Origin of the sequence: Streptomyces sp. ISL-66, assembly GCF_018614135.1 — a bacterium.
Classification (GTDB): Bacteria; Actinomycetota; Actinomycetes; order Streptomycetales; family Streptomycetaceae; genus Streptomyces.
The window spans coordinates 27,456-85,126 of the sequence record NZ_JAGGOW010000009.1 but is presented as its reverse complement, the minus strand read 5'-3'; the positions used below and the strand labels follow the sequence as shown (position 1 = coordinate 85,126).

Sequence of the window (57,671 nt, the reverse complement as noted above, 5' to 3'; positions counted from 1 at the left end):
GCATCGACGACGTCCACCACCTTCGCGAGCAGCTTGGCGGTGTCGGCGTTGCCCGAGCTGCTCGCGAGTTGCACGGCGCGGCCGAGCTTGGCCGTCGCTCCGCCGACATCGCCCAGTTTGCGGGCTTCCAGGCCCTGTTGGATAGCCTGCGCGAGCTCCGCCTGCCCGGTGTAGTGGGCCACCTGGGCGTTGATGGCGGTCGACGCGGCGAGGTCGTTCGTCCACACCGCGCGGACCAGGCCCTGGGCGAGGACGGCCGGCGCCTCACCGGGTGCCCCCGGCATGAGGAGCGTGGCGCGGGCGGCCAGCATCTCCTGCCCGACCGCCGCGCCCGGGACCCGTACGCACACGTGGTACTCGCGGGACTCGTCGCCCCACGAACCCGTCGGATAGTCCCCGGCGCGCGGGCCCGCCTCGGTGCGGCGGTCGGTCAGGTCGTGGACGGCGGGCGAGACCTGCTTGACGTACTGGATCTCCACGCCCACCGGGGTCCACAGGCGCAGCGAGACGTCCGCGACCTCCTTGCCCATGACGTTCTCCATCATGTGCGTGAAGTCCGCGCTGAGGCGGGCCGGATCGGCCACGATGTCGGCGGTGCCGAGCAGCGCGCCCGCGATGCCGGTGACCTCCTTGACCTCCCAGTCGGTCCCCACGCCGCGGGCGTCACACGTGAAGCGGCCCGCGCAGGCGTCGAGGGTGGCACGGAGTACGGCCGGTTCCTCGTGCTCGTTGCGGCCGTCGGTGAGCAGGATCCCGTGCCGGATCGAGGCGGTCGACCGGCGCAGCAGGCCGTCGGCCAGGCGCAGCCAGGTGCCGATGGCGGTGCCGCCGCCGCAGGACAGGCCGCGCAGGGCCTCTTTGGCCTGGGCGCGGGTGGTCGCGTCGGCGGTGGCCAGGAGACCCTGGCCGGGGTAGACCTCCTTGGCCACGTGCGTACCGGCGATCACGGCGAAGGCGGTGCCGTCGCGGAGGGTGTCGATGGCGGCGGCGGTGGCCTCGCGGGCGCCGCGCATCTTCTCGGGCGGGTACTCCATGGAACCGGAGCAGTCGACCATGATCACGACGGCGGCGCCCTGCGCGGACGTCCGGGTGGCGGTGGCTCCCCCGGTGGAGGTCACCGTCACGATGGCGTGGACGTCGCGGCCGCCCTCGGGGAGGAACTCGTTCTGGTACACGTCCACGCTGAAGCGCGGGGCACTCGGCTTGGCGAAGTTCGCCATCGGTCGGAACTCCTCGGGGCGGGGATCAGGCCTGGCTGGGAGCGGGGCCCTCGGGTGCGGCGAAGGGGACGACGGCGACGGTCACGTTGTCGTGGCCGCCGCCGTCGAGTGCGTGCCCCACCAGGACCTGCGCACTGTGCAGGGGCCTGGCGGCGGCGTCGGCGGGGAGCACCTGGGCGATGTCCCGCGCCGACTCGGCGTAGTTCCACAGGCCGTCGGTGCAGACCACGATCACGCCGTCGTGGTCGGGCTTGAAGGTGGCGGTGTGGGGTTCCAGGTCGTACGCGTCGGCCCCGAGCCAGCCGGTGATGGCGTGCGCGCGGACGTCGGCGTAGGCCTCGGCCTCGCCCATCAGGCCCGCCGCGACCATCTGGGCGGCCCAGGAGTCGTCCTCGGTGAGGCGCCGGGGGAGCGCGGCGCGGTCGTCCGGAACCCAGTACGCGCGGCTGTCGCCGACCCAGCCGATGGTCAGCAGTCCGCCGCTGACGACGGCGCCGACCAGGGTGCAGGCGGGGGCGTTCTGGGCGCCGGGCACCTCGGGGGCGAGGGCGTTCACGGCGGCCGCGGCGGCCAGGATCGCCTCGTGCATGGCCTCCTGGGGGTGCGCGCCGCGGGGGAGGGCGTCGAGCAGGGCCTCGTTGGCGGCGGCCGCGGCGGCGGCCGAAGCCTCGTCGGGGCGGCTGGCCGAGGAGACGCCGTCGCAGACGATGGCCACGGTGGCGGCGGAGCCGTCGGGCAGCGCGGTGGCCGCCACGGCGAAGGAGTCCTCGTTGCGGTGGTGGCGCAGCCCGCGATCGCTGACGGCGGCGACGCTGCCGAGCTCCTCTTCGAGGTGGTCCCGCTCGCGGGGCTGCGCGTGCCCGCAGTGCTCGCAGTACCCGTCGGTGTCCACGCGCCCGGCGCGGCAGGCCACGCAGGTCTTGCCGGAGCCGGCCGGCTGACCGGCGGGCGACTGGCCGCCGTTGGGCGGGGCCGCTTCGTGCGGGGCCCCTTCGTGCGGGTCGCCGTACGGGGCTTCGCCCGCGGGGTACTGGCCCTGCGGCGCGGGGGTGTCGAAGCGGGTCCCGCCTCCGGGGGGCGGGCCCTGCGGTTCGGGGTCTCCGTACGGGGGCTCGTGTCCGGAGGCACCGCCCTGGAGGGCGGATCCGTACGGGGCCTGCGGGCCCGCGCCGTCGGAAGTCGAAGCGGAAGCGGAGGTGAAAGCGGAGTGGGAAGCGGAAGCGTCCGGTTGGGCGGGGTCCGGGGAGGCCGTCGTGTCGGCCCAGCCTTCGGGGCCGCCGATCAGGGTGGGGGCGGCCGTCGACACGCTGCCCCAGCCCGGCGCGGGCTCGCCGGCGTACCCCGAGGCGGTGCGCTCGCCGTAGGCGGTGGCGCCGGAGGGGCGGGACACGAGGCCGTCGTCGGGCGCCGGAGCTCCACCCATCGGGCCGGGTACCGCCGGGGCGACGGCCGGAGCCGGAGCGGCCACCGGAGCCGGAGCGGCCACTGGAACCGGAGCGGCCCCAGGAGCCGGAGCGGCGGGCGGAGCCGCCGGCCGGGCCGGAGCCGGTACCGGAGCCGCCGACGCGGCGGCCGGGGCCGCGGAGCCGGAAGGCGTGAGGGCGTAACCGCAGAGGCCGCAGAAGCGGTCACCCTCCTCCAAGGGTTCCGCGCAGCTGGGGCAGCCAGACAGCCGATGCATCGACATCAATCACACCCACGTCCGGGGACGGAAACGGTTTGCCCGTTCCACCAGTTCGATCCTCTCCTCGCCCCGCTGCGCCAGCCGAGCCAGCACGCGGTACGAGCGCTCCAAGCCGAAGCGCAGCCCCCGCTCGTCCAGTTGGCAACCGAGCAGCGAGGTACGACCGGAATCGGAACCCCGGCTACCCGACAGTACCCAGTTCAGCGCCGAGCCCAGAACTTCCGCCCGCAGCCGCTCGTGGCGCACCGAGTCCAGACCGAACCTTCCCAACGCCTCCACCTGCGCCGCGGCCGCCGCGAGATCCGGCAGCAGCGCTTCCCGCGGTGACCGGTCGCGCAGGCGTGCCCGTACGGCCGCCACCCGCGCGGCGGTGTGGTGGATGGACACCTCCGGTACGGATTCCAGCGTGCGCACGGCTCCGTTGCGGTCCCCGGCGGCCAGCTGCACCCGGGCCAGCCCGAAGGCCGCGCCCACGAAGCCCGGGTCCGTGGTCCACACCAGGCGGTAGTAGTCGGCGGCGTTGTCCAGCTGCCCGAGCACCTCGGCGCACAGGCCCAGGGCCAGCTTCGGCGCCGGTTCGCCGGGGAAGGCGTCGTAGACGGCGTCGAAGGACAGGGCCGCCGTCTCGTCCTCCCCGAAGGCCAGCGAGGCGATGCCGCGGGCCCACACCACCCGCCAGTCGTCCGGATGCCGCTCTTCCAGCCGGAGCAGCGCGTCGGCGACGAGGTCCGCGTCGGTGCCGCCCAGTTCGAGCCGGGCCCGGAGCTCCCGCAGCCGCAGCTCGGCCGATTCGGCGGGCGCCGAGCTCAGCACGGCCAGCAGATCGGCGGGGGCGGAAGCCATCAGGCCCGCCAGGAAGCCGGCGTTGGGATCGGCGGCGTCGACCAGCGGCACGGGCAGCGCCAGTGCGGCCTCGCGGGCGTCGAGCGTCGACCGCTCCGGCCGCCGGAGCAGGGCTCCCTCGGCCGAATGCGGCGGCACGGCCGGCGGTGCCTGGCGCGGGGCCGGTACGGCCGGGTCGGCGGCCCTGTGCGTCGCGGTGGTCACGAGCCCGGTCGTGCCGTACCCGGTGATCGGACCCGCCGGGGGCGGGACCAGCGGGGCGGAAGCCGGACCGGCACCCCGGCCGACGGGTCCCCCCGGCACCGGCAGCGCCGCCGAAGCCGAGCCCGGGAAAGCCGAGCCCGCCGAAGCGGAGCCTGGAGAAGTGGAGCCAGGGGAAGTGGAGGGTGCTGCTCCGGCCGCCCGTCCGCGCCGGGATCCCCGCCGCTTCTCGGCCCGGCCGCCCAGCCAGGAGGCCTCCGCCCCCGACTCGTCGGTGAACAGCCGGTCGTCGGGGACCCGCAGCTCCGGCCCGAACAGCGTGGAGACCTGCGGCCTCGGCCGGCCCGTCTGGAGTGCGACGACCTCCCGCAGCACTCCGGTCAGCTGGTCCGCCATCTCCTGCGCGGACGCGAACCGCCGTCCGGGATCCGGATCGGTGGCCCGGACCAGCAGCCGGTAGAAGGACTCGTACCGCCCGAACACCTCGATGTGCTGCGGGTCGGGCAGCGAGTCCACGAAGACGTTCGTGTACCCCTGGAAGTCGAAGGTCAGGACGGCCAGCGTGCGCGCCACCGTGTACAGGTCGGAGGCGACCGACGGTCCGGCCTCCGCGACCTCCGGCGCCTGATAGCCCACGGTGCCGTAGATGGCCGACTCCTCGTCGTCCATCCGCCGCACCGCGCCCATGTCGATCAGCTTCAGCTGGTCTGCCTGCTGGATGGCGTTGTCGACCTTGAAGTCGCAGTACAGGAGGTTCCTGCTGTGCAGGTGGCCGAGCGCCTCCAGCGCCTCGATGCCGTACGCGCAGGCCTGCTCGACCGGCAGCGGATCGCGCCGGCCGTCCGGCCGCCGCCGCTCGTTGGCGATCTCCTTGAGCGATTTGCCGCCGACGTACTCCATGACGATGTACCCGTCCAGCGAACCGGTCCGCTGGTCCAGGTGCTCCACGAAGTTGTAGATCCGCACGATGTTGGAGTGCTCGATCTCCGCGAGGAAGCGCCGCTCCGAGATCGCGGCCGCCATCGCGTCCTGGTCGCCGGTGTCCAGCAGGCCCTTGAGCACCACCCACCGGTCCGACACGGCCCGGTCCACCGCGAGGTAGACCCAGCCGAGGCCGCCGTGCGCGAGGCAGCCGGCCACCTCGTACTGGCCGTGGACGAGATCGCCCGCGCGGAGCTTGGGCACGAAGGAGTACGGATGCCCGCACTTGGTGCAGAAACCTTCCGTCCGTCCCGGCCGCTCACCGCGCGCCCGGCCCACCGGAGCACCGCAGTCCGAGCGCGAGCAGAACCGCTTGCGCTCCGGCACCTCCGGGTTCTCCAGCACCGCCGCCGAAGGATCCGGACGAGGCACCTCCGGCATGTTGACCAGCCCGGCCCCGAGCCGGCTGCGTCCCGAGGACGAGGCGGCCGAGCCCGAGCTGCGCACCGACACCGAGCGGGTGGAGGCGGTGCCGCCCGCCACGGCGCGCGAGAGCCGGCCGGACACCGAGCGCCGGGAGGAGGACGAGCGCGAGGAGCGGGAGGCACGCGAGGACGACGAAGAGGACGAGGACCGGCCGGACCCGTGGGATCCCTGCGACCCGTAGGAGCCGTGGGACCCCTGCGAGTCCCCGTGGCGCGCCGCGCTCGTCATCGCCGTCGGCACGGACACCAGCTCTTCGGCGCCCGCCGCGACGGCGCCGGCCGGGGCCAGCCCGCAGGTGCCGCAGTAGAGCTCGCCGCCGCCCATGTCCTCGTACGACCCCGGGCAGCCGGGGCGCATGCACGCCGTTCCGGTCAGACTCATGCGTCCCCCTCCCTCGGCCCCTCGGGCCACTCCCGAACCGACGGTTCGCGCTGGTCCCGCGGTTCCCACTGTTGCTCGTCTGCTTGCTGCGTCCGCTGCTGCTGTGGCACCAGGGACTCGGCCGTCGCCTGCTGGTAGCGCCACACGGCCTGCTCGGCGGCCCGCAGATCGCAGGGCGCGCTCCACAGCATCCGCCGGGCCGTGTCGTACCGCTCGATCAGCAACGGGTCCTGCGCCATCCCGTGCCGGGCGACCTTCGCCTTGTACGCGTCGAGCCGGCCGCGCAGTTCGGCCCGCACGGCCAGCGGGGCCGTCACCGCCGTCAACGATTCACGGGCCCGCAGCAGTTCCTCCTCGGCGCGCACCTCCAGCGACTCCAGCAGCGGGGACAGCCGGTGCCACTGGGACCGCCGACGGTACTCGGCGGCCGCCGACAACTCCTCCTGCAGCGCCGTCGGCGGACCGCTCACCGCCGGCACCTCGGACGCCGCGATCTTCGCCAGCACCTCGGCGCGCGCTTTGCGGGCTTCCGCCAAGGTCCGGTCGGCCCGCGAGAGCACGTCCCGCAGACCGATCAGCCGCTGCTCGGAATCCTGCCGGACGGCCAGTACCGCCTCGACCTCCCGGCGTACGTCTTCCAGCGCGAGGGCGGCCCGGTCGTAGCGCCTGGTGTCGGGGCGGCCGCCACCGGGCGCCGAACTCCCGGCCGCCGGGACCCAGAACGCCAGCGGGTCCGCGATCACCCGCTCCCGCAGCTCCGCCAGCTCGGTGGTGATGGCCTCCAGGTCGTCCCCCGAGGGGTGCTCGCCCGGGCGGACCCCGACGGAGTGGGCCAGCGAGCGCGTGCGGTGCAGTTCGGCGGCGAGCAGGTCGATCCGGGCGGGCAGGGCCGACCACACCGAGTCGGCGGCGACCACCACGTCCAGCGAGGCGGCGTACAGCTCGTTCATCCGGGCCACCAGCTCGGCGAGCGAGAACCGCTCCGCCAGCGGAGCACCCTCCACCCCGGCCCCGGAGATCAGCACACCGGGCCCGCGCAGCCGGTCGGTGAGCTCGACCAGGTCCTCGCGGCCGGGCCAGCGGCGGCGCTCCCGGACCTCCCGGGCGGCGGCCAGGGCCCCGCTGTAGGCGTCGAAGTACCGCCACAGCCGGGTGATGGCCGCGTCGGCCGCGGCCCACCGCTCCTTGGTGAGCCCGGTCAGCCCGGCACCCTCCAGCAGCCGCCGTCCGGCGTGGTCCTGGAGCGCGAGCAGCGAGGTCTCGACGGCCTCGTGCTCCGCGCCCAGCCGGGACAGCGCGCGGTCCACGCCGTCCCGGTCCATCACTGCCGATCCAGCTTCCACCGGCCCCGCCTCCGCCTTCGTCTCCGGTCTCCTGCCGTCGGGCTCCGAATCCGCCACCGGCCTCAGTCCCGGTACTTGGGCGCGGGCGGGCCGCTGACGCCGGGCAGCACGGGCTGGAGGTGGGTCCTGTAGGCGGCCATCCACGGGCTGCCGTCCCCGCCCGCGCGGTACTCCTCCAGCACCTTGTTGACCCGGCGCACCAGATCACCCGCGTCCTTGTTCATGGCCACCCCGTAGAACTCCTTGGTGAACGGGGAGCCGACCAGCTGGATCGACGGGTCCTGCGCGGCCTGGCCGGCCGCGAGGGCGTTGTCGGTGACGATGCCGTCCACCTCGCCGAGCTGCAGCCGGACCAGGCAGTCCAGCTGGTTGGGCACGCTGACGGGTACGGAACCGTACGACTGGGCCGCCAGCGCCGCCTCCGCCGTGGAGCCGGCGGCCGTGCACACCTTGCGGCCCTTCAGCGAGGCGTCGTAGCCGGTGATCGCCGAGCCCTTGGGCGCCAGCACCTGCTGCCCGGCCTCGAAGTACGCCGTCGAGAAGGCGACGTCCTCCAGCCGCTGGCAGTTGACCGTCATGGTCCGCACCACGATGTCGACGGTGTTGTCCTTGAGCGCGGGGATGCGCTGGCTGGTGGGGATCGCCCGGTAGATGACCTTCTCGGAGTCGCCCAGGATGTCCTTGGCTATGGCCTTGACCAGGGCGATGTCGAAGCCGTCCAGCTGGCCGGCCGGATTGCGGTAGCCCCATTTGAAGCTGTTCTGGTCCACGCCGGCCACGAGGTGGCCCGCGTCGCGGATCCGCTGGATGGCCGCCCCGTCCAGGCCGTTCGGGCGCAGGCTGGCCTCCGGGTCCGAGCAGGTGTCGCCCGGGGCCTGCGGGGCGAGGGCCATCCTGACCGGTTCGCGGACCACCGGGGGGCGCCCGCCGCCCGGGGTCGCGTGGGCCAGCGGCAGCAGTACGGCCGCGGCCGTCAGCGCGCAGGCGACGGCCATCGCGCTGACCCCGCCCCAGCCGCGCATCCGGCCCGCGAACCGCGGTACGGCACGGACTCCGTGGCCGTCGTGGCCGTGATGGCCCTCGTGCCCGCCGGTGCCCGGCTCTTCGCGCCCCACACGTCCCAGCATCGCTCTCACCTGTACTCCGAAAGCCTGCGCCCGATGCCGAGCAGTGCCGCCGCCGCGCCGACGACCACCAGGGCCGCCGTGCCTGTCACCAGACCGCCGAGCGCGCCCAGCCCGTCCCGGGCCGCCCGGGTGAACTCCCGCTGCTCGTGGGCCACGGCCTGTTCCAGCGAGGCGTCCACCGTATCGAAGGCGGCCCCGCTGTACTCCTTGTGGTCCCGGTCCCCGATGACCTGGCCGAGGGCGCCCTGGTAGTCACCCGTCAGGTCCGTCTGCCGGGCCGCCGCGTGCAGTTCCCTCCACCGCTTAACGCCGTCCGCGGCGCGGGCGACGGGCGCTCGCCCGGCCTCGTCGTCGGCCAGCTTCGAGGCGGTCGCGAGGCCCGCTTCCAGGTCCTCCATGTCCTTGCCGAAGTCCACGTCGTACTTGTCGGACTTCTTGTCCTCGGCGAGTACGGCGCCCCGCGAGATCAGCGTCAGGTTCTCGCTGGCCCGCGCCTGGAGCGAGGCGATCCGCGCGTCGTTGAGCACCTTGAGGGACTCCTGCCCGTCCGTGCGGGCCTCGCTCAGCCCCGACCGGGCGACCGTGTGCCCCGCGGCGAGCCACAGCAGCACCACCAGCGAGGCGGCCGTCGCGGCGACGAGCCCGTGGTTGAGGACGCGGTTGGTCCGGCGGTAGTTGCGCCGTTGGGCCCAGACCAGGGCGGCGAGCGCGAGCAGGCCCGCTCCGAACGAGGCCAGCGGCAGCGCGCGGGCGTCGTCGTAGTCGGTGTAGAGCCGCCCGGTCTCCGCCTCGTAGAGCCGCTGCGCGGCGGGCAGCAGCTGGGTGCTCATCTGCTCGTTCGCGTACCGGAGGTAGGCGCCGCCGAGCGGCAGGCCCTGCTTGTTGGTGGCCCGCGCCTGCTCGATCAGGCCGGTGTAGCGGGGGAGCTGCTCGCTCAGCAGGGTGATCTGCTTGCGGGAGTCCTCGTCGGCCCGGGTGTTGGCGGCCGCGCTGATCAGCAGCCGGGACGCGTTGGCTATGTCCTTCTCGTACCTCTGGCGGACCTCGCGGGGCTCGTTGGAGCCCGCCAGGAAGCCGCTGGAGGAGACGGTGTCGGCGTCCGCGAGGGAGCGGTAGATGCTCGCCGCGTCGGCGCTCAGCGGCTGGCTGCGGCCCACCACGTCGTCGGCGGCGGTGACCCGGCCGGAGATCTCCCAGACGGCGACCGCGCCGAACAGCAGGACCAGCGCGGCCAGTACCGCGCCGATGATCCGAAGCCGGCCGGGCTCGGTCGTGGCGGCGGCGCGCAGCCGCTCCACGCCCTCGGCCCAGGCGGTGCTCCGCCCGGGCAGGCCGTCGGGCGGCGGCGCCGGAGGGCCGGAAGGCGCCGCGACGGGGCCGCCCGGCGCGGGCGCGCGTGATGTGATGGCCACCGTGACCTCCCCCTCGGTCCGTAGTGCTTCGCAGCAGTATGGCCTGAGTGACGGTCGACCACAGCACCCGGTACTGGATCAGTCACGATCCGCCCCGGTCCGTGACCCCCACGCGGCGGACCGCCCGTGGGACACCACCCCACCGGCGCCCCCGTCACTCCCTCACCGTCAATACGCCCCGGCGGCCGCCATGGTTCCGGACCGGCCCCGCCCGGCCCCGGGTTCACCCGAAATGGGCACGGAGCTTCCCGTAGGCCCCGGGGCCCGCCCCGAGCGCGTCCAGGCCCAGCAGTCCGGCGCCCAGCACCGGCGGGGCGCTCACCACGGACGGCCGGGCGTAGGGGGCCCGCTCGGCCAGCATCGCCTCGATCCGCCCGTTGAGCTGCGGATGCCGCGCCGTCAGCACGCTGCCCCCCAGCAGCACGGGTGCCTCCTCGGCCAGCAGGCCCAGCCGCTCCAGCGCCACCGACGCGAGCGCCACCACCTCGTCGGCCTGCCGCTCCACGAGGGCCGAGGCCACCGGGTCGCCGGCCGCGGCCACCGCGAACAGCACCGGCACCAGCTCGTGGACCCGGCCGGGCGCGATCGTGCCCAGGTGCACCGCCTCGATCAGCTCGTACATGGAGCCGAGGCCGAAGTGGTCCGCCAGCGCCCCCGCCAGCGCGGTCGGGCCGCCGCGGCCGTCCTCGGCCCGCGCCGCCCACCACATGGCCTCGGCGGCGAGCCCGCCACCGCCGCCCCAGTCGCCGGAGATCTGCCCGAGCGCCGGGAAGCGGGCCGTGCGCCCGTCGGGCAGCATGCCCACGCAGTTGATGCCGGCCCCGCACACCACCGCGACCCCGCGCGGTCCCCCGGCCGCCGACAGCCCGGCCCGCAGGATCGCGAAGGTGTCGTTGCGGACCTCGGTGGCCGCGCCCCAGCCGCGCGCGCGGATGGAGTCCGCGAGCCGGCGCTCCTCCACCGGCAGATCGGCGTTGGCCAGACACGCCGCGACCCGGGCGGCGTACGGGACTCCGGGCGCGAGCCGGGGCAGTCCGGCGGCCTCGGCCGCCTCGGCGACGGCCCGCCCCAGGACGTCCACCGCCGCCTCCACGCCGACGCGCGGGGGCTGGAAGCCGCCCGCGCGCCCGAAGCCGAGGACCGTGCCGTCCGCGGCGATCAGCGCCACGTCCGTCTTGCTGTTCCCCGCGTCGACGGCGAGGACCGCCGCGGCCGGCGGTGGGGGAACGGGCCGGCTCACGCCCATGCCAGATGCTCCTTGTTGTGCGCGAGGAGCCGGTCGGTCAGCCCCTCGGCGAGGTCGAACTGGCCGACCAGCGGGTGGGCCAGCAGGGCCTTGAACACCCGCTCGCGGCCGCCGCGCACGGCCGCGTCCAGCGCGAGGTCCTCGTACGCCGTCACGTGGGAGACCAGACCGGCGAACAGCGGGTCCAGCCGGGACACGGCCAGCGGCGTCGGTCCGGAGCGGTCCACCCGGGCCTGCACCTCGATGACCGCGTCGTCCGGGAGGAACGCGAGGGTCCCGTTGTTCAGCGTGTTGACCACCTGGACGGCGCTGCCGCCGTCGCCCAGCAGGGCGGCGGCCAGGTCCACGGCGGCCTCCGAGTAGAAGGCGCCGCCACGCTTGGCCAGCAGTTCCGGCTTCTCGTCGAGCGCGGGGTCCGCGTACAGGCCGAGCAGTTCCTTCTCCATCGCGGCGACCTCGGCGGCCCGCGAGGGCTTGGTGCCGAGCTCCCGGACGACCTCGTCGTGCGCGTAGAAGTAGCGCAGGTAGTACGAGGGGACCACGCCGAGCCGGTCCAGGACCGCGCGCGGCAGGCGCAGGTCCGCGGCGATGGCCTCGCCGTGCGCGGCCAGCAGCCGCGGCAGCAGGTTCTCGCCCTGCGGGCCGCCCTTGCGGACGCCCAGCTCCCACGTGAGGTGGTTGAGGCCCACGTGGTCGAGGTGGATGTCGGCCGGCGTCAGGTCCAGCATCGCCGCGAACCTGCGCTGGAAGCCGATGGCGACGTTGCACAGCCCGACCGCCTTGTGCCCGGCCTGGAGCAGGGCGCGGGTGACGATCCCGACCGGATTGGTGAAGTCGATGATCCAGGCGTCCGGATTGCCGCGCCGGACCCGCTCCGCGATGTCGAGGACCACCGGGACCGTCCGCAGGGCCTTGGCCAGGCCGCCCGCACCGGTGGTCTCCTGCCCGACGCAGCCGCACTCCAGCGGCCAGGTCTCGTCCTTCAGGCGGGCCGCCTGCCCGCCGATGCGCAGCTGGAGGAGGACCGCGTCGGCGTCGGCCACTCCCGCGTCGAGGTCGGAGGTGGTGGTGATCAGCCCCGGGTGCTCCTGCTTGGCGAAGATCCGCCGGGCCAGGCCGCCGATCAGCTCAAGGCGTTCGGCGGCCGGGTCGATCAGCACCAGCTCGCTGATGGGCAGGGTGTCGCGCAGTCGCGCGAATCCGTCGATCAGCTCGGGGGTGTAGGTGGAACCGCCGCCCACCACTGCGAGTTTCATCGTGACTAGCCTTTCACTCCGGTCAGGGTGACGCCTTCGACGAACGCCTTCTGGGCGAAGAAGAAGAGGACGATCACCGGGGCCATGACCAGCACGGTCGCCGCCATGGTCAGGTTCCAGTTGGTGTGGTGGGCGCCCTTGAAGGACTCCAGTCCGTAGCTGAGGGTCCAGGCGGCCGGGTTGTCGGACGCGTAGATCTGCGGGCCGAAGTAGTCGTTCCAGGCGGAAAAGAACTGGAACAGCGCGACGGCCGCGATCCCCGGCTTCGCCATCGGCAGCACCACGCGCAGCAGCGTGCGGAGCTCGCCGCAGCCGTCGACCTTGGCCGCGTCCAGGTACTCGTCCGGGATGGTCAGCAGGAACTGGCGCAGCAGGAAGATGGAGAAGGCGTCGCCGAAGGCCATCGGGATGATCAGCGGCCACAGCGTGCCGGACAGGTCCAGCTGCTTCGCCCAGAACAGGTACATCGGGATGACGACCACCTGGGGCGGCAGCATCATCATGGCGATGACCAGCAGCAGCGACAGCCGCCGGCCGCGGAAGCGGAACTTGGCGAGCGCGTAGGCGACGGGCACCGAGGAGACCACGGTCAAGAGTGTGCCGAGGCCCGCGTACAGCAGGGTGTTGCGCCACCAGGTCAGGAAACCGGGGGTGTTCCACACCTTCGCGTAGTTCCCCCAGTCCCAGGTGTGCGGCCACAGGTCGCGGGTCAGGGCCTGCTGGTCGCTCATCACCGAGGTCAGGAAGAGGAAGACGAACGGCAGGACGAAGAAGAGCGCCGCCGCGACGCCGAGGGAGTGCACGGCGACCCAGTGCAGGGCGGCCCGGCGGCGCGCGGTGCGCACCGCCCGCGCCGAATCCGGTGTGCCGGGTGCGGCGGGACGCGCGGTCCGCTGCGTGCGGCTGATGGTTGTCGGGCTCATGATTCTCAGTCCCCTGCCTCGATCAGCCCGCCGCGCCGCCGCATCAGCAGCGCGGTGAAGGCCATGGAGAGGGCGAACAGCACCAGGGCGACCACGCACGCGGTGCCGTAGTCGAAGCGCTGGAAGCCGACGTTGTAGATGACCTGGGGCAGCGTCAGCGTGGACTTGTCGGGGTACCCGGGCTCGAACTGCTGTCCCGAGCCGCCGATCACACCGGACGCCACCTTCCCCGCCACCAGGGGCTGCGTGTAGTACTGCATGGCCTGGATGACTCCGGTGACCACGGCGAACAGGATGATCGGGGAGATGTTCGGCAGGGTGATGTGGCGGAACCGCGCCGGCGCCCCGGCCCCGTCCAGCTCGGCGGCCTCGTACTGCTCGCGCGGTACGTCGAGCAGGGCGGCCATGAAGATGACCATCAGGTCGCCCACCCCCCACACGGCGAGCGCGGTCAGCGCGGGTTTGGACCAGTCCGCGTCGGTGAACCAGCCGGGCGTGCCCAGCCCGACCGAGTCCAGCAGGACGTTGACCGGGCCGGTGCCGGGGTTGAGCAGGAACACGAAGGCCAGGGTCGCGGCCACCGGCGGGGCCAGGTAGGGCAGGTAGAACAGGGTGCGGAAGACGCCCGTACCCAGCTTGATCTTGGTGATGAGCAGGCCGATGCCGAGGCCGAAGGCGACGCGGCAGGCGACCATCACCACGACCAGCCACAGGGTGTTGCTCATGGCCGGCCAGAACATCGGGGAATCGGTGAAGACGTACGACCAGTTCTCCAGGCCGTTGAAGACGGGCGGGCGGAAGCCGTCGTACTTGGTGAAGGAGAAGTAGACGGTGGAGAGCAGCGGGTAGGCGAAGAAGACGCTGAACCCGATCAGCCAGGGCGACATGAAGGCCGCCGTCCGGAGCGCCGACCTGCGGCGCTTCGAACGCAGCTCCGGGGAGACGGCGGTGCCGTTCGCGTTCATCGGGGCCTACTTCGCCTTCGCGATGTCCGTGTCGATCTGCTGGTCGGTCTTGGCGAGACCGGCCGGGATGTCCGCGACCTCGCCCTTCTCGACCGCGTACGCGAAGTCCGTGAAGGTCAGCTGGTAGGTGCCGCCGTCGACCTGCGCGGGAGTGGTGTTCGACTTCGGGTGCTTGGCGATGTCGATGAACGTCTTGAACTCCGGGGTCACCTGGAGCCTGGGGGACTCCAGCGCGGCCAGCGTGGACGGCACGTTGTGGATGGCGTTCGCGAAGTCCACGACCGCGTCGGTGTCGGTGGTCATGTACCTGGTCAGCTCCCAGGCGGCGTTCTGCTTCTTGCTGCCCGAGGCGATGCCCATGATCGTGCCGGCGAGGTAGCCCTTGCCGTAGTCGGCGATCTGGTCGTCCGGGACGGGCAGCGGCGCGGTCGCGATCTCGAACTTGGCACCGGCCTCCTTCGCCATGGCGGCCCGCCACTCGCCGTCGATCTGCATGGCCACCAGGCCCAGGTGGAAGGGATGCTCAGCGCTCCACTCGTCGCCGAAGGTGGTGCGGAACTTCTCCAGCTTGTCGTAGCCGCCGAGCTTGGTGACCAGGTCCTTCTGCGCCGTCAGCATCTTCGCGAAGGCGGGGTCCTTGGCCAGGTTCGATTTGCCGTCGGCGCCGAAGTACGAGGGGCTCCACTGGGCGGCCAGGCGCTGCGGGGCGGTCTCGTAGCCGTGGTAGGTGGGCATGATGCCGAGCTGCTCGTACGAATCGCCCTTGGCCACCGTCAGCTTCTGCGCGGCCGCCTCGAACTGGCTCCAGGTCTTGGGCGCTTCGGTGATGCCGGCGGCGTCGAAGGCGGTCTTGTTGTAGACGAGGCCGTACGCGTCGTTCAGCAGCGGCAGCGTGCACTGGTTGCCCTTGAACTGGGTGTACTCCAGCAGGGACTTGGGGAAGACCTTGGTCTTGTCGACCCCGGACTTCTCGAGGAAGGGGTTCAGGTCGGCGAAGGCGCCGGTGTTGCAGAACTTGCCGACGCTGTCGGTGGTGAAGGAGGCGACCACGTCGGGGGCCTTGTCGCCGCCCGCGCGCAGCGCCTGGTTGGTCTTGTCGTCCGTCATGTTGCCCGTGACGTTGACCTTGATGTTCGGGTGCGCCTTCTGGAACCGGGCGATGTTGTCCTCGATCGCCTTGATCTCGCTGGGGGCCGACCAGCCGTGCCAGAAGTTGAGGGTGACGTCCTTGTCCGGGTCGTTGGAGGCCGTGTTGGACGCGGAGCCCGTACACGCGGAGGCGAGTACGGATATCGCGGCGACGGCGGTGGCGGCGGCGGTCAGGCGGCGGAATCTGGGCATGACGGAGTCACTCTCTGCGCGGGGGGACTTCCTGGAGGTGGTGCGGGGAGGACGAACGGGTCCTGCGGGGGCGGGGGGTGCGGAGGTGCGGAACGTGGGGGTGGTGCGGGTCCGGCGTGCTGCGTGCCGCGTCCGGCAGTGGTGCGGTTCAGCGGCGCGAGGTGTCGAAGACCTCGTCGCGGGTGGCGGCCAGGGCGCTCTCCAGCGCCCCGCGCAGCACGGGCCGTTCCCGTACCTCGCCGGACACCAGCAGGGGCCGGGACGGTGCGAGGTCGGCGAGCTCCGCTTCGATGAGCTCGCGCAGCGGTTCCCCGCCCGCGATGGTCACCGCCCCGGAGAGGACCACGATCTCCGGGTCCAGTACGGCGACCAGCGAGGCGAGACCGGTGGTGAGCGCGGTGGCGTACTCGCGCAGGAGCAGCAGGTTGGCCCCCTCGGGCGCGGCGGCCGCCTGGGACAGCAGCGCGGCGGCCCGCTCGACCATCGCCCCGGCCTCGGCGCCGTGCACGGCGCCGTGCACCGATCCGGACGCGGCGGTCGGCGGGGCCTCGATGCCGAGGCGCGCGGCCATGGCCGGCAGCACCTGTACGCCGGCCAGTTCCTGGTAGCCGCCGGAGTTGATCCGCGTGACCTGGCGGACGAGCGGGTGCCCGGGGACCGGCAGGAAGCCGACCTCGCCCGCGCCGCCGGTCCAGCCCCGGTGCAGCCGGCCGCCGAGGACGAGGGCGGCGCCGAGGCCCTCCTCGTTCCACAGCAGGACGAAGTCCTCGTGGCCGCGGGCGGCGCCCAGGCGCTGCTCGGCGACGGCGGCGAGGTTCACGTCGTTCTCGTACTCGACCGGCATGGGCAGGGCGGCCGCGAGCTCGTCGAGGAGCGTGGGGGACTGCCAGCCCACGAGGTGGTCGGCGTAGCGCAGCACCCCGGTGCGGGGGTCGAAGGAGCCGGGGGTCGCGATGACCACCCGGTGGATGTCGGCGAGGTGCAGCCCGGCGTCCTTGACGGCTTCGCCGAGGGCGCGGGTGACCTGCGCGACCGGTCCGGTGCCCTCGGAGTACGCGAGTTCGTGGCTGCCGATCACCTCGCCGGTGAGGTCGGCGACGGAGGCGAGGATCCGCCCTGGGGTGACGTCCAGTCCGGCCACGTGGGCGGCGCGCGCGTTGACCGCGTAGAGCTGGGCGTTGGGGCCGGGGCGGCCGGCGGCGGTGCCGGTGGCGACGACCAGACCGGCGGCCTCCAGCCGGGCCAGCAGCTGGGAGGCCGTGGGCTTGGAGAGGCCGGTGAGGTGCCCGATCCGGGTCCGCGACAGCGGACCGTGCGTCAGCAGGAGCTCGAGGGCGGCCCGGTCGTTCAGGGCGCGCAACAGGCTGGGCGTACCGGGGGTGGCGGCGGGCATGGGGTTTTTTCTCCCTCACCGAGGTGAACTGTTAGGTAAGTTTCCTATTGGTGAGGGGGTGTGTCAATGGCACTGACCGTCCCATACTCCGGTCGTCGGCTCCGATACTCCGGTCGTCGGCTCCGGGTGTCGCCTCCGGTCGCCGCCGCCGATCCGACACGCCGCTGCCCCCGCGGAGGAAACCTGCGGGGGCAGCGGGACGGGAAGGGAGCCGGGCGCTACTTGGTGATCCTGGGACCGGTGCCGCCGGCGGCCGGCGGCGGGATCGGCGCCGTCGCCAGGGACTGCGGCGAGGTCGGGTTGGCCAGCGCCGAGGGAGCGTCGACGGCGGCGGCCGGGTCGGCCGGGGCCTCGTCCTCGTCGGCGGCCGGCGCACCGCCGACTATCCCGATGCCCGCGGCGTCGAAGGCGTCCTTGATGCGCCAGCGCAGTTCCCGCTCCACGGCGAACTGCTGGCCCGGCATCGTCTTGGCCGAGACCTTCACCGTCATCGAGGCCAGCAGCACCTCGTCCAGGCCCAGCACCTCCACCGGACCCCACAGCCGCTCGTCCCACGGGGACTCCTTGGCGAGGGTGTCGGCGATGACCTGGACCACCTCGCGGATGCGGGAGAGGCTCTCGGTCGGCTTGACCTGCACGGCCACCCCGGCCGTGGCCCAGCCCTGGCTGAGGTTGCCGATCCGCTTGATCTCGCCGTTGCGGACGTACCAGATCTCGCCGTTGTCACCGCGGAGCTTCGTGACGCGCAGACCCACCTCGACGACCTCGCCCGAGGCCACGCCGGCGTCGATCTTGTCGCCGACGCCGTACTGGTCCTCAAGGATCATGAACACGCCGGAGAGGAAGTCCGTGACCAGGTTCCGGGCGCCGAAACCGATCGCCACACCGGCCACACCCGCACTGGCGAGCAGCGGGCCCAGATTGATGTCGAGCGCGCCGAGCACCATCAGCCCGGCCGTGCCGAGGATCAGGAACGAGGCCACCGAGCGCAGGACCGAGCCGATCGCCTCGGACCGCTGACGGCGCCGCTCGGCATTGACCAGCAGCCCGCCCAGGGCGGTTCCCTCGACGGCGGCCGCGCCGCGGTTCATCCGGGTGATCAGCTTGGTCAGCGACTTCCTGACCACCGAACGCAGGGCGAAGGCGATGACCAGGATGAGGAGGATCCGCAGGCCCAGATACAGCCATCCGGCCCAGTTCTCCTCGATGAAGCTGGCGGCGTTGGTGACGTTCTCGTGGGTCTCTCTGATCGTTTCGGACGCGTCCGGGTTGTCGGCTGCGAGGGGTAGCAGGGCGGCAGGCCTGGGCACGGCGGGGAACCTCCAGATGTAGCGTCCTGCCCCCGGAAGTGGGGTGGGGGCAGACCAACCACACTAACGGGGCACCGGACCGAGGTTGTTGCCGTGTTCGAGGGAGAGACCAGACTCACGCGGGGATGAAGCGGGTGTGGTCGAAAACACCTCGGACCCGTTACGGGCGCGTGGTGGCGCTTCGACCAGCCGTAAGGGGAGACTGGAAAGCAGATCGTCCCGGCGCGAGCCACGCGCCGCCGACGTACAAGGAGGCAGTCCGTGCCGCACGTCCTGGTCCTCAACGCGTCGTACGAGCCCCTCGGCGTCGTACCGCTCCGCCGCGCGCTCGTCCTCGTCCTGGAGAACAAAGCGGTCTCCTTGGAAGAATCCGGCGCCTTTCTGCACAGCGCGACAAGGGCCGTCCCCGCTCCCAGCGTGGTCCGGCTCAAGCGCTTCGTGCGGGTCCCCTACCGGGGGCCCGTTCCGCTCACCCGGCGCGCGTTGTTCGCGCGGGACGGCGGCCGCTGCATGTACTGCGGAGCCGTCGCCACGAGCGTCGACCACGTCGTCCCCCGCAGCCGGGGCGGCCAGCACGCGTGGGACAACGTCGTCGCCGCCTGCCGCCGCTGCAACCACGTCAAAGCCGACCGGCACCTGGTGGACCTCGGCTGGCGGCTGCGGCACCAGCCGGCCCCGCCGTCCGGGCTGGCGTGGCGGATCATCGGGACGGGGCACCGGGATCCGCGGTGGATGCCGTATCTGGAGCCTTACGGGGCGGAGGATGCGCTGGAGCGCATCGGGGTGTCGGTGGCGTCCTGATCCCGCCGCGGCGCTCGACGCGGTGCTCGCACCGGGCGGCGCCCCTGACGGGCCTTCCCGGCTTCGCCGCGCTGCGCCGGATTCCGTCCGGCGGGGCCTGATTCGGGGAATCCCGCCGTGTGGTGCGGTGCGGGGGCCGGTGGGCGGGTGCGGGTGGGTGCGCCGCTGCGCGGGGCCTGGTCCCCTACCCGCCCTTCCACCGTTCCCCGGGCTCCGCCCGGACCCGAGTGCCCCGGGGCTCCGCCCCGGACCCGCCCCGGGGTTTGCTCGGACCCGAGTGACCCGGAGCGCCGCGGGCCCCGCCCGCCCGAGAGACCGGGAGCTGCGCCCCAGATCCCACCTCGGGCTCCGCCCGGGACCCGGCCTCGGGTTCTGCTCGGGCGTGGGAGACCCGGGGTTGCGCCCCGGACCCGGCTCCGGGCTCGGCGCAGCCCCGCGAGAGCCGGGGCTGCGCCCCGGACCCGCGCGTCAGTCCCCCCAGCTACCGCTGCGAGCGGCCCCCGGCGGGGCCGGCGTGTAGCCCCCCGGAGCGGGCCCGTGCGTGGGCCACGGCGTGGGGTCTTCCTCGGGCCCGGCGGCAGTCGGCGGGTGGGCTAAGGGGATACCGCGAAGGCTTCGGCGGTGAGGAGGCTGCAGCCGAAGCGGGTGGCCCGGGTTTCGCACGTGACGCGGAGGAACCTCGTGTCCGGTGGCGCGGCGGGGAGGTGGATCGTGTCGACGCCGCCCGTCGAGGAGACCGTCGTCGACGGGTGCCAGGTGGTGCCGTCCGGGGACGTCTCCACCCGGAAGCGGGACGGGTACGCCTCCTGCCAGGCCAGCCGCAGCAGGCCGACGCGGGCCGGGGCCGGGAGCTCCGCCTGCCACCAGGCTCCGTCGGCCGCCGGGGACGACCAGCGCGTGGTGGGGGAGTCGTCCAGCGCGCCCGAGGCCGGGAAGTCCGGGGTCTCGTCCGCGGAGGACGTGGCGCGGGCGCCCCGCAGCAGGTTCGGGCCCGCCGTGCGCGGGAAGGCGCGGACCGTCAGCGTGCGGGTCTGCGCGCCGAAGGTCACCGGGACCTCGTAGGTGCCCGGCGCCGTGCCGGCCGCCACCGCGACCTCCACCGGGACGCTGACCTTCGTACCGCGCGGGGCCACCGCACTCTCCGGGACGCGGACCTCGATGCCCGGCGGCGCCGCCGCCGACAGCGGCCCGCGGACCTCGCCGGGCCGCAGCGCGGACAGCTCCGCCGGGACCCGCAGGGCGGGCCCGCCGATCTCCGCGTCCACGGACCGCGCCAGCTCGAAGCGGGCCTCGGGGCCGTCCGCCGTCCACGGGACCACGCCGTGCACGGCCGGAGCCGGGCCCGACCAGGTGAGCCGGACCGCGTCGGCCCGCAGGCCGCCCACGTCCGCCTGGGTCCAGCCCGACGCCGCCGCTTCGGCGACCTTGCGCCAGCCCTCGCCCGGTACGTGTGCTTCGACCGCCGCGCCCCGGCTCCCGGGCGGCAGCGGGTCGGTCATGACGGTCACCGTCGACACCGGGCGGACCTCCGGCAGCCGGACCGTCCAGGAGTCCGCCGACTCGGATACGGTGCCCTCCGCCGCCCGGGCCGCGCCCGTCCACGCGTCGGCCTCGGCCGCCGCCCTGGCGAGGAAGGGGTCCAGCACCGCCTTGTCCACCCGGACGGTGTCCGCCTCGGGCGCCAGCGCCTTGCGCGCGGCGGCCAGGCCCCGCGAGGACTGCCAGGCGGCCGCCCCGTCCCCGCGGGCCTGCGCCTGGAGGACGTCGAGGGCCAGCTCGCCGGCTGCTCCGTAGCGGGCGAGCCGCGACAGCCAGGGGCCCGCCTCCTCGGCGAGGCCCGGCAGCCGGTCGGGGGCCTCGCGCAGCACCCGGAACGCGGCCCGCAGCCGGTCGCCGGCGGCCGGGTCGCCGGCGGCCCGGGTCCGCCAGAACTCCTCGACCAGCGGGACCAGGTAGGCCGATTCCGGCTGGGCGAGGCCGGAGGAGGTGGTGTTCCCGGCCAGCGCGGCCAGCGCCTCCGCGGCCTTCGGGTCCGGTCCCGCGAGATCGGCGACGGCCGCCGCCCAGGAGGCGGCGGCCCGGTAGCCGCGCGGGTTCCACGTGAAGTCCGCCGCCGTGAACAGCGGGATGCGGGACAACGTGCCCTGTGACATCGCGTTGGCCAGTACGCCGGCCGACCCGCCCGCCACCGCCGGGTCCCGCCCCGCGTACGGGCCGAGGAAGATCCGGCCCGGATCCCAGTCGTTCACCGGGTAGTTGTCCATGGTGACCAGCGGGTGCCCGAGCGCGGAACGGGCCCCGGCCACCTCGCGCCCGGTGATCGTGCGCGGCAGCACCCCGACGCCCGTCCACGCGACCTCGACCCGGCCGTCCAGCGCCCCGGCCAGCGCGGTCCGGTAGGCCGTCGCGCCCTCCTGGTAGTACTCCGTCGGCAGCAGGGACAACGCCGGCGCCCCCGGGTACCGCACGGCCAGGTGCGCGGCCAGTTCGCCCGCGACCTCCGCGTGCGCCTTCGCGGCCGCCGCCGGGCCCTTCCCGTAGCGCTCCCGGTCGGCCCGGCAGCCCCACTCGGTGTAGCTGACGTCCTGGAACTGGAGCTGGAACGCCCTGAATCCGAGGTCCCACATGGCGTCGGCCTTGCGGGCGAGCGCCGCCCGGTCGGCCGAGCGGGACAGGCACATCGACTGTCCGGGCGCCACCGCCCAGGCCAGCACGACCTTGTTGGCGCGGGCCCGCTCGGCCAGCGTCCGCAGCTCCGCGGCCTGTTCGGCCGGGTAGTCCCGGCGCCAGTCCGTGGTCCGGTACGGGTCGTCGCCGGGGGCGAGCAGCAGCCGGTTCTGCTTGGTGCGGCCCATGAAGTCGACCTGCGCGAGCCGCTGCTCCGCCGTCCACGCGGTGCCGTAGAAGCCCTCGGTGATGCCGCGTACGGGTGCGGACGGCCAGTCCCGCACCACCACGCCGGGAACCTTCCCCGAGCCCGGGGCGATCAGCTGACGCAGCGTCTGCGCGGCGTGGAACAGCCCGTCCTCGCCCGTGCCGGCCAGCGCGACCGTGTCCCGTCCCGCGGTCCGGCCCACCGCCAGCCGGTACCCGCCGGGCGGCAGGTCCTCCGCTCCGGTCGCGCCCAGCTCGCGCAACGCCCGCTCCGCGTCGGGTCCTTGGAGCCGTACCACAGGGATCAGCTCGGGCATCGGCTGTCCGTCGGCCCGCTCGTGCAGGGTCCGTACGCCGGCCCCGCGCAGGGCCTCGCGGACCACCTGGGCGGCGTACGGGTCCGCGTCCGCGGGCAGGACCAGCACGGCCTCGGCACCCAGCGCCACTTCGCGCGCCGGGTCGGCGGCCATCGACTGCGGCCGCGGCCATACGGCGGGCCCCGCCTCGGCGGTCCGCGCCGGATCCGCGCCCGGACCGGCCGCTGGCGCGGTCCCCGCAGTGGGCGGGGGCGGGGGCACGGGCGAAGGGGAGGGTGCGGGGTCGAGGCCGGGCGCGAGCCCGGGAGCCGAGGGAGAGTTGGGCGCCGCGAAGGCGCCGGGCGGGCCCACGGCCACCGAGCCGCCCAGCAGCGTCCCGATGACGGCGACGGCCGCGGCCGTGGCCCGTTTGCTGCCCCTGAGCTGCACGGAGCCCCCCGTCCCGAGTCGTCCCCCGCTCCTACGAACGAGCCCGAGCCCACCATCCGTATGGCCGGAGTGTCAACGTCTGCGGGTGATCTGACCGGGATGCACCGGGAATGCGATGCACCCGATTGGGTATGGCTGCCATGTCCTCGAGCGGTGTTCCATGATTCTGACCGATCCTCACGCACAAAGGAGTGCCCCGCCCGTGAACACCGCCGACGCCTGCATACCCCGCCCGCCGCTCGCCCACCTGCCCGCGCAGGGCGGGCCCGCCGAAGGGCCCCTGACGAGCGAACCCCCGCTCGCCGACTCCGCACACGCGCCGCTGACCAGCGAGCCCCCGCTCACCGACGAGGCCCCGCTGACCAGCGAACCGACCACCTCCGCTGCGGCCGCCGCCGCGGGTGACTAGAGAAGGATCCTGATGGACGACCTCGCCCGGCTCGCGGCCCTGTACGGCGTCGCCACCACCTATCAGCCGGCCGAGGACGTCACCGTCCGGGTCCCGGAGTCCACCGTGGCCGCCGTGCTGCGGCACCTGGGGGCCGACACCGGCACCCCGGAGTCGCTGCGCGCGCGGCTGGCCGGGGTCGAACACGAAGCGGCGTACCGGCTCTTGCCGCGGGTGCTGGTGTGGTGGGCGGGTTCCAAAGCGCCCGTGGAGCTGGGCGTCCTGCCGCCCGGGACCCTGCTCCGGCTGGAGCCGGAGCAGGGTGGACCCGGCGGGGCCGAGGAGGCGGCGGGGGCCGCGGAGCTCTGGCCGGAGGGGGCGGGGGAACCGCCGCTCGGCGTGCACCGGGTGCACGCCGAGGCCCCCGACGGCCGCACCGCGACCGCCACGCTGATCGTCGCCCCCGACCGGGCCCCGGCGGCGCCGGAGCGCGCCCACGGGCTCCTCGTCCAGCTGTACTCGCTGCTCTCCGAGCGTTCCTGGGGCATGGGGGACCTCGGCGACCTCGCGGAGCTGGCGAGTTGGGCGGGCCGGGTCCAGGGAGCCGGCTTCATCCAGGTCAACCCGCTGCACGCGGCCGTCACCGGGACCCCGACCGACCCCTCCCCCTACCGGCCCTCCTCGCGCCGCTTCCCCGACCCGGTGCACCTGCGGATCGAGGACGTCGCCGAGTACGCCGACTGCCCGGAGCGGGCCGCCCTCGCCGAACTGGCGGAAGCGGGCGCCCTGTTGCGGCGCGAGGTGCTGGAGAAGGGGGCGCTGATCGACCGGGACGCCGTCTGGGCCCTCAAGCGGTCGGCCCTGGAACTGCTCTACGCCGTCCCGCGCTCACCCGAACGGGAGGCGGCCTACGGGAACTTCCGCGCCGAGCAGGGCGCGGAGCTGGACCGGCACGCCGCCTGGTGCGCCGCGCACGCCGGGGACGACCCCGAGACGGGGGCCGGCTTCCACCGCTGGCTGGTCTGGCTGACGGACATCCAGCTCACCGCCGCCCAGCAGGCCGCCAAGGAGGCCGGGATGGCGGTCGGCATCGTGCACGACCTGGCCGTCGGCGTGCACCCGGAGGGCTCGGACGCCTCAGGTCCGCCCCACTACGCCAAGGGCGTCTCCGTGGGCGCCCCGCCCGACGCCTTCAACGCGCGCGGCCAGGACTGGGGGCTGCCACCCTGGCGCCCCGACCGGCTGGCCGAGACCGGGTACGAGCCCTTCCGGGCCCTGCTGCGCGGAGTGTTCCGGTACGCGGGAGCCCTGCGCATCGACCACGTCATGGGACTCTTCCGCCTCTGGTGGATCCCCGAGGGAACCCCGCCCGCCGAAGGCGCGTACGTCGCGTACGACGGGGAGGCGATGCTCGCCCTGCTGGTCCTGGAGGCCCACCGGGCCGGAGCCCTGGTCATCGGCGAGGACCTCGGCACCGTGCAGCCGGGAGTCCGTCAGGCACTGGCCCGGCGCGGGGTGCTGGGCACCTCGGTGCTCTGGTTCGAGCGGGACTGGGCCGGCGACGGGGAGCCGCTGGAACCGGCGCGCTGGCGGGCCGACTGCCTGGCCACGGCCACCACCCACGATCTGCCGCCCACGGCCGCCAAGCTGGCCGGCTCCCACGTGGAACTGCGCGACCGGCTCGGCCTGCTGACCCGACCGCTGGAGCGGGAGCGCGCCGAGGACGCCGCGGACACCGCGCGCTGGCTGGACGTACTGGAGGACCTCGGCCTGGACACCAAGGGCGAGGAGGCCGCCGTACGGGCCCTGTACGGGTTCCTGCTGCGCACCCCGGCCCGGCTGGTCGGGGTCTGGCTGCCCGACGCGGTGGGGGACCGGCGGCCGCAGAACCTGCCCGGCACCTGGGACCAGTACCCCAATTGGCGGCTGCCGCTCGCCGACGCGGAGGGCCGGCCGCTGACCTTGGAGGCGCTGGCCGCCTCCCCGCGCGCGAACGCCCTGCTGAGCGCGGTGCGGACCGGGGCGGGTACCCGTACGGCACCCCCGGGCGCGCGGGTCGTTTAGGTGTTCGCTACGTTTGCACCGTGGACAAGAAGAACGCTCTGCGCGCCGGCGCCGTCACGGCCGGAACGACGCTGATGATGCTGCTGATGACGTCTCCCGCCCTCGCGGCCACCCGCGACGACGGCGACGACCCGGGTCCGGGCCTGAGCGTCGCCGAGACGCTCGGCCTGTACGTGGCCGCGCCGCTCGTGCTGTTCCTGGTCATCGCCGGTCTGGTGATGGTCGGCGACAAGTCGCGCAAGCAGCCGACGGAGAGCTGACCCGGCGAGCGGAACTCCCTCCGGGGGTCTCGCTCCACTCGAACCTTCCGGGGCGCCGGGGGTCCACACGGACCTCCGGCGCTTCGTCATGCCCGGGATCCGACCGCCGTCCCCGGCCCCTCCCCGGGCCCCGCCCCTCCCCGGGCCCCCGGTCCCGCTACGGAACCCCGGCCAGCAGCTTGCGCAGGAGCGCGGTGAGCGTCCGGACCTCGTCCTCGTCCAGCGTGGTGAGGACGGCGTGCTGGACCTCCAGGCCCGCCGTGACCGCCTCGTCGACGAGCGCGAGGCCCCGCTCGGTGAGCGTCACCTTGAGCCCCCGCCGGTCGTGCGGATCGGGCGCGCGGCACAGCAGCCCGGCCTTCTCCAGCTTGTCCAGCCGACCCGTCATGCCCCCCGTCGTGAGCATGAGGGTGGCCGACAGCTCGCGTGGCGAGAGGGTGTACGGGGCTCCGGAACGCCGCAGCGTGGCGACGACGTCGAACTCGCCGCGCGAGATCCCGTAGCGGTTGTAGGTCCGCTCCATCTCGTCGCCCATGGCCTTGGTGATCCGGTAGATCCGGCCGAAGACGGCCATGGGGGTCGTGTCCAGGTCCGGTCGCACGTCGTACCACTGGGCGGTGATCGCGTCGACGGCGTCCGTGTCGGGCGCGGGCGTGTGCTCGGTCATGAGTCGCAGTATCCGGCTTCCGCTTGGTCGTTCGCAAGAAAGTTACTTGACGATAAGTAGCTTAGCGCTAAGCTACTTACGAGCGACCTACTCGGGAGAGAAGCGCCGCCCCTCCGTCTCCGTCTGGACCTTCCACCCGGACCCCGCGTTCCTCACCTGCCCGAGGAGTCACCCGCCGTGAACCGTGCCGCGACCATCGCCCTCACCGCACTCGCCCCCATCTCCTGGGGCTCGACCTACGCCGTGGCCTCCGAGCTGCTGCCGCCCGACCGGCCGCTGTTCACCGGCGCGATGCGGGCCCTGCCCGCGGGGCTGCTGCTGACCGCCCTCGCCCGGACCCTGCCCAAGGGTCAGTGGTGGTGGAAGTCCGCCGTCCTGGGCGGACTCAACATCGGCGTCTTCCTCCCCCTGCTGTTCCTCTCCGCCTACCGCCTGCCCGGCGGCGTCGCGGCCGTACTGGGCTCCGCCGGCCCGCTGTTCGTCGTGGGGCTGGCCGCCGTCCTGCTGGGGGAGCGGGCGCGGCTGCGGACCGTCCTCGCGGCCGTCACGGCGGCCTTCGGCGTGAGCATGGTGGTGCTGACCGCGGAGGCGGAGCTGGACCTGATCGGCGTCGTGGCGGGGGTGGTGTCCTCCGCGTCGATGGGCGCGGGCACCGTCATGACCAAGCGGTGGGGCCGACCGGAGGGCGCCGGCCCGCTGGCCATGGCCGGCTGGCAGCTCACCGCCGGCGGCTTGATGATCATCCCGATCGCCGCGCTGGTGGAGGGTGCGCCGCCGGCGCTCGACGGCAAGGCCTTCCTCGGCTACGGCTACATGATGCTGATCAACACCGGCATCGCGTACTGGCTCTGGTTCCGCGGCATCGGGCAGCTCACCGCCACCTCCGTCACCCTCCTGGGCCCGCTCTCCCCGCTGACCGCCGCCGTCATCGGCTGGGCCGCGCTGGGGCAGGCGCTCACGCCGGTGCAGATGCTGGGCATGGCGATCGCCTTCGGTGCCACCGTCGCGGGGCAGCTGGCGGCGGCCGGGGCCGCGCGACCCGAGAAGACACCATTCAGTTCTACTGAAGAAACCGATCGAAATGTTTCGATGGACCTGACGGGTGAAGGGGTGCGACGGTAGGCCGACGATCGACACACCGAACCCCGAGGGGGAGACGAACAGTGGCCGTCATGGACCGGGTCCGTACCGTTACGCAGGATGCCGAAGGCACGGGGAGGAAGAAGGGGGCCGCCGGCCTCGGCGTGCTCCTCGCCCTGCTCGCGACGGTCGTGTGGTCCGGCAGCTTCGTCGCCACCCGGGGCATGGCGGACAGCGTCCCGCCCGTCCAGGCCGTCTTCTGGCGCTGGACCATCGCCGCCGTCGCCGTCGCCCCCTTCGCCGCCCGGCAGGCCTGGCGGCAGCGGGCGCTGATCCGCGAGCACTTCGGCTACATCGCCCTCGCCACGCTGTTCGGCGTCACCCTCTACAACACCCTCGTGCACCAGGCCGGACTGACCACCTCGGCCTCCAACATGGGCATGATCATGGCGGCCTCGCCGGTCGTCATGGCCCTGTACGCCCGGCTCGGCGGCGAACGGCTCGGCGCCCGGCGCACCTTCGGACTCGCCCTCGCCGCCCTCGGCGTGCTGCTCCTGGTCGGCAAGGGCTCGATCCGCTTCGACTTCACCGCCGGCGACCTGTGGATGTTCGGCGCGGCCCTGTCCTTCGCCACGTACAGCGCGCTCCTCAAGCGCAAGCCCGCCGAACTGGGCGGCCTCGCCTTCCTGATCACCACCTTCGTCCTCGGCGCCCTGATGCTGGCCCCCGCCTACGCCGTGTCCGTCCGCGTGCAGGGCGGCTTCGAGGTCACCCCCTCCACCGCCGGAATGCTGCTCTACGTCGGCGTCTTCTCCTCCGCCGTCGCCTTCTTCGCCTGGAACAGGGCCGTCTCGATCATCGGGGCCGCCCGCGCCGGAGTCGTCTACTACCTCCAGCCGGTCTGCGTCGCGGGCCTCGGCCTCCTCCTCATCGGGGAGCGGACCGGCCCGGCGCAACTGCTGTGCATGGCGCTGATCCTGGGCGGCGTGGGCCTGGGTGCACGGCGGTAGGTTCGGTCCCATGACCGAGTGGGACATCAAGAAGCTGCGGATCCTGCGGACCCTCGCCGAGCAGGGGACCGTGACCGCGACGGCCGAGGCGCTGCACATGACGCCCTCGGCCGTTTCGCAGCAGCTGACCAACCTGGCCAAGCTGCTGGGAGTCCCGCTGCTGGAGGCCCAGGGCCGCCGGGTCCGCCTCACCGACGCCGCACACCTCGTACTGCGGCACGCGGGGGCGGTGTTCGCGGACCTGGAGCGGGCCGACGCCGAACTGGCCGGGTACCTCGCCGGGGACGCGGGGGAGGTGCGGATCGGCGCCTTCTCCACCGCCGTACCCGCCCTCGTCGTCCCGGCGGTGGCGGCCCTGCGGCGGACCCACCCCGGCGTGGAGGTCCGCGTACGGGAGACGGAGGCGGCCGAGTCCTACGAGCTGCTGTCCGCCGGCGGCGTGGACCTGGCGCTGTCCCTGGCCGCCCACGCGCCGACCGCCCGGGACCCCCGGTTCACCCGGGTGACGCTGATGGAAGACCCGCTGGACGTGGCGCTGCCGCCGGGCCATCCGCTGTCGGCCGCCCCGGACCTGCGGCTGGCGGACCTGTCCGGCGACCCGTGGATCTACGGGGGCAGCGGCCCCTGGTCGGAGATCGCCCGGGGCGCGTGCGAGGCGGCCGGCTTCGTCCCGGAGCAGGCACACTCGGCGTCGGGCTGGACCGCGATCCTGGCCATGGTCGAGGCGGGCATGGGCGTCGCGCTGGTGCCGCGGATGGTCTCGAGCCGAGCCTCGGGGGTGGCGGTCCGGGTCCTCGCCCACGACCGCCCGACGCGGCACGTGATCGCGGCGGTCCGCCGGGGCTCCGAATCGGCACCGGCCCTGGCCCACGCCCTGGACGCCCTGCGGGCGGTGTCGGCGCAGTGATCTAGCCTGGACCCTTTGCGTGATCACGATGAGGGCGGGGACCATGAGAGCAAGAACGGCACTACGAGGGTGGGTGGCCGCGGGACTCGTCCTGGCGGCGAGCCTGTTCGGGAGCGCGCCGATGACACCGGCCGCGTCCGCCGAGGCACCGGCGGGCACCCCGCCGGTGCGGATCCTCTCGTACAACGCCTGCGGCAACGCGGAGAACTGCCAGAGCGAGATGACCACGGCCGCCTGGGCCGACGGCCTCCAGGGCCACATCACCGACTGGGACAGCGACGTGGTGGCGCTCCAGGAGATGTGCAAGGGCCAGTACGACGCACTGCGCGGCCGGCTCCCGGGTTACGCGGGTGTGTGGGCCAGTAAGCAGAAGGCCGACCGCTGCGGCAAGTGGGGCGACGACAAGAGCTTCGGCCAGGTCCTGCTCATCAAGGGGGTGCAACAGACCGAGATCACCCCGATGTCGGCCGAGGTGACCCCGGACGGCTTCACCGGGGAGAAGCGTTCGGTGGTGTGTGCCAAGGCCCCCCTCGACGGGCGCACCGTCCTGGCCTGCGGCACGCACCTGCGGCAGGACGCCGCGACGCAGAACGACACCCCCGCCCTGATGGCCCGGATCGACGGCTGGGCGAACGGCCTGCCGGTCGTCATGACCGGCGACTTCAACTCCGTGCCCCGCCACACCAACCTGGACCCGGTCTTCGCGGGCCTGCCCGGCACCCTGTCCTTCGAGGAGGCGAGCGGCCGGGACCAGCAGTACTTCACGCCCGAGTGCACGGCGTCGGGGGCCACGGTGTGCCGCACGGGTGCACCCACCGCCTGGGACAGTGCCAACGGGCAGTACGGGCCCAAGTTCGACCTCGCCCTGTTCACCCCGCAGGACTTCGGCGACCTGCGCAGCAGCACCGTCGACACCCACCTGACCAAGGCGCCGGACCACCTCCTGCTCCGCACCGCCGCGTCGTTCCGGCAGCGCCCCCAGGTGCCCGGCGACCTCACCGGTGACGGTCTCCCCGACCTGCTCGCCGTCCAGGCGGACGGTTCGCTGCGCCTGTACCCCGGGATCGCGGGGGGCCGCTTCGGCGCGTACAAGGTGATCGGTGCGAGCGGCTTCGCGGGCGCCGACGTCAGCCACCGCGGCGACTGGACCGGTGACGGCCGCGAGGACGTCATCGCCCGGATCGGCGACGAGCTGTGGATCTACCCCAACACCGGCCAGGGCCGGCTCGGCGAGCGCATGCCGATGCGCGAGCGCCCCACCGGCTGGGGCCAGGCCACCGTGCTCGCCGTCGGCGACATCGACGGCGACGGCCAGCCCGACCTCGTGGGCCGCAGTGGCGGCGGCCTGTTCCTGCACCGGGGCACCGTCGGTACCGTGCCCGCGCTGCCGCGCGACGCCGTCGCCCTGTCGGCCGGATCGCTGTGGAAGGACTACGACATCCTCGCTCCGGGTGACGTGAACAAGGACGGCCGCTCCGACCTGTGGGCCCGCGGCGCGGACGGAAAGCTGCTGCAGTTCCTCTCCGCCGGCGCCGCGGCGCTGCCCGGGTCCACTGAGCTCGGGTCCGCGCCCGCCGCGTCGCACCCGCTCGCCGGCACCGTCGGCGACCTCGACGGCGACGGCCGGGCGGACCTGCTCCTCACCACGGCGCCCCAGGACCCCGGTACCGGCGACCTGATGTTCCTCGCCGGTACGGGCACCGGACTCGCCCAGCCCGTCCGCATCGGAGAGAACGGCTGGCGCTGGATCCAGTCCATCCGCTGACACCCGTACGGGAAAAGGGGCGCCCCGGGTGCGATGCGCACCGGGGGCGCCCCCACGCGTATCCGAGGCGTCAGGAAGCCGCTGCGGCGTCGGCGGCCTGGGCCTTCAACGCGCGCTCGACGCCCGCGCGGGACTCCGAGACCAGGCGGCGCAGGGCCGCGTTCGGCTCGGCCGAGGCCAGCCAGGCGTCCGTCGCCGCGAGGGTCTCCGGGGAGACCTGGAGGGACGGGTAGAGGCCCACCGCGATCTGCTGGGCGATCTCGTGGCTACGGGTGTCCCAGACCTCCTTGACCGCCGCGAAGTACTTCGCGGTGTAGGGGGCGAGCAGTTCCCTCTGGTCGCTCTGGACGAAGCCGCCGATCACGGCCTCCTGCACCGCGTTCGGGAGCGCGTCGCCCTCGACGACCGAGGCCCACGCCTCGGCCTTGGCCTCGGCCGTGGGACGCGCCGCGCGGGCGGTCGCCGCGTGGCGCTCGCCCGCCGCCGTCTTGTCCCGCTCCAGTTCGGCCGCGATGGCCGGCTCGCCGGCGACGCCCGTGGCGACCAGGCGCTCCAGGAACGCCCACCGCAGCTCGGTGTCGACGGCCAGGCCCTTGATCTCCTGCGAGCCGTCCAGCAGCGCGGACAGGTACGTCAGCTGCTCCTCGGTGCGCGCCGTCGCCGCGAAGGCACGGGCCCACGCCAGCTGGTGGTCACTGCCCGGCGCGGCCGCGCGCAGGTGCTCCAGCGCGGCCTCCGTCCAGGTGGCCAGGCCCTGCTGGCGCCACGCCGGGTCGGCGTACAGGTCGACGGCCAGCTTCACCTGGCGGTGCAGCGACTGGACGACGCCGATGTCCGACTCCTTGCCGATGCCCGAGAGGACGAGGGCGAGGTAGTCGCGGGCGGCCAGCTCGCCGTCGCGGGTCATGTCCCAGGCCGAGGCCCAGCACAGCGCGCGCGGCAGCGATGCGGTGAAGTCGCCCAGGTGCGCGGTGACGTTGGCGAGCGACACCTCGTCGAGGCGGACCTTGGCGTACGACAGGTCGTCGTCGTTGAGCAGCACGACGGCCGGTCGGGCGCGGCCCACGAGCTCCGGGACGGCCGTCAGGCCGCCGTCGATGTCCAGCTCGATCCGGTCGGTGCGCACCAGCTTGCCGTCGGCCAGGTCGTACAGGCCGACCGCGATGCGGTGCGGACGCAGGACGGGCTCGCCCTTGGCGCCCGCCGGCAGCGCGGGGGCCTCCTGGCGGACGGCGAAGGCCGTGATCGCGCCGGAGGCGTCGGTCTCGATCTCCGGGCGCAGGATGTTGATGCCGGCCGTCTCCAGCCACGCCTTCGACCAGGCGGTCAGGTCGCGTCCGGAGGTCTCCTCCAGGGCGCCCAGCAGATCGGACAGGCGGGTGTTCCCGAAGGCGTGCGCCTTGAAGTACGCCTGCACGCCCTTGAAGAAGGCGTCCTGGCCGACGTAGGCCACGAGCTGCTTGAGCACCGAGGCGCCCTTGGCGTACGTGATGCCGTCGAAGTTGACGAGGACGTCGTCCAGGTCACGGATGTCGGCCATGATCGGGTGCGTGGACGGCAGCTGGTCCTGCCGGTACGCCCAGGTCTTCATGGAGTTGGCGAAGGACGTCCACGCGTGCGGCCACTTCGAGCCCTCCGCGTACGCCTGGCAGGCGATCGAGGTGTACGTCGCGAACGACTCGTTCAGCCACAGGTCGTTCCACCACTCCATGGTGACCAGGTCGCCGAACCACATGTGCGCGAGCTCGTGCAGGATCGTCTCGGCGCGCGTCTCGTACGCCGCGTCCGTCACCTTCGAGCGGAAGACGTACTGGTCGCGGATGGTGACCGCGCCCGCGTTCTCCATCGCGCCCGCGTTGAACTCCGGCACGAAGAGCTGGTCGTACTTCGCGAAGGGGTAGTCGTACGCGAACTTCTCCTGGAACCAGGTGAAGCCCTGCCGGGTCACGTCGAAGATCGCGTCGGCGTCGAGGAACTCGGCGAGCGAGGGCCGGCAGTAGATGCCGAGCGGGACGGACTGCCCGTCCGGGCCCTCGTAGGAGCTGTGCACCGCGTGGTACGGGCCGACGATCAGGGCCGTGATGTACGTGGAGATGCGCGGGGTGGGCTCGAAGCGCCAGACGTTGTCGGCCGGGGCCTTCGGCGTCGGGGAGTTCGAGATGACCGTCCAGCCCTCGGGGGCGGTCACGGTGAACCGGAACGTCGCCTTCAGGTCGGGCTGCTCGAAGCTCGCGAAGACGCGACGCGCGTCCGGGACCTCGAACTGGGTGTACAGGTACGCCTGCTCGTCGACCGGGTCGACGAAGCGGTGCAGACCCTCACCGGTGTTGGTGTACGCGCAGTCGGCGACCACGCGGAGCTCGTTGGCCCCGGCGGCGAGGTGGCCGAGCGTGATCCGGGAATCCCGGAAGACGGCGGCCACGTCCAGGGCCTTGCCGTTGAGGACGACCTCGTGCACGGCCGGCGCGACCAGGTCGATGAAGGTCTCGGCGCCGGCCTCGGCGGACTGGAAGCGCACGGTGGTCACGGAGGGGTACGTACCGCCCTCCTGCGCTCCGCTGAGATCGAGCTCGATCTCGTACGAGTCCACACTGAGCAGCTTTGCGCGCTGCTGAGCCTCTTCACGGGTCAGATTCGTGCCTGGCACGCGTTCATCTCCTTCGATGGTGACGTTCCGGCCCATCCTTCCACGCGGGCCGTGTCACCGCGCCGGAGTAATCCACGGGCGAACATGCCCGGGCCGCCAAGCTTGACACTGAGGTAGCGGAGGTTGTCCTACTTCGGTAGCATCAGGGTATGAAGATTAGCGTGAGCCTGCCTCAGGAGGATGTCGAGTTCGTCGATGAGTACGCTGCCGCGACAGCAGCGAACTCACGGTCAGCGGTGATACACGCTGCGATCGAAAGACTGCGGGCGTCGCAGTTGGAGGCTGACTACGAGGCTGCCTTCGCCGAGTGGGAAGCGAGCGAGGACGCCGCGTTCTGGAACCAGTTCTCGGGCGATGGGCTGACCGATGAAGCGCGGTGACATCTACCTGGTCGACTACGAGCCGGTTCGCGGAAGCGAGGCGAACAAGGCGCGTCCTTCCGTCATCGTGTCGAACGATGGCGCCAACGTGGCCGTCGCGCGGATGGGACGTGGTGTCATCACGGTCGTGCCGCTCACGTCGAACACCTCCCGGGTCTACCCGTTCCAGGTGCTCCTGGCTGCCGCCGAGTGCGGGCTCGTAAAGGATTCCAAGGTGCAGTGCGAGCAGGTGAGGGCCATGGCGTCCGAGCGCTTCCTGCAGCGCGTCGGCGTGGTCCCCCGTCAGCGCATGGCGGAGATCGACGCGGCTCTGCGGCGCCACCTGGCGCTCTAGACGAGACACACCCGAGGGGCGGTACCGTCACGGTGCCGCCCCTCGGTGGTGTGCGTGATCTGGATCAGCCCTGGCGCAGCTCCTGCGCGACCAGTTCCGCGATCTGGACCGCGTTCAGCGCGGCGCCCTTGCGGAGGTTGTCGCTCGAGAGGAACAGGGCGAGGCCGTTCTCGGCGGTCTCGTCGAGGCGGATGCGGCCCACGTACGAGGCGTCCTTGCCGGCGGCCTGGAGCGGGGTCGGGATCTCGGAGAGCTCGACGCCCGGGGCGTCCTTCAGCAGCTCGTAGGCGCGCTCCACGCTGATCGGACGCTCGAAGCGGACGTTGACCTGGAGGGAGTGGCCGGAGAACACCGGCACGCGCACGCAGGTGCCCGAGACCTTGAGCTCCGGGATCTCCAGGATCTTGCGGGACTCGTTGCGGAGCTTCTGCTCCTCGTCGGTCTCGAAGGAGCCGTCGTCGAGCAGGTTGCCCGCGAGCGGGACCACGTTGTAGGCGATCGGCCGCTGGTAGACCTTCGGCTCCGGGAACTCCACCGCGCCGCCGTCGAAGGTCAGCTGGTCGGCGGCCTCGGAGACCGCGCAGGCCTGGCCCTTGAGCTCGGCGACGCCCGCCAGGCCAGAGCCGGAGACGGCCTGGTAGGTGGTGGCGACCAGCGCGGTCAGGCCGGCCTCGTCGTGCAGCGGGCGCAGCACCGGCATCGCGGCCATGGTGGTGCAGTTCGGGTTCGCGATGATGCCCTTGGGGCGGTTCTTGATCGCGTGCGGGTTGACCTCGGAGACGACGAGGGGGACCTCGGGGTCGCGGCGCCAGGCGGAGGAGTTGTCGATCACGACGGCGCCCTGCGAGGCGACCTTCTCGGCGAGGGCCTTGGACGTGGCACCGCCCGCGGAGAAGAGCACGATGTCCAGGCCGGAGAAGTCGGCCGTGGAGGCGTCCTCGATGGTGATCTCCCGGCCGTCCCACTCGATGGTGGAGCCCGCAGAACGCGCGGAGGCGAACAGCCGCAGCTCGTCCACCGGGAACTTGCGCTCGGCGAGGATGCCGCGCATGACTCCGCCGACCTGTCCGGTGGCTCCGACGATTCCGACCCTCACGGTGACTCCTTCGATACGTATGGACACGTAAGTACATGTTTGGGCGTGTACGACGCGGGCGCGCGCGAAACCATCATGCGTTCGACACCACGAGCCTTGTCCAATCCATTGTCCGAGGAGCGGACGGCGCCGGGGGTGCGACCCCCCGCGTCAGCTCCGTGAGGGCCGCATGACGGCCGCGTCGCAACCCCTCTGAGCGCTCGTTCTGCCTGCTCGCGGCCGTACGGAGCAAGCCGAAGGGGCGGGTACCCGGTGATCGGGTGCCCGCCCCTCCGTCATGCGCTCGTCATGCGATCAGCCGGCCTCCGCTACGGGAGGACCTTCTCGATCTGCACGCTGCCGGTGCCGGCGGCGGTGCCGCGGGCGTTGAGCAGCTTGACCTCGCCGAAGAACTGGCGGCCCTCCGGGGCTGCGCTGTTGACCAGCACGTTCGCGGAGACGGACGCCGAGGCGCCGTTGGCGAGGTTGACCGCGGCGGACTCGTCGACCTGGACGGTGCCCAGGGCGGCCGAGTAGTAGACGTCGCGGTAGTCGTACGTGGTGGACCCGGACGGGATCGCGTAGCCGAACACCTGGATGCTGTAGGTGCCCGCGGCCGGGTTGACGAGGCTCACGGCCTCGTCGGAGTCGCCGTCGGCGGAGGAGCCGACCTTGACGCCGTCCTTGTAGATGTCGAGGTCGAGGTCGGCTGCGGCGTCGGAGACCTTGCCGATCGCGATGTCGAGGCGGGAGACGCCCTCGCCGATGGTGACCTCGGTGGTCTGGGTCTCACCGGCGGCGATGGTCGGCTTGGCGACCTTCGCGGAGCCGAGCGCGCCGCCCTGCAGCTTGCCGGAGATGGCGGCGCCGTCGTTCTTGACGGTCCACTGGACCGGCGCCGGGGTGCCCTGCTTGACCTCGGGCAGGACCTTGACCGCGGGGTCGAAGACCGCGCCGAGCACGGAGACGTCCAGCGTGAACGGGTTGTCGAGCAGCGGCGACGTACGGCGCGACTCGACCTCGATCTCCCAGACGCCCGGCTGCGGGTTCGGGTACGAACGCAGGTCGGGGCGGCACAGGTTCGCCGGGTTGTCGTAGTTCGGGTAGCACTGCGTCGTCGCGCTGTCCTCGACGCCCACGCCGTACGGGTGGATCGAGATGAAGCGGGTCTGGCTGCCCGGCTTCAGACCGCCGAGGGCGACCTCGAGGGTCTTGGCGCCCGCCGGGACGGTGACGAAGTACGACTTGTGGCTGTTGCGCTGCACGGAGGAGGTGTCCGAGTAGCTGAACGAGGGCTTCGCCAGCGGGGCGGAGACGACGACCGTGGAGAGGATCTGCTTGTCGATGCCCTCGGTGGTCTCGTCGTCCAGCTGCAGGATGCCGCTGTGCACGCCGGCCGACGTGGCCTTGGCCTCGACCTTGATGGTGACGGGCTTGTTCAGCGGCAGGGTGACGTAGTCGTAGCCGCCGATGACCTTGAAGGTGCCGTCGTTGTTGCGCCAGCTCAGGTCGTGCCGGGTGCCGTACTTGACGCCGGTGGTGCGGGTGACGACGACGTCGTAGACCTTCTTCTGGCCGACCTTCAGGCCGCCCTCGCGGTCGTAGACGCCGGTGCCGAAGCCCGGGGTCTTCAGGAACTGGTCGATCGCGGTGTCGACCGGCGCCTTGACGGTGAACTCGTTGGCCTTCGCGCCGCGCTGGATGGACTCCCACGCGCCGGGAATGTTGATCAGGCCCGCGCCCTGGGCGTGCGCCGGGACGTCGTCGATCTTCTTCGCGCTGCTGGTGAGCGCGATGCGCAGGCTCGCCGGGGTGAGGGCGATGTGCTGCTGCTTGGCGGCCGAGATCAGCAGGGCGCTGGCGCCCGCCGCCTGCGGCGAGGACATCGAGGTGCCCTGGAGCATGCCGTAACCGGCCGGCAGGGTGTATCCGGCCTCCTTCACCGGTGCGCCGGGCAGCCAGGTCTGGATGGAGTTGATCGACGCGCCGGGGGCGGTGATCGTCGGCGTGAAGCCGCCGTCCTCACGCGGACCGCGCGAGGAGAAGGGGAACATGTTGTACTTCTTCGTCACGCCGGAGCCGTAGTTGGCCGCCCAGGTCTCCTTGGAGACCGCCGCGCCCACGGAGACGACCTTGTCGGCGAGACCGGGGTCGCCGATGGTGTTGATTCCGGGGCCCTCGTTGCCCGCCGAGATGACGAGCTGGACACCGTAGGTGTCGATGAGGTTCTTGTAGAGCTCGGAGCGCGCGTTGTTGCCGTCGTTCAGCGCCGGCAGGCCACCGATCGACATGTTGACGATGTCCACGCCGCGGTTGACCACGAGGTCGATCATGCCCTCGGTCAGCGCGATGTTGGTGCAGCCGCCGGACCAGGAGCAGGCGCGCGAGGAGACGATCTTGGCGCCGGGCGCCTCGCCGTTCATCGCGCCGCCGAACAGGCCGTTGGCGGCGGTGATGCCCGCGACGTGCGTGCCGTGCTCGGACTCGATGATGCCGACGTTGACGAAGTCGGCCTTCTTGCCGACCCAGTCACCGCCCAGCGGGTCCATCGGGACGTCCTTGCGGATCTCGATCACGAACGGGATCCGCTCGGCGACCTCGGTCGCCGGGTCGTCCGTGCCGAAGTAGCCGATCTGGTAGCCGTCCTTGTACGGCTTCATCGGCTCGTTGTTCGTGAAGTCGTTGTCCTGGTCGGTGTCGACGCGGACCGTCCCGGCGACCGGGTCGTAGAGCAGGCCGAACCGGTCGGTGGTGTCCCCGTCCCGGTTGACGTCGCCCTTCATGTCACCGTTGGCGGTGATCGACTCGGTGAAGCGGCTCCACTGGTAGGAGCCCTCCGGGGCCTTCCAGCTCGCGCCGCCCGCGGTGAACCCGCCGCCGGCCACCGGGGTGATCTGGGCGCGCCAGGTGGCGTCGGCGTCGGCGAGCGGGTCGGTCGCGGTGACCCAGTCGACGATCTTGCGCTCGCCCGTGGTGGTCTTCTGGAGCGCGGGGTGGCCGACGTCGACGCCCGAGTCCAGGACGCCGATGGTCACGCCGCGGCCGTCGGCCTTCGGGTTCTCCTTGAGGAAGTCCAGCGCACCGGTCTCGAAGGACGGGTTGTACGGGTTCTTCGCGGGGGTGTTCTTGTCCGGCCCGGGATAGGTCTCGGCGGAGGTCTTCTTGACGGTGCCGCTCTCGCGGTCCGCGTCCGGACGGGGGTCCGGGAGCTGGATCTCGTGCCGCAGGTCGATGCCGTGCACCGAGGACAGCTTGGCGGCCGCCTTCAGCGCGGCCTCCGCCTTGTCGGTCGGCAGGGTGGCGCGTACGTAGCCGAGCTTGTCGTACGTCTGGCCCACCGAGGCGCCCTGGACGCCGTCGAGCTGCTTGGCCACCTGCTGGGTCTCGCCGGGAGCGGTGGCGACCATGACGGTGACGGTCTTGTCACCCTTGGTCTTGGCTTCCTGCAGCAGCTCTACGTCGGCCGAACCGAGCTTCTGGTCTGCCGACTTGACCGCCGGGTTGGCCGTGGGGTTGTCGGTGCCGGTCGCCGCGAAGACGGGCATGGCGCCGGTGGCCGCGAGGGCGACCACCAGACCGGCCGCGGCCGCGACGCGCACGGCGCGGCGGGACGCGGGTATGCCGCCTTGTGAGGGACGAGCGGGGGAGTCGAGGGTCATCAGCATCCCTGGCTAAGTGAAAGATACGGTCCGGATTTCGGTGCCGGATGACCGGTCAGCCTCGCTTACGTGACAGCTCTTTGGGGAGAGTTGTCACTGACCGAGACCTGCCGTGGCGGACTCCCGCCAGTGCCAGAGATGCGCCAGTAGGACCGTACCGGGGTGGAACGGTACGAACCTGCCGGTTGAAAGATGGATTTGTAGACTTCCCGACCGTCCGTCAGAGGTGGGGCGCGGCTCCGTCCCGGATCGGGTGTGACAACTTCGGGATGCTCAGCGCACGCGCGTGCGCGCGTAGAGGCGCGAGGCGACTGCCGTGGAGCGCCCGGGCTCACCTGGGCAGGACGACGAGGTAGGCGGCGGGGTCGCGGTCGTCGGACGCCGTCAGGGCGGTCCGTACGACCGCCGCCTGCTGCTCGGGCCAGTCGCGGAGCTTGCGCGGGGTGATGTGCAGGACGGTCACCCCGCACCGCTCCAGCGTCTCCCGCTTGCGGACCGACTCCGACCACTGCTCGTCCTCGCCCTGGCGCGGGGCCCGGGTGTCGATCTCCACGGCGACCGCGTGCTCGGGCCAGTACGCGTCCACCCCGCCGAGGTGCGGGCCGCCGGGCAGCCGCAGGTCCACGTTCCAGACCGGCTCGGGGAGCTCGAAGCCCCGTACGAGCTGGTACAGCCGGTCCTCGGCGATGGCCCGGCCCTCCGCGAGCAGTGATTCCACGGCGTCGACCACGTGCGGCCGGTTCAGCAGCCGGGCCACCGTCAGCTCCCGCACCACGGCGGCCGGTTCGCAGTGCCCGCCGCGCACGGCCTCGCTGAGCAGCCGGCGGACCGTGCCCGCGTCGGAGAGGTGGGCGACGGCGTCGGCGACGGCGCGGGCCACGGGCGCGACGGGGAGGCCGGTGACCTCCATCGGCCGGGGCGGGGTGTGCGCCCGCACGATGCGGACCTGCCCGGCGGAGCGCAGCCGGCGGGTGTTCGGCACGAGGACGTCGATCTGCGGGACGCCGGGCAGGGTGGCGGTGCAGGAGAACCGGTACAGCGCGAGGGCGGCGAGCCCGGTGATCATGACCTCGTCGCCGCGGCGCCCCGCGTAGAGCAGCGCCGCGTGCAGCCGCTCCTCGCTCGTCGCGGGTCCGGAGTGGAGCAGGAACACGCCGGGCAGGACCTGCTGCCAGTCCCGCTCGGCGGCGTCGGCGGCGGAGACGCCGTGCTCGCGGAGCTGGGCCAGGGAGAGCACGCGGGGGCGCGTACCGGTGAGGTGGGCGAGGGGGAGGGGTGTGTTCTGGTTCATGACGCGGTGATTCCCTCAGGCCATGGCCTTGCTAACCCCTGTTACACGTTCGTCGACAAATCGGGACAAGACAGGGCTAAAGTACGGGCGTTCGAATGCCGATACCGCCGTTCGCCTCCGGAACGCACCGCGCCGGCGGGACCGGGGAATCCGGCCTCGCCGGCGCGTGAAGCGCAGGCCAGAGGTTACTTGGCCGCGCCGGCCGTCGCGTCGCAGTGCTGGCCGCGCAGCGCGCGGGCCAGGTCGTCGCGGGACTCCAGGACCAGGCGGCGCAGCGCCGGCGGAGCCGACTCGTGCGCGGCCAGCCACGCGTCGGTGGCGTCCAGCGTGGCCGGGTCGTCCTGCAGCGAGGGGTAGAGGCCCTTCACCACGTCCATGGCGATCTGGATCGACCGGTCCGCCCACAGCCGCTCGATGACCGAGAAGTACGGCCCGGTGAACCCGGCCAGCAGCGCTCGCTGCGAAGGCTGCTGCATCCCCGCGATCGTGGCCTCGACCAGCGCGTTCGACAGCGCGTCCGACTCCACCACCGCCGCCCAGGCCTGGTCCTTGACCGCCGCCGACGGCCGCGCCGCCAGACAGCGGACCTGGTGCCGCTTGCCCGACGCCGTGTCGTCGCGCGCCAGTTCGGCGGCCAGGACGCCCTCGTCCACCGCCCCGTGCGCGGCCAGCGGCAGCAGGAAGTCCCAGCGCAGCTCCTGGTCCACCTCCAGGCCGTCGATCCGCGCCGAGCCGTCCAGCAGGCCGAGCAGCAGCTGGAAATCGCCCTCGGTCGTCGCACCCGCCGCGAAGAACCGGGCCCAGGTCAGCTGGTGCTCCGACCCCGGCTCGGCGAACCGCAGTTCCTGCAGCGCGCACGCCGCCAGTACCCGGCCGCCCTGCTCCCGCCAGTCCGCGGCCGCGTAGTGGGTGACCGCCGACAGGGCCTGCGCGTGCAGCATCTGCAGGACGCCGACGTCCGTCTCCCGGCCCGCGTGGGCCACTACGAGCGAGACGAAGTCCCGCGCCGGCATCAGCGCGTCACGCGTCAGGTTCCACAGCGCCGACCAGCACAGCGCGCGGGCCAGCGGGTCCGCCACCGAGCCCAGGTGCGTGCGCAGCGTGGCCAGCGACACCGCGTCGAAGCGGATCTTGCAGTAGGTGAGGTCATCGTCGTTGACGAGCACGAGGGCGGGCTTCTCCTGCCCGGCCAGTTCGGCGACGACCGTCCGCGCCCCGGCCACGTCCGCCTCGGCGCGCGCGTACCGCACCAGCGAGCCGTCCGTGTCGAGCCGGTACAGGCCCACCGCGACCCGGTGCGGGCGCAGCTCCTCGCCGTCCTGGACCACGGCGAGTTCGGTGATCCGGCCGCCCGCGTCACAGGTCACCACCGGCGTCAGCGCGTTCACCCCGGCCGTCTGCAGCCACGCCCGCGACCACTCGGCCATGTCCCGCCCGGAGACCTCCGCGAGCACCGACAGCAGGTCGTCCAGCGTGGTGTTGCCGTAGGCGTTGGCCTTGAAGTAGCGCCGCGCGCCCTCCAGGAACGCCTCCCGGCCCACGTAGGCCACGAGCTGCTTGAGCACCGCCGCGCCCTTGGCGTACGTGATGCCGTCGAAGTTCAGCTTCGCGTCCTCCAGGTCACGGATGTCGGCCGTGATCGGGTGCGTGGAAGGCAGCTGGTCGGCCCGGTAGGCCCACGCCTTGCGGTTGTTGGCGAAGGTGACCCAGGCTTGGTCGAAGCGGGTGGCCTCGACCAGCGCGAAGGAGCCCATGAAGTCCGCGAAGGACTCCTTCAGCCACAGGTCGTCCCACCACTTCATGGTGACCAGGTCGCCGAACCACATGTGCGCCATCTCGTGCAGGATGGTGTTCGCGCGCCGCTCGTAGGAGGCCTGCGTGACCTTCCCGCGGAAGATGTACTCCTCCCGGAAGGTCACCATCCCCGGGTTCTCCATCGCGCCCAGGTTGTACTCCGGCACGAAGGCCTGGTCGTACTTCCCGAAGGGGTAAGGGTAGTCGAAGATCTCGTGGAAGAGGTCGAAGCCCTGCTTCGTGACGAGGAAGACGTCGTCCGCGTCGAAGTGCTTGGCCAGCCCCTTGCGGCAGATCGCGCCGAGCGGGATCGTCAGGTCCCCGCGCGTGTAGGTGTCCGTGACGTAGTGGTACGGGCCCGCGACCACGCAGGTGATGTACGTGGAGATCGGCTCGGTCTCGGCGAAGCGCCGGGTGGCGCCCTCGCGGGACTCCTCGGCGCCGTTGCTCCAGACCTGCCAGCCCTCGGGCGCGGTCACCTCGAAGCGGTACGGGGCCTTGAGGTCCGGCTGCTCGAAGTTCGCGTACACCCGCCGGGCGTCGGCCGGTTCGTACTGGGTGTAGAGGTAGACCTCGCCGTCCTCCGGGTCCACGAAGCGGTGCATGCCCTCGCCGGTGCGGCTGTACGCGCAGTTCGCGTCCACCACCAGGACGTTCTCGGCGGCCAGCCCGGCCAGGGCGATGCGCGAGCCGTCGAAGACGGCCGAGGGGTCCAGCTCGCGCCCGTTGAGGGTCACGGCGTTCACCGAGGGGGCGATCAGGTCCGCGAAACTGGAAGCTCCCGGCGCGGCGGCGCGGAAGCGGACGGTGGTCACCGAGCGGAACGTCCGGGGGCCCTCGGCCGGTTCGGCCTCGTCCACCGCGGAGCTCAGATCGAGGACCACCTCGTACCCGTCGACGGACAGCAGCTCGGCCCGCTCGCGGGCCTCGTCACGGGACAGATTCTCTCCGGGCACGTGCACTCCTTCGTGCGTGATCGCGATACCTGACCGAATCCTCCCACGGGGGAATGCGTGTGCGGCCGGGACGGTTGGGCAGGGAGGAACGTTCCGATCTGAGGAGAGACATGGCCGACACCCAGGTGCGAGACAAGACCCTCGTCGACTTCTGGTTCGATCCGCTCTGCCCCTGGGCGTGGATGACGTCCCGCTGGATGCTCGAAGTCGAGAAGGTCCGCGACGTCGAGGTGCGCTGGCACGTGATGAGCCTCGCCGTGCTGAACGAGAACAAGCTCGACGAGCTTCCCGAGCGGTACCGCGAGCTCCTCGGCCCCAAGGGCTGGGCCCCGGTGCGCGTGGTCGTGGCCGCCCAGCAGAAGTTCGGCGACGAGGTCACCGGCAAGCTCTACACCGCGCTCGGCACCCGCTTCCACAACGAGGCCAAGGGCCCGACCCGCGAGGCGATCGCCGAGGCGCTGGCCGAGGTCGACCTGCCCGCCGACCTGATCCACTACGCCGACTCCGACGAGTACGACGAGGTGCTGCGCGCCTCCCACAACGACGGCATCGACCGGGTGGGCCAGGAGGTCGGCACCCCGGTGATCTCGGTGCCCGGCGCCGACGGCGAGGACGTGGCCTTCTTCGGCCCGGTCGTCACCCCGGCCCCGCGCGGCGAGGCCGCCGCCCGCCTCTGGGACGGCACCCTGCTGGTCGCCTCCACCCCCGGCTTCTACGAGATCAAGCGCACCCGCACCCAGGGCCCGGTCTTCGACTAGCCGGCCCGGGCGGCGGCCCGGACGGCGGCCCGGACGGCAGCCCGACGACGCAGAAGGCCCCCGCGAGTCATGTCCTCGCGGGGGCCTTCTGGTGGACACGCCCGCACGTGAGGGTTGAGAAGACGATCACGAGGCGGACGGGCTTTCGGGTGGCGCGGATCAGCCCTTGGCGGGGATCAGCAGCGGGGTGTTCGCCTTGGCGTCGGCGTAGCGCCGGGCCACGTCCTGCCAGTTGACGACGTTCCACATCGCCTCGATGAAGTCCACCTTCTGGTTCTTGTACTGAAGGTAGAAGGCGTGCTCCCAGGCGTCGAACACGAGGACCGGCACGGAGGCCTGGCCGACGTTGCCCTGGTGGTCGTAGATCTGCTCGACGATCAGGCGGCCGCTGATGGGCTCGTACGCGAGCACGCCCCAGCCGGAACCCTGCGTCGCGGAAGACGCGAAGGTCAGCTGCTTGCGGAACTTCGCGAAGGAGCCGAAGGACTCGGTGATCGCGTCGGCCAGGTCGCCGAGGCCGTCGGCGGCGGTGGGCTCGCCGCCGCCCTCACCGGTCTTCGGGCTGGCCATGTTGTGCCAGTAGATGCTGTGCAGGATGTGGCCGGAGAGGTGGAAGGCCAGGTTCTTCTCCAGGCCGTTCAGCGCGCCCCAGTTCTCCTTGTCGCGCGCCTCCTCCAGCTGTTCCAGCGTGGTGTTGGCGCCCGCGACGTAGGCCGCGTGGTGCTTGTCGTGGTGCAGCTCGATGATCTGCGGGTTGATCACCGGCTCGAGAGCCGCGTAGTCGTAAGGAAGCTCAGGAAGCGTGTAGATGGCCATGCGTGTGATCCGGTCCCCTCGGCGTGCCAACTGCTTATTGCAATCAATGCGCAACTGCACGCTAGCAGTATCTATTCCGCCTCACACATAAGGGTCGCCCCCGCACGACGAAGGCGCGCCTCATGCCATCGCATGAGGCGCGCCTCGGGACCGGGGATCGGGATCGGCCGGTCGGGGGCCGGGGGAGGGATCAGGCCTTGGGCGTGCGCAGCTCCCGGATCCACGCCACCACGAGGACGACCGCCGCCGCCCCCGAGGACCACAGCAACTGCGGCCGCGCCGAATCGTCGAACAGCATCAGGACGAGCACCGCGGCCATCCCGATCAGCGCCGCCCACGTCGCGTACGGGAACAGCCACATCGGCAGCGTCAGCCGCTCGGGCATGTCGCGCTCGATCTTCGCCCGCAGCCTCAGCTGCGACAGCGCGATCAGCGCCCACACGAAGAGCAGGACCGCGCCCACCGCGTTGAGCATGTAGAGGAAGATCGTGTCCGGCCACAGCAGGTTCAGCACCACCGAGACGAACCCGAAGGCCACCGACGCGAAGACCGCCCTGCGGGGCACCCCGCCGGGGGAGACCTTCAGCAAGGCCTTGGGGGCCTCGCCCCGCTCCGCCAGCGAGAAGACCATGCGCGAGGACCCGTACAGGTTCGCGTTGAGGGCCGACAGCAGGGCCACGAAGATCACGACGTCCATGATCTGGCCGGCGCCCCGCACGCCGATCGAGTCCAGCACCGCCACGTACGGGCTCTGGCCGGGCTTGAGCGAGTCCCACGGCAGCAGCGCCACGATGACCAGCATCGAGCCGACGTAGAAGAAGAGGATGCGCCACACGGCGCTGCGCACGGCGCGGGCCACGGACTTGGCCGGGTCGTCGGACTCGGCGGCCGCGATCGTGACGACCTCCAGGCCGCCGAAGGCGAAGACGACGGCCAGCATGCCGGCCACCACACCGCTCGCGCCGTTGGGGAAGAAGCCGCCGTGGCCGGTCAGGTTGGCCATGCCGACCGGGTCGCCGGAGGAACCGGGCGCAGCCGGGAGCAGGCCGAAGACGGCCAGCGTGCCGAGGATCAGGAACAGCACGATCGCGCCGACCTTGAGGGCCGCGAACCAGAACTCGAACTCGCCGAAGTTCCGTACGGCGGCCAGGTTGCTCACGGTGAAGACCACCATGAAGAGGAGCACCCAGACCCACTGGTCCACCGACGGCAGCCAGCCGTTCGCGATCTTCGCCGCGCCGGTCGCCTCCACCGCCAGCACCACGACCAGCAGGAACCAGTACAGCCAGCCCGCCGAGAAGCCGGCCCAGCGGCCGAGGGCCTTCTCCGCGTACACCGAGAACGAGCCGGAGGCGGGCATCGCCGCCGACATCTCGCCGAGGGCCCGCATCACCAGCATCGCGAGGACGCCCGCGAGCAGGTAGGAGCAGATGATCGCGGGACCGGCGATGCCGATGCCTGCGCCGGATCCGACGAACAGCCCGGCGCCGATCACGCCGCCGAGGCCCAGCATGGTCAGGTGGCGCTGCTTGAGACTGTGGCTCAGGGGTTCCGGAGGGAGCTCGCCCGTGCCGGCGGGCGGGTCGGGCAGGCGGTCGCGCATGAGGGTGCTCGTACTCTCTGTGGCCTGGCGGCGGTGGGGGCTCCGCGACAGTTGGAGGGACTCTACAGTCTCACCGGAGAGCACCCATCCATCCAAAACGGACGTGCTGTCGTTTCTGGCTCGTGATGCGGATCACTTCAACTTCGGTGTGAAGTGGGGACTTTGTCCACTTCCCACCAAACCGGTGAGTGCGGCTTTGTCCCGGGCGGCCCTGATGCGGCCGCCGGTCCGGGACTAACGTCGGTGATCGTCCTGTCGACACCACCCTCCCGCGGAGTCCCCGATGAGCACTGCTTCCGTCTCCTTCCGGCCCGGCGCCGTCCTCGCCGACCTGCTGCCCGCGAGCCGCGTCCGCGACGTGGCGCTCGTCGTCGGCGGAGCCGCGCTCACCGGCCTGGCGGCGCAGATCGCCGTCCCCGTCCCCGGCTCCCCGGTCCCCGTCACGGGCCAGACCTTCGCCGCCCTGCTGGTCGCCGCCGCCTTCGGCGCCCGTCGCGGCTTCCTCTCGCTGGCCCTGTACGCACTCGTCGGCATGGCCGGCGTGCCGTGGTTCGCGGGCGGCACCTCCGGCGCGGGCGGCGCCTCCTTCGGCTACGTGCTCGGCATGCTGCTCGCCGCCACCGTCGTCGGCGCCCTCGCGCGCCGCGGCGCCGACCGCTCGGTCTGGCGAACGGCGGGCACGATGGTGCTGGGCTCCGCGATCATCTACGGCGTCGGCGTGCCCTACCTCGCCCTGTCCACCGGGATGTCCTTCGGCGCGGCCGTCGCGGCCGGCCTGACCCCGTTCCTGATCGGCGACGCGCTCAAGGCCGCACTGGCGATGGGCGCCCTGCCGTCCGCCTGGAAGCTCCTGGGCCGCCGCGGCTGAGCCCCCGCCGAACGTACGACAGCCCCGGACCGCGAGCGGCGGTCCGGGGCTGTCGTACGTCGCGCGCGGGATTCCGCGACGGCGACGGAGTGCTCTACGCGGAGAGGCGTGCGGCGGCCTTGCGGCGTACGTCGCGGATCACGCCGATCACCAGCACCACGGCCGCGACCAGCATCGACAGCAGGACGGTCTCGCGGTTGTCCTTGTCGTAGACCATGTAGCCCAGGACGAAGGTGATCATCGCGGCGGTGGCCCAGGTCAGGTACGGGAAGAACCACATCTTCACCGTCACCTTCTCGGGCGCCTCGCGCATCAGGATCCCGCGCATCCGCAACTGCGTCAGGCAGATCACGAGCCACACGAACAGCGCGATCGCACCCGAGGCGTTCAGCAGGAAGCTGAAGACGGTGTCCTTGAAGGCGTAGTTGAAGTAGACGGCGACGAAGCCGAACACGACCGAGCCCAGGATCGCGGCCGTCGGCACGCCCCGCTTGGTGACCTTGGCGAACGCCTTGGGGGCGTCACCGCGCTCGCCCAGCGAGAACGCCATGCGGGAGGCGGTGTAGAGGCCCGAGTTCAGGCAGGAGAGGACGGCCGTCAGCACGATCACGTTCATGATCTGACCGGCGTGCGCGATGCCGATCGAGTCCAGGGCGGCGACGTACGAGCCCTTCTCGGTGATCGACTTGTCGTTCCACGGCAGCAGGGTCAGGACGATGAAGATCGAGCCCAGGTAGAAGATGCCGATCCGCCAGATCACCGAGTTGGTGGCCTTGGTGACCGCGCGCCGCGGGTCCTCGGACTCGCCCGCGGCCAGCGTGACGATCTCGCTGCCCATGAAGGAGAAGACCACCATCAGGACGCCGGTGAGGACCGAACCCCAGCCGTTCGGCATGAAGCCGCCCGTGTCGGTGAGGTGCGCGAAGCCCGCGCCCGGGTTGTCCGAGCCCGGCAGCACGCCGAAGACGGCCAGCATGCCGATGATCACGAAGCCGCCGATGGCGACCACCTTGATGCCGGCGAACCAGAACTCGAACTCGCCGTACGAGGCGACCGAGCCGAGGTTGGTGACCGTCAGCACCGCCATCACGATCAGGGCCCAGGCCCACTGCGGGACGGCCGGCACCCAGCCTTCGAGGATCACGGCGCCGGCGGTGGCCTCCACGGCCAGGACCACGACCCAGAAGAACCAGTACAGCCAGCCGATGGAGAAGCCGGCCCAGCGGCCGAGCGCCCGGTCGGCGTACGCGGAGAAGGATCCCGAGTTCGGGCTCGCGGCGGCCATCTCGCCCAGCATCCGCATGACGAAGACGACCATCGCGCCGACCAGCGCGTAGGAGATCAGGATGGCGGGGCCGGTCTTGGCGATACCGCCGCCGGAGCCGACGAAGAGGCCGGCGCCGATGACGCCGCCGATGGCGATCATGGACAGGTGGCGGTTCTTGAGGCCGGCCTTCAGACCGTCGGAGGGCTGCCCGTCGCCGGGGTTGCCGGTCGGGTCGCCTGCCTTCTGAAGGGTCGTCGTGGAACTCATGAACGGATCCTTAGGTTCTCGGGGCGCTCGGGTTACGAGCCCCGGCATTCAAACCCGACATCCCGACGGGACGGAAGACCCTGTTCCGATGGTTGCCCGGGGCTCAAAGTCCTGGATCTTGGTCCCGGCCCGCCCCATCTGGGTTGTTTGGGTTTACTTGAGCTTTAGAAGTGATTTACGCGACACCCGCTGCGGGGTGTCGGGGAGGCTCGTGCCACACTCGACCCATGCGTGTGTACCTCGGATCCGACCATGCCGGCTTTGAGCTCAAGAACCACTTGGTGGACTGGCTCAAGAACAACGGCCACGAGCCCGTCGACTGCGGGCCCCACATCTACGACGCGGTGGACGACTACCCGCCGTTCTGCCTGCGCGCCGCGGAGAAGACCGCCGCCGACGCCGACGGCCTTGGCGTCGTGATCGGCGGCTCCGGCAACGGCGAGCAGATCGCCGCGAACAAGGTCAAGGGCGTCCGCGCCATCCTGGCCTGGAGCGTCGAGACCGCGAAGCTCGGCCGCGAGCACAACAACGCCAACGTCATCTCCGTCGGCGGCCGGATGCACACGCAGGACGAGGCCGTCTCCTTCATCGAGGCGTTCCTGGCGACCCCGTACTCCGACGAGGAGCGCCACACCCGCCGCATCGAGATGCTCTCCGCGTACGAGACCACCGGCGAGCTCCCCCCGATCCCGGCGCACCACCCGCAGGGCTGATCCCGCTTCCGGCCGCGCCGCCTTCCGGGGCGGCGCGGCCGGTTTTTCTTTTCCGAGGAGTACCGCCGTGCCCGAGGGGCATACGATCCACCGCCTCGCCGAGGACCACCTGGAGCGGTTCTCCGGCCGGGAGGTCGCCGTCAGCAGCCCCCAGGGCCGGTTCGCCGAGAGCGCGGCCCTGCTCGACGGACGGGTCCTGGACGGCGTCGACGCCCACGGCAAGCACCTCTTCCTGGGCTTCGAGGGCAGCGACTGGGTCCACATCCACCTCGGGCTCTTCGGCAAGTACGCCCTCGGGACGCCCCCGGTGCCCCCGCCCACGGACACGGTCCGGCTGCGGATCGCGCATGACGACCACTACTCCGACCTGCGCGGCCCGACCACCTGCGCGCTGATCACGGACGGCGAGAAGAAGGCGATACACGACCGCCTCGGCCCGGATCCGCTGCGCGGGAGCGACGACCCCGACCGCGCCTGGGCCCGCATCTCCCGCTCCCGCACCACCGTCGCCGCGCTGCTCATGGACCAGAAGGTCGTCTCGGGCGTCGGCAACGTCTACCGCGCCGAGGTCCTCTTCCGGCACGGCATCGACCCGTACCGGCTCGGCAAGGACCTCACGCGCGGCGAGTGGGACGCGGTCTGGGCCGACCTGGTGCTGCTCATGCGCGAGGGCGTGCGCAACAACCGCATCGACACCGTCCGCGACGAGCACCTGCCCGAGGCGATGGGCCGCCCGCCGAGGGTGGACGACCACGGCGGCGAGGTGTACGTCTACCGGAGGGCGAACATGCCCTGCCACATCTGCGGGGGCGAGATCCGCACCGCCGGTCTCGCCGCCCGCAACCTCTTCTGGTGCCCGGGCTGCCAGCTCCGCTAGGACCAGAACCCGTGCGACAGCTACGGGCCTAGAACCCGTGCGACAGCCACGGGGCCACGTCCCCGGCGAAGGCCCGCGAGGCCTGCACCAAGGTGCCCGCGCGCAGCTCGCGCACCCGGCCCGCCGCCGCGAGCGAGGCCAGGGTGACCCCGCCCAGGTACGCCGCGCCCAGCTCGCCTGCCGACAGCTCCAGCTCCGCCGGCGCACCGGTGCGCGTACAGGAGGCGGTCCCGCCCCCGGCGGTGCCCCCGGCGGTGGCCGTAAGCCGCCACCGGCCCGCGTTCCACGGGCAGAACCGGTCCTCGACCTCGAAGACCACGTCCAGCGGGGCCCCGTAGCCGCGGGCCTCCAGCGCCGCCGGCAGGTCCACCAGCCGCAGGTGCAGCGCATCGCGCTGACGCACCTCGGCCCGCCGCACGTCGCTCACCATGTGCAGCACCGGATCGTCGACGGGCCGCCCGTACGCCCGCACCCGCCAGGCCAGGTCGATGTCGAAGAGGTAGCGCCACAGTGCCGCGTACGCCGCCGGATCCAGCGCTTCCAGGGTGCGCAGCTGGACCTTGCCGTCCGAACCGGTCTGCTCCCAGTCGGGCTTGACGTGATAACGGGCGTAACCGACGACCTCGCCGCCCGCCCCCTCGGCCACCACGCACTTCAGCGGTGAGGCGGCCGACCGCCCCGACGGCGGGTCCACCAGCGCCCGCAGCTCCCAGCCCGGCTGCCGGGCCGGCATCCCGGGCCGGCCCGCGACCAGGGCCGCGTAGACCCGCTCGCAGTCGGGCAGGGACTCCAGCGGATCGACGAGCCGCAGGCGTACGTCATCGGTCCCCGGCGGCACGGAGAGCCGCACGCGCGTCGTGTCGATGTCCACGGACACGGAGTACGCGGCGGTGCCGTAGCCGAAGCGCCCGTAGATCGCCGGATCCGATGCCGTCAGCACGGCGAGCGGTTCACCACCCGCCCGGATGTCGTCCAATTGGCGGCGCATCAGCGAGGTGAGCACGCCCCGCCGCCGATGGGTGGGGGAGACGCCCACCATCGTGACCCCGGCGGCCGGCACGAGTGCGCCGCCCCCCGGGACGGACAGGCGGAAGGAGAAGGCCCCGGCCGAGCCGACGCACTGCCCGCCGTCCCAGACGCCGAGCGAACGTGTCAGCTCGGTCAGCGACTTGCACAGTTCGCGTTCCTCGGAGAGTTCGGGCACGCCACCGAACGCCAGTTCCAGGTGGTCGAACCAGACATCCCACTCATCAGCCGTCAATACGCGCGTCTCAAGTGCCATACGTCCCTCCCTATCAGGGCAATCCGGCCCGTGCGAGCCCTTTTCGGTCACCGCCGGACCGGTGTTCCGGGGGTACCCCTGCGGACCCACAGTCAGGATGGATAAGGTCCCGAAGCAATGGCCCGAGCACGTGTGGAGACACTCCTGGCCCGGACGCGCATGCTGTCGCACCGGGCACGCACCGCCCTGCGCAAATCCGCCGTCGACTACTTCCGCGGAGACGCCTCCGACTGGCTCGCCTTCGGCGGGCTGCTGCTCACCATCCCCGCCATCGCCTGCGGCACCCTGATGCTGCCGGTGTGGTTCTCACCGTCCGCGCTCGTCCTGCCGATCGTGGCCGGCGGCCTGCTGCTGCGGCCCGCCAGCCTCCTCGCCCTGTACGCGGCCTCCGCGGCCGCCCTCATCGTCGAGGCCCTCGTCCTCGGGCCGTACACCCAGGGCCCGGCCCGGGTCACCCCCGGCACCGTGCTCGTCGTCGCCGCCTGCGGATTCTTCGGGCTGGTCATCGCCCAGTTCCGCAGCCGCGTCGGCGTGCCCTGGCGGCGCGGCGGCACCATGCTCTTCGACCTGCGCGAACGCATCCGCGTGCAGAGCAAGCTGCCTGCCCTGCCGCGCGGCTGGCATCGCGAGATGGCCCTGCGCCCGGCCGGCGGCCAGTCCTTCTCCGGAGACTTCGTCGTCGCCGCCCGCACCAACGGCGGCCGCACCCTGGAGATCGTCCTCACCGACGTCTCCGGCAAGGGCATGGAAGCGGGTTCCCGCGCCCTGCTCCTGTCCGGCGCCTTCGGCGGCCTCCTCGGCGCCCTGCCCCCGCACGGCTTCCTGCCCGCCGCCAACGGCTACCTGCTGCGCCAGGACTGGGACGAGGGCTTCGCCACCTCCATCCACCTCGTCCTGGACCTGGAGACCGGGGACTACGAGCTCCTCTCCGCCGGCCACCTCCCCGCCCTCCAGCTCTGCGCGGGCACCGGCCGCTGGCAGGAGGTCTCCGGCGAGGGCCCGCTGCTCGGCGTCTACGACGGGGCCGAATTCGAACCCGCCCGCGGGAACCTGCGGCGCGGCGACGTCCTCATGCTCTTCACCGACGGCCTCGTCGAAACCGCCGAACGCGACATCAGCGAGGGCATGGACCGGCTCACCGGCGAAGCCGACCGCTACGTCGCCGCGGGCTGGGACGGCGCGGCCTGGCACCTGATCGAAAAGGTGGCCAAGGACGTCAACGACGACCGTGCCCTTTTGCTGATCCGGCGGTCGGGGTGACGGGCGTCGGGTTGACCGGTGATCGGGGTGACCGGTGCGGGGGTGGCCGGTGCGGGGGTGGCCGCCGATCCGGCTGGCTGCCGCTGGGCTGGTCGCCGTTCGGGCTGATCCGCGGTCCGGGCTGACGGCCGCCGGGCTGGCCGCCATTCGCGCTGACTGCCGCCGGGGCGGCCGCCGCCGGGCTGGCCGCCATTCGGCTGACCGCCGCCGGGCGGTCGAAGTTCGGGATCCGCCGTTCGGGCTGACCGCTGCCGGGCTTGCCGCCGATTCGGCTGGCTGCCGCTGGGCTGGCCGCCGTTCGCGCTGACTGCCGCGGGGGCGGCCGCCGCCGGGCTGGCCGCCATTCGGCTGACCGCCGCCGGGCGGCCGAAGTTCGGGATCCGCCGTTCGGGCTGACGGCTGTTCGGGCTGACCGCCGCCCGGCTGACCGCTGCCGGGCTTGCCGCCGATTCGGCTGACGGCCGCTGGGCTGGGTGCCGTTCGGGCTGATACGCGGTCCGGGCTGACGGCCGCCGGGCTTGCCGCCGATTCGGCTGACCGCTGCCGGGCTTGCCGCCGATTCGGCTGACGGCCGCTGGGCTGGGTGCCGTTCGCGCTGACCGCCGCCGGGGCGGCCGCCGCCGGGCGATCTGCCCTTTACCCCCGGCCGATGCTCGGGTTTACCCCACCATCGGCCCGCCTGCCTCCGCCATGGTGAGGGACCCCCCGTCCTCCGTAGCGTCGAAGACACGATCACCACCGGGTGGTCCATCGGCACGGAAGGCGGCACACCATGGGGCTCCGGCGGAGCAAACGACAGGCCGAGCAGCGGTCGGGGCAGGCCGGGCAGTCCGGGCACGCCGGAAGCGCTGGTTGGACCGCTGCCGGGCACGCTGGGCACGCTGGGCCCGCCTGGCAGGCCGGGTGGACCGGGGACTCCTACGACCCCTCCGCCGCCGTCGAGCTGCGCGGAGTCCGCCGCCGGTACGGGCGCGGCTCCGCCGCCGTCCACGCCCTGCGCGGCATCGACCTCAGCCTGCCGCGCGGCAGCTTCACCGCCGTGATGGGCCCCTCCGGCTCCGGCAAGTCCACCTTCCTCCAGTGCGCCGCCGGCCTCGACCTCCCCACCGAGGGCTCCGTCCGCCTCGGCGGCACCGAAATCACCGGCATGAACGAGAACCAGCTCACCCAGCTGCGCCGCGGCCGCCTCGGCTTCGTCTTCCAGGCCTTCAACCTGCTGCCCTCCCTCACCGTCGAGCAGAACGTCCTGCTCCCGCTGCGCCTCGCCGGTGGCCGCGCCGCCGCACAGGGCCAGGAGCGTGCCGCCGAACTCCTCGCCCGCGTCGGCCTGGAAGGCAAGGGCCGGCGCCGCCCCGCCGAACTCTCCGGCGGCCAGCAGCAGCGCGTCGCCATCGCCCGCGCCCTCGTCACCCGCCCCGACGTGGTCTTCGCCGACGAGCCCACCGGCGCCCTCGATACCACCACCGCCGCGGAGGTCCTCGGGCTGCTCCGGACCGCCGTGGACACCCTCGGCGCCACCGTCGTCATGGTCACCCACGACCCGGCCGCGGCGGCCCACGCCGACCAGGTGCTCTTCCTCGCCGACGGCCTGATCGCCGACCGGCTCCCGCGCAGCTCCACCGCCACGATCGCCGCCCGGATGACCGGCCTCACCGCCGGTCCGGTGCTCGCGGGAGCGGCCGCCTGATGGCCCTGCGCTCCAACGGCCTGGCCCGCGCGGCGCTCCGCTTCCGCCCCGCCGCCTTCGCCGGCACCTTCGTCGCCCTGCTCATGACCGTCGCCATCGTCTCCGCGTGCGGGCTCCTGCTGGAGACGGGCGTCCGGGCGAGCGTCCCGCCGACCCGCTACGCCGAAGCCCCCGTCGTGGTCGCCGCCGACCAGCAGGTCACCCTGCGGGTGGGCAGCGGCGAGGGCGCCTACGACGTCTCCGCGCAGATCCCCGAGCACGCCCGGGTGGACGCCGCCCTCCTGGACCGGCTGGCTCCCCTGGGCCGGGCCGTGCCCGACGTGATGTTCCCCGTACGGGAGGCGGCCGGAGCGGGAGCGGGTGCCCGTACCGGAGCCGGTGCCGGAGCCGGAGCCGGAGCGGGAACCCGTACCGGGGCGGGAGCCGGTGCCGGAGCCGGAGCGGAAGCGGGAGCCCGTACCGGAGCCGGAGCCACGGCCGGAGCAGCCGGCGCAGCCAGCCGCGCCTTCGACGCGTACGGCTGGGGCTCCACCGCCTTCAGCCCCGCGCAGCTGCGCGCCGGCCGCGCCCCGGCCGCCCCCGGCGAAGTCGTCCTCGGCGGCGCCGACGGACGCCACGGACCCGACCGGGTCACGCTCGACACCCCCGCCGGAACAAGGGAGTTCCGGGTCGTCGGGCGCACCGACCGGCCCGGCGCCTGGTTCTCCGACGCCGAAGCGCGTGCCCTCTCCGGACACCCCGAAGCCCTGGACGCCATCGTGCTGTTCGGCGCCGACGCGGCGAAGGCACGGGCAGCCGTGGACGGCCGTGCCCGGGTCCTGACCGGTGCCGCCCGCGCCATGGACCCGCAACTCGCGGGCGCCAAGGAGCTGCTGGCCGGCCTCGGCGGCTCCTTCGGCGGCATCGCCACACTCGTCGCCGTGTTCACCGCCGCCGGCACCGTCGCACTCTCCGTCGGCCAGCGCTCCCGCGAGTTCGCCCTGCTGCGCGCCGTCGGAGCCACCCCGCGCCAGATCCGCCGCACCGTCGCCACCGAAGCCCTGCTCGTCGCTCCGGTCGCGGGCGCGGTGGGCTGCGTACCCGGCATCGCCCTCGCCTCCTGGTGGTTCGGCCAGCTCAAGGCGAAGGGCGCGATCCCGGCCGGCGTCGACCTGACCGTCTCCTGGATCCCGCTCGTCTCCGCCGTCGGCATCGGGCTCGTCACCGCCCTGCTCGCCGGATGGGCCGCCGCCCGCCGCCCCGCCCGCACCCGCCCCGGCCAGGCCCTCGCCGCGGCCGCCGTGGAACGCCTGCGGCCCGGCTGGATCCGCACCCCGCTGGGCCTCGCCGCCCTGGCCGGCGGCGCCGCCTGCGCGTCCCTGGCCGCCACCAGCAGCGGCCCGGACGCCGCCAACGCCGCGCTCGGCGTCGTCATGCTCTTCATGCTCGCCGTCTCCCTGCTCGGCCCGCTGATCGCCCGCGCCTGCGCCGCCCTCTTCGGACTGCCGCTGCGCGCCGCCGGCGCCTCCGGATCCCTGGCCGCCGCCAACTCCCGCGCCCACGCCCGCCGCCTCGCCTCCGCGATCACCCCGATCGTCCTCGCCATGGCCTTCTCCTCCACCCTGGTCTTCCTCCACACCAGCCAGGACCGGGCCGTACGCCAGCAGCAGGAGGCCGGGCTGCTCGCCGACCACGTCGTCACCGACCCGCACGACCCGGACCGGGCGGTGGCGGCCGGGGCGGTCGCGCTCACCCGCACCTCCGTCCTCGCCGTCGTCGGCTCCGGCCCGGAGCGCCTGATCCACAACGCCTCCGCCCAAGGGGTCACCGGGGACATCGCCACCGTCGAGGACCTGGGCGTGCTCTCGGGGGACCTCGCCCGGCTGGCCCCCGGCAAGATCGCCGTCGACCGAACCCTGGCCGACGCCGACCACGCCGCCGTCGGCGACCGCCTGGAGCTGCGCCTCCCCGACGGCACCCGGGCCGACCCCGAGATCGTCGCCGTCTACTCACGCGGCCTCGGCCTCGGCGAGATCACCCTGCCCGCCGCGGACCTGGCCGGCCACACCACCGCCGGCCGCCCCACGGAACTCCTGATCCGCGGCCCGCTCCCGGCCGGCCTCGGCCCGGCGCAGTCCGCCTCCGCCTGGACCACCGGCCAGAGCCTGGACCGCGAGGTCAACGCCTGGGCCAACACCACCATGGCGGCGCTCCTCGGCGGCTTCGCGGCCGTCGCCGCCGCCAACACCCTGGTGATGACGGTCCTCGACCGCCGCCGCGAACTGGGCATGCTGCGGCTGGTCGGCTCCACCCGCCGCCAGGTGCTGCGGATGCTCCGCTGGGAAGCCCTCCTGGTCAGCGGCGCGGGCATCACCCTCGGCTCGGCGATCGCGCTGGCCACCCTGATCCCGCTGACCAAGACCCTGACGGGCACCGGCCCCTACATCCCACCCGCCGTCTACGCCTCCTTCGCGGCCGCCGCCGTAGCCCTGACCCTGGCCTCCACCACCCTCCCGGCCCGCCGAGCCCTCACCCCCACCCGAACCTGAGCCCCGCCCCACCGCCCGCCGAAGGGGTGTGCCGGACCCCAGGGCGGCCTGGGGCCCGGCACCCGTTGCCACGTACGGCCCCCCTCCCGGGAGTCGGCCCCCGAAAGTGGCCCGGCACCCGTTGCCACGTACGGGCCCCCGCCCGGGGGTCGGCCCCCGGGAGGGCGAAGCCGCAACCCTCCCCCAACCACCGCTGGGGGAGGGACCCCTGACGGGTCCGCATGGCCCGGAGGTTCAATTCCAGCCCCCCGGCGTCCGAGGCACGGGATCCGCCCCGGATCCCGGGGCGACGGCCGCGCGCGGCCCTACGGGTCAACGCGAAGCCGTGGGACGGGTGGAAGGGCGGGAAGGGGACTCAGCACCCGAAGGTGCCGGTGATCCGAACGATCACCGCGGAAGCTCCTGCCACGGACCGATCCCGAGCTTCCCGGTGTTGCCCAGATCGACCGGCCGGGTCAGCCGCAGCATCAGCGTGGGCGCGCCGCGCCGGGGCGTGACCTCGAGCGCCCAGCCGTCCGTCGCGACCACCGTCGAGTCCGTGACGAGGTTGCGCCACACCATCGGCACGTACGCGGCCTGGCCCGGCGCGATCACCAACCGCCGTGCGCGAGCATCCACGTTCGGGGCGCCGGTGGTGATCCCCGCCGACCCGTGCGCGACGGTCGCCTCCACGGGCGCCCCCGCCTTGTCGAGCAGCCGCAGGTCGGGATACCCGTCCAGCGCGTACGGCTCCGCCCCGCAATTGACCAACTGCACGGACTCCGCCCGGAGCCCCATCGCGGCACTCCCGTCCCCCTCGGCCAGCCGCACCCCGCCTTCGGGACACTCCCCACCAGCCCCCGCCCCGGCGCTGGCCCCTGCCCCGGCGCTGGCCCCTGCCCCGGCGGTGGCCCCTGCCCCCGCTGCGGCCCCGGCCCCCGCCCCTGTCCCGGCCCCGGCCCCTGCCGAGGCCGCCGAACCGGAGCTCGCCGAACCGGAGCTCGCCGAGCCGGAGC

General features: G+C 72.8%; 42 protein-coding genes (1 of these 42 only partly in view). 17 read left to right on the top strand and 25 right to left on the bottom strand.

Annotation, left to right across the window (positions count from 1 at the left end):
- From J7E97_RS02395 to J7E97_RS02335, 13 genes are all read right to left on the bottom strand, one after another.
- Window positions 1–1,220, bottom strand: partial view of a VWA domain-containing protein gene (locus J7E97_RS02395; RefSeq protein WP_215021652.1) — the 5' portion only. 100 nt of this gene lie to the left of the window's left edge; the window shows 1,220 of its 1,320 coding nt (coding positions 1–1,220); its start codon is at window positions 1,218–1,220; the stop codon falls past the left edge of the window.
- A 25-nt stretch (window positions 1,221–1,245) separates the two neighbouring features.
- On the bottom strand, window positions 1,246–2,610 hold the full coding sequence (locus J7E97_RS02390) for a protein phosphatase 2C domain-containing protein (RefSeq protein ID WP_374224101.1): 1,365 nt from the start codon (window positions 2,608–2,610) through the stop codon (window positions 1,246–1,248).
- Window positions 2,611–2,910: 300 nt separating this feature from the next.
- Window positions 2,911–5,736 carry a serine/threonine-protein kinase gene (locus J7E97_RS02385; protein WP_215021648.1) on the bottom strand — a complete coding sequence of 942 codons (2,826 nt, stop codon included), beginning with the start codon at window positions 5,734–5,736 and terminating at the stop codon, window positions 2,911–2,913.
- Window positions 5,733–7,058 (bottom strand): hypothetical protein, encoded by a 1,326-nt coding sequence (locus tag J7E97_RS02380; protein WP_251053657.1) that lies wholly within the window; start codon window positions 7,056–7,058, stop codon window positions 5,733–5,735. Before J7E97_RS02380 ends, J7E97_RS02385 begins: the two co-directional genes overlap by 4 nt.
- An 83-nt stretch (window positions 7,059–7,141) precedes the next feature.
- Window positions 7,142–8,101 carry a glutamate ABC transporter substrate-binding protein gene (locus J7E97_RS02375; protein WP_215021665.1) on the bottom strand — a complete coding sequence of 320 codons (960 nt, stop codon included), beginning with the start codon at window positions 8,099–8,101 and terminating at the stop codon, window positions 7,142–7,144.
- 110 nt (window positions 8,102–8,211) lie between these two features.
- Window positions 8,212–9,618 carry a hypothetical protein gene (locus tag J7E97_RS02370; RefSeq protein ID WP_374224100.1) on the bottom strand — a complete coding sequence of 469 codons (1,407 nt, stop codon included), beginning with the start codon at window positions 9,616–9,618 and terminating at the stop codon, window positions 8,212–8,214.
- A 223-nt stretch (window positions 9,619–9,841) separates the two neighbouring features.
- Window positions 9,842–10,864 (bottom strand): N-acetylglucosamine kinase, encoded by a 1,023-nt coding sequence (locus J7E97_RS02365; RefSeq protein WP_215021646.1) that lies wholly within the window; start codon window positions 10,862–10,864, stop codon window positions 9,842–9,844.
- The gene (locus J7E97_RS02360) at window positions 10,855–12,120 is read right to left on the bottom strand and encodes a 6-phospho-beta-glucosidase (RefSeq protein WP_215021644.1); all 1,266 of its coding nucleotides are present in this window, start codon (window positions 12,118–12,120) and stop codon (window positions 10,855–10,857) included. The genes J7E97_RS02365 and J7E97_RS02360 overlap by 10 nt, the downstream gene beginning before the upstream one ends.
- Window positions 12,121–12,125: 5 nt before the next feature.
- A complete protein-coding gene (locus J7E97_RS02355) occupies window positions 12,126–13,043 on the bottom strand; it encodes a carbohydrate ABC transporter permease (protein WP_215021642.1) in 918 nt (305 codons plus the stop codon).
- Between the two features lie 5 nt (window positions 13,044–13,048).
- Window positions 13,049–14,008: a carbohydrate ABC transporter permease gene (locus J7E97_RS02350; RefSeq protein WP_215021640.1), complete on the bottom strand. Its 960-nt coding sequence runs from the start codon at window positions 14,006–14,008 to the stop codon at window positions 13,049–13,051.
- Between the two features lie 6 nt (window positions 14,009–14,014).
- Window positions 14,015–15,349, bottom strand: a complete 1,335-nt coding sequence (locus tag J7E97_RS02345) for an ABC transporter substrate-binding protein (protein WP_215021639.1) — start codon at window positions 15,347–15,349, stop codon at window positions 14,015–14,017.
- A 148-nt stretch (window positions 15,350–15,497) separates the two neighbouring features.
- Entirely contained in the window at window positions 15,498–16,742 is a 1,245-nt protein-coding gene (locus tag J7E97_RS02340; protein ID WP_215021637.1) for an ROK family transcriptional regulator, read from the bottom strand.
- Window positions 16,743–16,960: 218 nt separating this feature from the next.
- Window positions 16,961–18,052 (bottom strand): mechanosensitive ion channel family protein, encoded by a 1,092-nt coding sequence (locus tag J7E97_RS02335; protein ID WP_215021634.1) that lies wholly within the window; start codon window positions 18,050–18,052, stop codon window positions 16,961–16,963.
- Window positions 18,053–18,313: 261 nt separating this feature from the next.
- Between J7E97_RS02335 and J7E97_RS02330 the strand changes: the two genes are divergently transcribed.
- Window positions 18,314–18,853 carry an HNH endonuclease gene (locus J7E97_RS02330; protein ID WP_215021633.1) on the top strand — a complete coding sequence of 180 codons (540 nt, stop codon included), beginning with the start codon at window positions 18,314–18,316 and terminating at the stop codon, window positions 18,851–18,853.
- A 593-nt stretch (window positions 18,854–19,446) separates the two neighbouring features.
- Here the strand turns inward: J7E97_RS02330 and J7E97_RS02325 are convergent.
- Window positions 19,447–22,473, bottom strand: coding sequence for a beta-N-acetylglucosaminidase domain-containing protein (locus tag J7E97_RS02325; protein WP_215021631.1), 3,027 nt, complete (start codon window positions 22,471–22,473; stop codon window positions 19,447–19,449).
- A gap of 202 nt (window positions 22,474–22,675) precedes the next feature.
- Here J7E97_RS02325 and J7E97_RS02320 point away from each other — a divergent pair, with 202 nt between their 5' ends.
- Genes J7E97_RS02320 through J7E97_RS02310 form a run of 3 tightly spaced genes read left to right on the top strand, consistent with a single transcriptional unit; the run spans window position 22,676 to window position 25,185 of the window.
- The gene (locus J7E97_RS02320) at window positions 22,676–22,882 is read left to right on the top strand and encodes a hypothetical protein (protein ID WP_374224099.1); all 207 of its coding nucleotides are present in this window, start codon (window positions 22,676–22,678) and stop codon (window positions 22,880–22,882) included.
- A gap of 12 nt (window positions 22,883–22,894) precedes the next feature.
- On the top strand, window positions 22,895–24,925 hold the full coding sequence (locus J7E97_RS02315) for a 4-alpha-glucanotransferase (protein WP_215021627.1): 2,031 nt from the start codon (window positions 22,895–22,897) through the stop codon (window positions 24,923–24,925).
- Between the two features lie 20 nt (window positions 24,926–24,945).
- Window positions 24,946–25,185: a hypothetical protein gene (locus J7E97_RS02310; protein WP_215021624.1), complete on the top strand. Its 240-nt coding sequence runs from the start codon at window positions 24,946–24,948 to the stop codon at window positions 25,183–25,185.
- A 157-nt stretch (window positions 25,186–25,342) separates the two neighbouring features.
- Here the strand turns inward: J7E97_RS02310 and J7E97_RS02305 are convergent, their stop codons facing one another.
- Entirely contained in the window at window positions 25,343–25,852 is a 510-nt protein-coding gene (locus tag J7E97_RS02305; RefSeq protein WP_215021623.1) for a MarR family winged helix-turn-helix transcriptional regulator, read from the bottom strand.
- Between the two features lie 177 nt (window positions 25,853–26,029).
- Here J7E97_RS02305 and J7E97_RS02300 point away from each other — a divergent pair, with 177 nt between their 5' ends.
- From J7E97_RS02300 to J7E97_RS02285, 4 genes are read left to right on the top strand one after another with little or no spacing between them, the layout of a single operon-like run.
- Window positions 26,030–26,974, top strand: a complete 945-nt coding sequence (locus J7E97_RS02300; RefSeq protein WP_215021622.1) for an EamA family transporter — start codon at window positions 26,030–26,032, stop codon at window positions 26,972–26,974.
- Window positions 26,975–27,015: 41 nt separating this feature from the next.
- Complete coding sequence (locus J7E97_RS02295) at window positions 27,016–27,942, top strand: DMT family transporter (protein WP_374224098.1); 927 nt, start codon at window positions 27,016–27,018, stop codon at window positions 27,940–27,942.
- 10 nt (window positions 27,943–27,952) lie between these two features.
- Window positions 27,953–28,849: a LysR family transcriptional regulator gene (locus tag J7E97_RS02290; RefSeq protein WP_215021620.1), complete on the top strand. Its 897-nt coding sequence runs from the start codon at window positions 27,953–27,955 to the stop codon at window positions 28,847–28,849.
- Window positions 28,850–28,892: 43 nt separating this feature from the next.
- Window positions 28,893–30,614 carry an FG-GAP-like repeat-containing protein gene (locus tag J7E97_RS02285; protein ID WP_215021618.1) on the top strand — a complete coding sequence of 574 codons (1,722 nt, stop codon included), beginning with the start codon at window positions 28,893–28,895 and terminating at the stop codon, window positions 30,612–30,614.
- Between the two features lie 70 nt (window positions 30,615–30,684).
- On the opposite strand, the gene pepN (J7E97_RS02280) is transcribed toward J7E97_RS02285, so the two are convergent.
- Entirely contained in the window at window positions 30,685–33,261 is a 2,577-nt protein-coding gene (gene pepN / locus J7E97_RS02280; RefSeq protein WP_215021616.1) for an aminopeptidase N, read from the bottom strand.
- A 149-nt stretch (window positions 33,262–33,410) separates the two neighbouring features.
- On the opposite strand from pepN (J7E97_RS02280), the gene J7E97_RS02275 reads away from it, so the two are divergent.
- Window positions 33,411–33,641 carry a ribbon-helix-helix domain-containing protein gene (locus J7E97_RS02275; protein WP_215021614.1) on the top strand — a complete coding sequence of 77 codons (231 nt, stop codon included), beginning with the start codon at window positions 33,411–33,413 and terminating at the stop codon, window positions 33,639–33,641.
- Window positions 33,628–33,975: a type II toxin-antitoxin system PemK/MazF family toxin gene (locus J7E97_RS02270; RefSeq protein ID WP_215021612.1), complete on the top strand. Its 348-nt coding sequence runs from the start codon at window positions 33,628–33,630 to the stop codon at window positions 33,973–33,975. The genes J7E97_RS02275 and J7E97_RS02270 overlap by 14 nt, the downstream gene beginning before the upstream one ends.
- 64 nt (window positions 33,976–34,039) lie before the next feature.
- Here J7E97_RS02270 and J7E97_RS02265 read toward each other — a convergent pair whose 3' ends face one another.
- From J7E97_RS02265 to pepN (J7E97_RS02250), 4 genes are all read right to left on the bottom strand, one after another.
- Window positions 34,040–35,071 carry an aspartate-semialdehyde dehydrogenase gene (locus J7E97_RS02265; protein ID WP_215021610.1) on the bottom strand — a complete coding sequence of 344 codons (1,032 nt, stop codon included), beginning with the start codon at window positions 35,069–35,071 and terminating at the stop codon, window positions 34,040–34,042.
- Between the two features lie 308 nt (window positions 35,072–35,379).
- A complete protein-coding gene (locus J7E97_RS02260; RefSeq protein ID WP_215021609.1) occupies window positions 35,380–38,709 on the bottom strand; it encodes a S8 family serine peptidase in 3,330 nt (1,109 codons plus the stop codon).
- 331 nt (window positions 38,710–39,040) lie between these two features.
- Window positions 39,041–40,000, bottom strand: a complete 960-nt coding sequence (locus J7E97_RS02255) for a hypothetical protein (protein ID WP_215021608.1) — start codon at window positions 39,998–40,000, stop codon at window positions 39,041–39,043.
- Window positions 40,001–40,185: 185 nt separating this feature from the next.
- Window positions 40,186–42,750: an aminopeptidase N gene (gene pepN, locus J7E97_RS02250; RefSeq protein WP_215021607.1), complete on the bottom strand. Its 2,565-nt coding sequence runs from the start codon at window positions 42,748–42,750 to the stop codon at window positions 40,186–40,188.
- A 110-nt stretch (window positions 42,751–42,860) separates the two neighbouring features.
- On the opposite strand from pepN (J7E97_RS02250), the gene J7E97_RS02245 reads away from it, so the two are divergent.
- Window positions 42,861–43,508, top strand: a complete 648-nt coding sequence (locus J7E97_RS02245; RefSeq protein ID WP_215021605.1) for a DsbA family protein — start codon at window positions 42,861–42,863, stop codon at window positions 43,506–43,508.
- A 159-nt stretch (window positions 43,509–43,667) separates the two neighbouring features.
- Here the strand turns inward: J7E97_RS02245 and J7E97_RS02240 are convergent, their stop codons facing one another.
- Complete coding sequence (locus J7E97_RS02240; protein ID WP_215021603.1) at window positions 43,668–44,324, bottom strand: superoxide dismutase; 657 nt, start codon at window positions 44,322–44,324, stop codon at window positions 43,668–43,670.
- 190 nt (window positions 44,325–44,514) lie between these two features.
- Window positions 44,515–45,927 (bottom strand): amino acid permease, encoded by a 1,413-nt coding sequence (locus tag J7E97_RS02235; RefSeq protein ID WP_215021601.1) that lies wholly within the window; start codon window positions 45,925–45,927, stop codon window positions 44,515–44,517.
- A gap of 283 nt (window positions 45,928–46,210) precedes the next feature.
- Here J7E97_RS02235 and J7E97_RS02230 point away from each other — a divergent pair, with 283 nt between their 5' ends.
- Window positions 46,211–46,795 (top strand): biotin transporter BioY, encoded by a 585-nt coding sequence (locus tag J7E97_RS02230; protein WP_215021599.1) that lies wholly within the window; start codon window positions 46,211–46,213, stop codon window positions 46,793–46,795.
- 94 nt (window positions 46,796–46,889) lie between these two features.
- On the opposite strand, the gene J7E97_RS02225 is transcribed toward J7E97_RS02230, so the two are convergent.
- The gene (locus tag J7E97_RS02225) at window positions 46,890–48,329 is read right to left on the bottom strand and encodes an amino acid permease (protein ID WP_215021597.1); all 1,440 of its coding nucleotides are present in this window, start codon (window positions 48,327–48,329) and stop codon (window positions 46,890–46,892) included.
- A gap of 227 nt (window positions 48,330–48,556) precedes the next feature.
- Here J7E97_RS02225 and J7E97_RS02220 point away from each other — a divergent pair, with 227 nt between their 5' ends.
- Together J7E97_RS02220 and J7E97_RS02215 are read left to right on the top strand one after the other, a co-directional pair.
- Window positions 48,557–49,042 (top strand): ribose-5-phosphate isomerase, encoded by a 486-nt coding sequence (locus J7E97_RS02220; RefSeq protein ID WP_215021595.1) that lies wholly within the window; start codon window positions 48,557–48,559, stop codon window positions 49,040–49,042.
- 67 nt (window positions 49,043–49,109) lie between these two features.
- On the top strand, window positions 49,110–49,919 hold the full coding sequence (locus J7E97_RS02215) for an Fpg/Nei family DNA glycosylase (RefSeq protein WP_215021593.1): 810 nt from the start codon (window positions 49,110–49,112) through the stop codon (window positions 49,917–49,919).
- A gap of 28 nt (window positions 49,920–49,947) precedes the next feature.
- Here the strand turns inward: J7E97_RS02215 and J7E97_RS02210 are convergent, their stop codons facing one another.
- A complete protein-coding gene (locus J7E97_RS02210; protein WP_215021591.1) occupies window positions 49,948–51,201 on the bottom strand; it encodes a GNAT family N-acetyltransferase in 1,254 nt (417 codons plus the stop codon).
- Window positions 51,202–51,318: 117 nt separating this feature from the next.
- Between J7E97_RS02210 and J7E97_RS02205 the strand changes: the two genes are divergently transcribed.
- The 3 genes from J7E97_RS02205 to J7E97_RS02195 all read left to right on the top strand — a co-directional run bounded on the left by J7E97_RS02205 (window position 51,319) and on the right by J7E97_RS02195 (window position 56,676).
- Window positions 51,319–52,461 (top strand): PP2C family protein-serine/threonine phosphatase, encoded by a 1,143-nt coding sequence (locus tag J7E97_RS02205; protein ID WP_215021589.1) that lies wholly within the window; start codon window positions 51,319–51,321, stop codon window positions 52,459–52,461.
- Between the two features lie 772 nt (window positions 52,462–53,233).
- On the top strand, window positions 53,234–54,148 hold the full coding sequence (locus J7E97_RS02200; protein ID WP_215021587.1) for an ABC transporter ATP-binding protein: 915 nt from the start codon (window positions 53,234–53,236) through the stop codon (window positions 54,146–54,148).
- Complete coding sequence (locus J7E97_RS02195) at window positions 54,148–56,676, top strand: ABC transporter permease (protein WP_215021585.1); 2,529 nt, start codon at window positions 54,148–54,150, stop codon at window positions 56,674–56,676. Before J7E97_RS02200 ends, J7E97_RS02195 begins: the two co-directional genes overlap by 1 nt.
- A gap of 387 nt (window positions 56,677–57,063) precedes the next feature.
- Here the strand turns inward: J7E97_RS02195 and J7E97_RS36525 are convergent.
- Window positions 57,064–57,671: DUF4232 domain-containing protein (locus J7E97_RS36525; protein WP_215021583.1), on the bottom strand; the 608-nt coding region annotated here is incomplete at its 5' end.

What these genes read in the sequence shown, in the direction of transcription:
- J7E97_RS02230 (WP_215021599.1), top strand. Translation starts at nt 46,211, where the DNA reads ATGAGCACTGCTTCCGTCTCCTTCCGGCCCGGCGCCGTCCTCGCCGAC.
- J7E97_RS02210 (WP_215021591.1), bottom strand. Translation starts at nt 51,201, where the DNA reads ATGGCACTTGAGACGCGCGTATTGACGGCTGATGAGTGGGATGTCTGG.
- J7E97_RS02285 (WP_215021618.1), top strand. Translation starts at nt 28,893, where the DNA reads ATGAGAGCAAGAACGGCACTACGAGGGTGGGTGGCCGCGGGACTCGTC.
- J7E97_RS02315 (WP_215021627.1), top strand. Translation starts at nt 22,895, where the DNA reads ATGGACGACCTCGCCCGGCTCGCGGCCCTGTACGGCGTCGCCACCACC.
- J7E97_RS02260 (WP_215021609.1), bottom strand. Translation starts at nt 38,709, where the DNA reads ATGACCCTCGACTCCCCCGCTCGTCCCTCACAAGGCGGCATACCCGCG.
- J7E97_RS02380 (WP_251053657.1), bottom strand. Translation starts at nt 7,058, where the DNA reads ATGGACCGGGACGGCGTGGACCGCGCGCTGTCCCGGCTGGGCGCGGAG.
- J7E97_RS02275 (WP_215021614.1), top strand. Translation starts at nt 33,411, where the DNA reads ATGAAGATTAGCGTGAGCCTGCCTCAGGAGGATGTCGAGTTCGTCGAT.
- J7E97_RS02305 (WP_215021623.1), bottom strand. Translation starts at nt 25,852, where the DNA reads ATGACCGAGCACACGCCCGCGCCCGACACGGACGCCGTCGACGCGATC.
- J7E97_RS02360 (WP_215021644.1), bottom strand. Translation starts at nt 12,120, where the DNA reads ATGAAACTCGCAGTGGTGGGCGGCGGTTCCACCTACACCCCCGAGCTG.
- J7E97_RS02255 (WP_215021608.1), bottom strand. Translation starts at nt 40,000, where the DNA reads ATGAACCAGAACACACCCCTCCCCCTCGCCCACCTCACCGGTACGCGC.
- J7E97_RS02235 (WP_215021601.1), bottom strand. Translation starts at nt 45,927, where the DNA reads ATGCGCGACCGCCTGCCCGACCCGCCCGCCGGCACGGGCGAGCTCCCT.
- J7E97_RS02340 (WP_215021637.1), bottom strand. Translation starts at nt 16,742, where the DNA reads ATGCCCGCCGCCACCCCCGGTACGCCCAGCCTGTTGCGCGCCCTGAAC.
- J7E97_RS02355 (WP_215021642.1), bottom strand. Translation starts at nt 13,043, where the DNA reads ATGAGCCCGACAACCATCAGCCGCACGCAGCGGACCGCGCGTCCCGCC.
- J7E97_RS02365 (WP_215021646.1), bottom strand. Translation starts at nt 10,864, where the DNA reads ATGGGCGTGAGCCGGCCCGTTCCCCCACCGCCGGCCGCGGCGGTCCTC.
- J7E97_RS02225 (WP_215021597.1), bottom strand. Translation starts at nt 48,329, where the DNA reads ATGAGTTCCACGACGACCCTTCAGAAGGCAGGCGACCCGACCGGCAAC.
- J7E97_RS02270 (WP_215021612.1), top strand. Translation starts at nt 33,628, where the DNA reads ATGAAGCGCGGTGACATCTACCTGGTCGACTACGAGCCGGTTCGCGGA.
- J7E97_RS02205 (WP_215021589.1), top strand. Translation starts at nt 51,319, where the DNA reads ATGGCCCGAGCACGTGTGGAGACACTCCTGGCCCGGACGCGCATGCTG.
- J7E97_RS02385 (WP_215021648.1), bottom strand. Translation starts at nt 5,736, where the DNA reads ATGAGTCTGACCGGAACGGCGTGCATGCGCCCCGGCTGCCCGGGGTCG.
- J7E97_RS02290 (WP_215021620.1), top strand. Translation starts at nt 27,953, where the DNA reads ATGACCGAGTGGGACATCAAGAAGCTGCGGATCCTGCGGACCCTCGCC.
- J7E97_RS02195 (WP_215021585.1), top strand. Translation starts at nt 54,148, where the DNA reads ATGGCCCTGCGCTCCAACGGCCTGGCCCGCGCGGCGCTCCGCTTCCGC.
- J7E97_RS02345 (WP_215021639.1), bottom strand. Translation starts at nt 15,349, where the DNA reads ATGCCCAGATTCCGCCGCCTGACCGCCGCCGCCACCGCCGTCGCCGCG.
- J7E97_RS02375 (WP_215021665.1), bottom strand. Translation starts at nt 8,101, where the DNA reads ATGCGCGGCTGGGGCGGGGTCAGCGCGATGGCCGTCGCCTGCGCGCTG.
- J7E97_RS02350 (WP_215021640.1), bottom strand. Translation starts at nt 14,008, where the DNA reads ATGAACGCGAACGGCACCGCCGTCTCCCCGGAGCTGCGTTCGAAGCGC.
- J7E97_RS02220 (WP_215021595.1), top strand. Translation starts at nt 48,557, where the DNA reads ATGCGTGTGTACCTCGGATCCGACCATGCCGGCTTTGAGCTCAAGAAC.
- J7E97_RS02245 (WP_215021605.1), top strand. Translation starts at nt 42,861, where the DNA reads ATGGCCGACACCCAGGTGCGAGACAAGACCCTCGTCGACTTCTGGTTC.
- J7E97_RS02240 (WP_215021603.1), bottom strand. Translation starts at nt 44,324, where the DNA reads ATGGCCATCTACACGCTTCCTGAGCTTCCTTACGACTACGCGGCTCTC.
- J7E97_RS02200 (WP_215021587.1), top strand. Translation starts at nt 53,234, where the DNA reads ATGGGGCTCCGGCGGAGCAAACGACAGGCCGAGCAGCGGTCGGGGCAG.